This window comes from Bacteroides sp. K03, assembly GCF_019734355.1.
GTDB classification, from domain to species: domain Bacteria; phylum Bacteroidota; class Bacteroidia; order Bacteroidales; family Bacteroidaceae; genus Bacteroides; species Bacteroides nordii.
Map to the genome: position 1 here is coordinate 57,672 of NZ_JAASHC010000017.1, position 46,885 is coordinate 104,556.

At 40.6% G+C, this 46,885-nt stretch carries 31 protein-coding genes, 1 tRNA gene and 1 pseudogene (1 of these 33 running past the window's edge); 15 read left to right on the forward strand and 18 right to left on the reverse strand.

Annotated elements, in window-relative coordinates; all coding sequences use genetic code 11:
- The 6 genes from HCG69_RS13010 to alaS form a co-directional block, all read right to left on the reverse strand.
- Positions 1-2,271, reverse strand: partial view of a SusC/RagA family TonB-linked outer membrane protein gene (locus HCG69_RS13010; RefSeq protein ID WP_221650378.1) — the 5' portion only. Its footprint begins 1,104 nt before the window's first position; the window shows 2,271 of its 3,375 coding nt (coding positions 1-2,271); it begins with the start codon at positions 2,269-2,271; its stop codon lies beyond the left edge, outside the window.
- 462 nt (positions 2,272-2,733) lie between these two features.
- On the reverse strand, positions 2,734-5,010 hold the full coding sequence (locus HCG69_RS13015) for a GH92 family glycosyl hydrolase (protein WP_221650379.1): 2,277 nt from the start codon (positions 5,008-5,010) through the stop codon (positions 2,734-2,736).
- Between the two features lie 67 nt (positions 5,011-5,077).
- A complete protein-coding gene (locus HCG69_RS13020; RefSeq protein ID WP_221650380.1) occupies positions 5,078-6,076 on the reverse strand; it encodes a FecR family protein in 999 nt (332 codons plus the stop codon).
- Positions 6,077-6,127: 51 nt separating this feature from the next.
- The gene (locus HCG69_RS13025) at positions 6,128-6,682 is read right to left on the reverse strand and encodes an RNA polymerase sigma-70 factor (RefSeq protein ID WP_002559281.1); all 555 of its coding nucleotides are present in this window, start codon (positions 6,680-6,682) and stop codon (positions 6,128-6,130) included.
- A 16-nt stretch (positions 6,683-6,698) separates the two neighbouring features.
- Complete coding sequence (locus tag HCG69_RS13030; protein WP_221650381.1) at positions 6,699-8,915, reverse strand: GH92 family glycosyl hydrolase; 2,217 nt, start codon at positions 8,913-8,915, stop codon at positions 6,699-6,701.
- Positions 8,916-9,110: 195 nt separating this feature from the next.
- Positions 9,111-11,729, reverse strand: a complete 2,619-nt coding sequence (gene alaS, locus HCG69_RS13035) for an alanine--tRNA ligase (RefSeq protein WP_221650382.1) — start codon at positions 11,727-11,729, stop codon at positions 9,111-9,113.
- Between the two features lie 192 nt (positions 11,730-11,921).
- On the opposite strand from alaS, the gene HCG69_RS13040 reads away from it, so the two are divergent.
- On the forward strand, positions 11,922-12,890 hold the full coding sequence (locus HCG69_RS13040) for a M23 family metallopeptidase (RefSeq protein ID WP_221650383.1): 969 nt from the start codon (positions 11,922-11,924) through the stop codon (positions 12,888-12,890).
- 2 nt (positions 12,891-12,892) lie between these two features.
- Entirely contained in the window at positions 12,893-13,237 is a 345-nt protein-coding gene (locus HCG69_RS13045) for a MerR family transcriptional regulator (RefSeq protein WP_002559285.1), read from the forward strand.
- A 43-nt stretch (positions 13,238-13,280) separates the two neighbouring features.
- On the opposite strand, the gene HCG69_RS13050 is transcribed toward HCG69_RS13045, so the two are convergent.
- From HCG69_RS13050 to HCG69_RS13070, 5 genes are all read right to left on the reverse strand, one after another.
- Positions 13,281-15,530 (reverse strand): bifunctional (p)ppGpp synthetase/guanosine-3',5'-bis(diphosphate) 3'-pyrophosphohydrolase, encoded by a 2,250-nt coding sequence (locus tag HCG69_RS13050; protein WP_221650384.1) that lies wholly within the window; start codon positions 15,528-15,530, stop codon positions 13,281-13,283.
- 68 nt (positions 15,531-15,598) lie between these two features.
- Positions 15,599-16,894: a lytic transglycosylase domain-containing protein gene (locus HCG69_RS13055; protein WP_221650385.1), complete on the reverse strand. Its 1,296-nt coding sequence runs from the start codon at positions 16,892-16,894 to the stop codon at positions 15,599-15,601.
- A gap of 26 nt (positions 16,895-16,920) precedes the next feature.
- The gene (locus HCG69_RS13060; protein WP_221650386.1) at positions 16,921-17,796 is read right to left on the reverse strand and encodes a DUF5683 domain-containing protein; all 876 of its coding nucleotides are present in this window, start codon (positions 17,794-17,796) and stop codon (positions 16,921-16,923) included.
- Positions 17,797-18,687, reverse strand: a complete 891-nt coding sequence (locus HCG69_RS13065; RefSeq protein ID WP_002559289.1) for a ParB/RepB/Spo0J family partition protein — start codon at positions 18,685-18,687, stop codon at positions 17,797-17,799.
- A 9-nt stretch (positions 18,688-18,696) separates the two neighbouring features.
- Entirely contained in the window at positions 18,697-19,464 is a 768-nt protein-coding gene (locus tag HCG69_RS13070; RefSeq protein WP_002559290.1) for a ParA family protein, read from the reverse strand.
- Between the two features lie 387 nt (positions 19,465-19,851).
- Here HCG69_RS13070 and surE point away from each other — a divergent pair, with 387 nt between their 5' ends.
- The 3 genes from surE (at position 19,852) to HCG69_RS13085 (ending at position 22,590) form a co-directional block, all read left to right on the forward strand.
- Positions 19,852-20,619 (forward strand): 5'/3'-nucleotidase SurE, encoded by a 768-nt coding sequence (surE, locus tag HCG69_RS13075; protein ID WP_221650387.1) that lies wholly within the window; start codon positions 19,852-19,854, stop codon positions 20,617-20,619.
- On the forward strand, positions 20,619-21,755 hold the full coding sequence (lpxB, locus tag HCG69_RS13080) for a lipid-A-disaccharide synthase (RefSeq protein ID WP_221650388.1): 1,137 nt from the start codon (positions 20,619-20,621) through the stop codon (positions 21,753-21,755). The genes surE and lpxB overlap by 1 nt, the downstream gene beginning before the upstream one ends.
- 91 nt (positions 21,756-21,846) lie before the next feature.
- Positions 21,847-22,590: a NigD-like protein gene (locus tag HCG69_RS13085; RefSeq protein WP_221650389.1), complete on the forward strand. Its 744-nt coding sequence runs from the start codon at positions 21,847-21,849 to the stop codon at positions 22,588-22,590.
- Positions 22,591-22,666: 76 nt separating this feature from the next.
- Here the strand turns inward: HCG69_RS13085 and HCG69_RS13090 are convergent, their stop codons facing one another.
- From HCG69_RS13090 to rsfS, 3 genes are read right to left on the reverse strand one after another with little or no spacing between them, the layout of a single operon-like run.
- Positions 22,667-23,506, reverse strand: a complete 840-nt coding sequence (locus HCG69_RS13090) for a phosphatidate cytidylyltransferase (protein WP_221650390.1) — start codon at positions 23,504-23,506, stop codon at positions 22,667-22,669.
- 12 nt (positions 23,507-23,518) lie between these two features.
- A complete protein-coding gene (gene ftsH, locus HCG69_RS13095) occupies positions 23,519-25,549 on the reverse strand; it encodes an ATP-dependent zinc metalloprotease FtsH (protein WP_221650391.1) in 2,031 nt (676 codons plus the stop codon).
- A 9-nt stretch (positions 25,550-25,558) separates the two neighbouring features.
- On the reverse strand, positions 25,559-25,918 hold the full coding sequence (gene rsfS / locus HCG69_RS13100; RefSeq protein ID WP_221650392.1) for a ribosome silencing factor: 360 nt from the start codon (positions 25,916-25,918) through the stop codon (positions 25,559-25,561).
- 307 nt (positions 25,919-26,225) lie between these two features.
- Here rsfS and HCG69_RS13105 point away from each other — a divergent pair.
- A tRNA-Gln gene (locus tag HCG69_RS13105) sits at positions 26,226-26,296 on the forward strand.
- A 136-nt stretch (positions 26,297-26,432) separates the two neighbouring features.
- Here HCG69_RS13105 and HCG69_RS13110 read toward each other — a convergent pair.
- The 4 genes from HCG69_RS13110 to rsmA all read right to left on the reverse strand — a co-directional run bounded on the left by HCG69_RS13110 (position 26,433) and on the right by rsmA (position 32,258).
- Positions 26,433-28,286 carry a DUF349 domain-containing protein gene (locus HCG69_RS13110; RefSeq protein ID WP_221650393.1) on the reverse strand — a complete coding sequence of 618 codons (1,854 nt, stop codon included), beginning with the start codon at positions 28,284-28,286 and terminating at the stop codon, positions 26,433-26,435.
- 121 nt (positions 28,287-28,407) lie between these two features.
- Entirely contained in the window at positions 28,408-29,748 is a 1,341-nt protein-coding gene (gene mgtE / locus HCG69_RS13115; protein ID WP_221650394.1) for a magnesium transporter, read from the reverse strand.
- Between the two features lie 19 nt (positions 29,749-29,767).
- Complete coding sequence (locus tag HCG69_RS13120; protein WP_221650395.1) at positions 29,768-31,459, reverse strand: phosphoethanolamine transferase; 1,692 nt, start codon at positions 31,457-31,459, stop codon at positions 29,768-29,770.
- Positions 31,440-32,258 carry a 16S rRNA (adenine(1518)-N(6)/adenine(1519)-N(6))-dimethyltransferase RsmA gene (gene rsmA, locus HCG69_RS13125; protein ID WP_221650396.1) on the reverse strand — a complete coding sequence of 273 codons (819 nt, stop codon included), beginning with the start codon at positions 32,256-32,258 and terminating at the stop codon, positions 31,440-31,442. Before rsmA ends, HCG69_RS13120 begins: the two co-directional genes overlap by 20 nt.
- A gap of 70 nt (positions 32,259-32,328) precedes the next feature.
- On the opposite strand from rsmA, the gene HCG69_RS13130 reads away from it, so the two are divergent.
- The 9 genes and pseudogenes from HCG69_RS13130 to HCG69_RS13170 all read left to right on the forward strand — a co-directional run bounded on the left by HCG69_RS13130 (position 32,329) and on the right by HCG69_RS13170 (position 46,688).
- Positions 32,329-33,315, forward strand: coding sequence for a lysylphosphatidylglycerol synthase transmembrane domain-containing protein (locus tag HCG69_RS13130; RefSeq protein WP_221650397.1), 987 nt, complete (start codon positions 32,329-32,331; stop codon positions 33,313-33,315).
- A gap of 20 nt (positions 33,316-33,335) precedes the next feature.
- Entirely contained in the window at positions 33,336-34,793 is a 1,458-nt protein-coding gene (locus tag HCG69_RS13135) for an aminoacyl-histidine dipeptidase (protein ID WP_007484065.1), read from the forward strand.
- 866 nt (positions 34,794-35,659) lie between these two features.
- Entirely contained in the window at positions 35,660-36,544 is an 885-nt protein-coding gene (locus HCG69_RS13140; RefSeq protein WP_221650398.1) for a LytTR family transcriptional regulator DNA-binding domain-containing protein, read from the forward strand.
- Positions 36,545-36,646: 102 nt separating this feature from the next.
- Positions 36,647-38,588 (forward strand): annotated as a pseudogene (locus tag HCG69_RS13145) (TonB-dependent receptor plug domain-containing protein).
- A gap of 12 nt (positions 38,589-38,600) precedes the next feature.
- A complete protein-coding gene (locus HCG69_RS13150; protein WP_221650400.1) occupies positions 38,601-39,008 on the forward strand; it encodes a DUF2141 domain-containing protein in 408 nt (135 codons plus the stop codon).
- Between the two features lie 91 nt (positions 39,009-39,099).
- Complete coding sequence (locus tag HCG69_RS13155) at positions 39,100-40,113, forward strand: porin (RefSeq protein WP_221650401.1); 1,014 nt, start codon at positions 39,100-39,102, stop codon at positions 40,111-40,113.
- 100 nt (positions 40,114-40,213) lie between these two features.
- Complete coding sequence (locus HCG69_RS13160) at positions 40,214-40,507, forward strand: nucleotidyltransferase family protein (protein WP_221650407.1); 294 nt, start codon at positions 40,214-40,216, stop codon at positions 40,505-40,507.
- Entirely contained in the window at positions 40,491-40,865 is a 375-nt protein-coding gene (locus HCG69_RS13165) for a DUF86 domain-containing protein (protein ID WP_002559307.1), read from the forward strand. The genes HCG69_RS13160 and HCG69_RS13165 overlap by 17 nt, the downstream gene beginning before the upstream one ends.
- A 141-nt stretch (positions 40,866-41,006) precedes the next feature.
- Positions 41,007-46,688, forward strand: coding sequence for an alpha-2-macroglobulin family protein (locus HCG69_RS13170; RefSeq protein WP_221650402.1), 5,682 nt, complete (start codon positions 41,007-41,009; stop codon positions 46,686-46,688).
- Positions 46,689-46,885: the final 197 nt, after the last annotated feature.

A 46,885-nucleotide genomic window follows, 5' to 3' on the forward strand; every position in this document is an offset into this window, starting at 1 on the left:
GTCTTTACCTACCTTAGCTGCTGAAAGGCGTACTTTGGCGAAAGTTATCCATTCGGGCATTTTATTCCAATGTGTACGGACAAATTCGGATGCAACAAATCCCAGATTGAAGGAGGGATAGAAGTAAGAATTATTATCCTTTGGCAATGTTGATGACCAGTCATTACGGGCTGTAATATCCAGAGATACATACTCATTGTAAGCCATCTGTACAGAACCGAATACAGAATTGGTAGCTCTGCGCCAACCGTTTTCTGTTACGTTGTTGATATTATTGGCAAAGTTCCAGTACCATTGGTTCTTGTAGGTCATATTTTCTACATCACCACCGTATATATTCTGGTCACTGTACATAAAGTTGGCACCCGCCATGTAATTAAGCTGGAATTTTTCACCGAATTTATTGTTTCCAATCAGCAGAAATTCTGCATTCGATTCAAAGTGATTCTCTTCCTGGCGAGTCAGGCGGTCTTCTTCTATTTCCTGCATTGTATTATATTTCGTACCGTTGGAAAGATCCGATTCTACAATGCGGGTACGATAATAGTCAAATGCGTATTTTGCAGAGAGATACAACCAATCTGTAAAGTTCAGTTTCAGGTTGTAGAAACCGAATGCGCGCCAGCGTTCATCCTGATTCTGACGCTGTTTGTTCACGTAATATGGATTCAGGTACTCAGTGGTAGGAGGAGTCCAGTTCACATGAAACTTTTCGGGGGTTGAGTATTGTGACAAGTCAGAAAGGCGTATGTTATTGGGTACAAGGAGCAATTGCGAAACTTCTCCGTATGCACCATAAGTCGGACGGTTTTCTGCTTTCGTGTTTGACAGTGAAACTTTGGCATCCATTGACAGATATTTGTTCATTTTCATACCTGCATTCAGATCGATATTGATTTTGCGCAAAGATTCTCCGGTGAACATACCATCCGCATTTGAATATCCGAAGGAGGTACGGAAGTGTGCATCCTCTTTCATGTTTCCAATGGCTACGCTGTGGTTTTGTGAAAAACCGGTGTTGAAGTAGTCTTTCATTTTACTGCCATAGTTCAAATAGGGTATTTCTGCACCGTTCCATGCTGTCTTTAAACTTCCGTCCAATTCAGAACCGAAGCTATATATCGATTGAGGTGAATATTCACCATTATTTCCTTGTCCGTATTTCTTTTGGCGTTCCAACTCATCAGCAACCTGCGTCCATGTGAAAGTTCCGGAATAATTGACACCAAATCCGTCTTTCCTTGTTCCCTTTTTGGTTGTAACCAGGATCACACCATTACCGGCACGCGACCCATAGAGGGCTGCTGCATTTGGTCCTTTTAATACGGAAATGGATTCAATGTCTTCAGGGTTGATGTCGAATGAAGTGCTACCACGGTCTACTCCACCATACATTGAAGCACCCGAATAACTTTCTTCGGTGAAAGGTACACCATCTACAATCCAGAGAGGTTGGTTGTTGTCTGCTAAAGAAGAGTTACCACGGATGGTGATTTTGGCAGAGCCGCCAAGACCTGTTGTAGATGAGTTGATAGATAATCCGGCTACTTTCCCTTGCAGGGCATTGGCTACCTGAGCATCTCCGGTAGATGTCAGCGCATCCCCTTTTACGTCTTGAACGGCGTACCCAAGCATCTTTTTTTCACGTTTGATGCCCAAAGCGGTCACTACTACCTCATCAATAATCTGGGTGTCGCTTTGTAGAGTCAGGTTGATTATATTCTGTCCTTTGAACGGGATCTCCTGTGACTTATATCCAATATAAGAAAATGTGATAACGGGGTTTACTTCATTGGTTACTAATGCGTAATTTCCATCAAAATCTGTAATTACTCCGTTTGTGGTTCCTTTTACCAGTACATTCACCCCGATCAGTGGCTCACCGGATTCGTCAACGACCTGTCCGCTGATCTGTTTTTCTTTTCCGGTTTGTTGTTCTTTGTTGTTCTGATCCTTTTTCTCAGAAAGATAGATAATATTGTCTTCAATTTTGAAAGTAATATTTTTCCCTTTCAGTACCAGGTTCAAAACATCTTCTACAGCTGCGTTTTTTAATGACAACGGTTCTACTGAAATATCAGACAGTTTATCGTCATAAAAGAACTGAAACTTTGATTGTGCCTGGATCTGTTGAATAATGCTTTTTAAGGTAGTATGAGGTGTATTAAGGTTCAACTGAGCCATGCTCCATTGCACCGGAACTACCATGAGTAAAAGAATCAATAAAGCTCGGCATAATTTGGAGCTTCGAAAAGAATGATTGCTTTTCATACAAAAAATTTAATGGTTATACAATTGTTATATCTTAATCCTTAGAGGTATTATTATCCCCGTTTATATATGAAACAATAATGACGAAAATAACACTTACTGTAAATCTGTGTTTTTTTTAATAAACTTTGTTTTTGTCCGGATATGGGGTCTCCGGCTGTCAGAACTTATATAATATGGCTTTTCCTAACGGGAGATACGTTTGGTCTTGCATTGTTTCATTCTGTTTCATTAGTCTGAGAATTTTGTTTCAATAGGTTGAGAAACTTTTCTCAATAGGTTGAGAAAGTTGTTTCAATACGATGAAACAAAATTCTCAAAGCATTGAAACAACAATAAGGTATAATGCGAATCACTCCCTTTACCTGCAAGCGTCATAAAACGTTTGAGAGTAAAGGGAGTGAATAGAAACTATCGCTGTGATATTACACGTGGACCGATAGTTTTAGTTCGGATGAGTTATTAATTCTTTTTCTCTTTTGAGAAGGAGTAAGGGAAATCAGCAGGTTGCGTACCTCTTTGCAAATTGGGTTGACTGCCCATATTGCATTTTATGACTCCACCTTTGAGTATATCTCCATGTTTCAGGTAATTCTTTGTATAGTCAGTACCATCAAACAGGAGTGATTCTATATATATATTATCATTATTGTTGTCAGGGGCATCAATTACCAGATTGTTGCCATTCTTCAGATGGAGAGTTGCTTTCTTGAATAACGGTGCGCCAAGTACATATTCGTCTGTTCCGGGACATACAGGATAGAAGCCTAATGCAGAGAACACATACCATGCCGATGTCTGTCCGTTGTCTTCATCTCCGCAATAACCGTCAGGACCGGGAGTGTACATGCGATTCATAACCTGGCGCAACCAGTATTGGGCTTTCCAAGGTTGTCCGGCATAGTTATATAGATAGATCATATGCTGAATGGGTTGATTGCCGTGTGCATAGTTACCCATATTCATAACTGTCATTTCACGTATTTCGTGAATCACTTGTCCATAATAGCTTTCATCAAACAAGGGAGGAACGGCAAACACGGAATCCAGCATATTGACAAATGATGTTTCACCTCCCATAAGGTCTATTAATCCTTGCGGATCATGAAATACAGACCAGGAGTAGTGCCAGCTATTGCCTTCGGTGAATGCATCTCCCCATTTCAGTGGTGAGAAAGGAGATTGGAACTGACCGTCTTCATTGCGTCCGCGCATCAGATTGGATTCTTTGTCGAACACGTTACGGTAGTTCATGGCACGCTGTGCAAAAAGCTTTTGTTCCTTCTTAGGACGGTTTAGTGTTTTGGCAAGCTGGTAAATACACCAGTCATTGTATGCATATTCCAGCGTACGGGCCGTGTTCTCATTGATCTTTACATCGTAGGGCACATATCCCAGTTTGTTGTAATATTCGTGTCCCAGGCGGCCTGTGGATGATATTTGGGGATGAACATTTTCGGTACCGTGGATGAGTCCCTCGTACAACGTTTTTACATCATCTACCTTTACACCTTTCATATATGCATCTACAAGTACCGAAGCGGAATTGTTTCCAATCATGCAACCCCTGTGTCCCGGACTTGCCCATTCGGGGAAGAAACCGCTTTCTTTATATGTGTTGATGAGACCTTCCTGCATCTCTTTATTCATGGATGGATACATCAGATTAAGAAAAGGAAACAGGCAACGGAATGTATCCCAAAATCCAGTATCCGTATACATATAGCCCGGTAGTACTTCACCGTTGTATGGGCTGTAGTGAACAGGATTACCATTGGCATCCAACTCGTAGAATTTACGTGGGAAAAGAAGTGAACGATAGAGGCATGAATAGAATGTGCGGTACTGGTCGAGATCTCCACCTTCCACTTCTATTTTACCCAAAACTTCGTTCCAGGCATCTTTACCCTTTTGCACAAGCGCATTGAAGCTGTCGTTACCGAGCTCTTGCAGATTTAACATCGCTTGTTCCGGACTGATAAATGAAGAAGCTATACGGGCGTGCACAATTTCTCCTTTTTGGGTTTTGAAACCAATGACAGCTCCTGTGTGGTCTGCCGTTTGTTCAAGTACATTTTCGTTTAGAGATTGATTGGCAAAGGTAGCCTTGTATGTGAAAGGTTTATCGAATTCGATAACGAAATAATTTTTGAAATTCTGAGGAACACCGCCACTGTTACGGGTTGTATAACCAATAACTTTGTTTTGTTCAGGTAATACTTTTATGTATGAACCTTTGTCGAAAGCATCTACAACAATGTAGGAGTGTTCATTCTCCGGGAAGGTGAAGCGGAAAAGAACCGCACGCTCCGTTGGAGTCATCTCAGTAACAACGTCATGTTCGGCAAGGTATACTTTATAATAGTGCGGACGGGCTACTTCTCCCTTATGTGAAAACCAGCTGGCACGTTTTTCTTCATCAAACTCCGGCTTGCCAACAACGGGCATGATAGAAAACTGGCCATAGTCGTTAATCCATGGACTGGGTTGATGAGTTTGTTTGAAACCACGAATTTTATTGGCTGTATAAACGTACTGCCATCCGTTACCCATCTTACCGGTTTGAGGAGTCCAGAAGTTCATTCCCCAAGGCCGGGATATGGCAGGATAAGTATTCCCGGTTGACAGTTCATAGCTGGACTGAGTCCCCATCAGGGGATTGACATATTGTGTCCAGTCTTTTGCCTGAATAAAGAGTGTGCTACTTATAGCACAGATTAATAAAATAAGTCTCTTCATAATACTATGAATTTAGTGTTTTATGATGTGTATTAAAATTAGGGCAAAGATAATAATTGATTTTTTTCTATTTACTTTGAGCTGATATAAATATATTGTTCCCTACAATCTTATAGTCAATTGGAATTGAATTCTTTAATGAGTTTAAGACAGACTCTATGCTGTCTTTTCTTTTTAATACACCCGAGTATGTGTTGTCTATTTTTATATCGGGGGCCAGAATGATTTTTACGTCATAGAAACGTTCCAGCGTTTTTACAATGCCGTAAATATCTGCTTTCTCAAAAGGTATCAGATTGTCATGCCATACTGCATCCAGTTTGCTGTCTACCTGTTTTACAATTAACCGTTTTGTAGCTCTGTTTAGTTCGGCCTTCTGTCCCGGAGAAAGAATAACCATTCCTTCGTCATTGTTTCCTTTTACTTCAATTTCACCTTCAATCAATGTTGCTTCGGCTGATGTACATGCTTTGTTACATTTGAAATTGAAAGTGGTTCCCAATACTCTGACTCTCATGGCTTCACTTTGTACAATAAATGGTTTTGCCCGATTCTTGGTTACTTCAAAGTAAGCTTCACCTTCCAGGTAGACATTTCGTTCCTTTGCAGAGAATGTCCGGGGATATTTTAATGTGGCCGATTGATTCAGCCATACTTTTGTACCATCCGGTAGTTGTATTTCTTCTACATTTCCATCGGATGCTGCAACTATTACCAGATTGCTGTTCAGGTCACTGTTGTAAATCCAGTAGCCTGCTCCCGTACCAGTTAGTAGGATAAGGGTGATAATAGCTGCATATTTCATCCAGTGCTGAATTCGTAATACCTTGTTTTGTTTTCTCTCTTCCTCGGTCAGTCTCTTATATAATTTCTTTTCAGCCAGATCCATCTTCCTTTTGTCAGAAGCATGGTTTTCTCGGCCCAGATGGTATATTTCTTCCATCCGGAATAGCTTACGTGCATTCTCATCTGATTCTTTTATCCAGAGATTAACCTGAATAAGTTCCTCTTCGGTACATTTTCCCATTAGGAACTTAGCTATTACTTCTTCGCTGAGATTATTCATTTTTTCTTTCATTATATAAATAGGAACAACTCAATCAATAAAAACACTTACTTATCTTAGAAAAAATAAGATGAATAAGAATATTAGATGATCCAGGCGTCCGCGTAGATATTTTAGTGCTTTGTACATGTGTGCTTCTATTGTACGTAGCGAGACGCCCATTGCATCTGCTATTTCCCTGTTTTTCATATCGTGCAAATAGCTCAGCTTGAATACCTCTTTGCATTTGTCAGGGAGTTCATTAATTGCATCATAAATTTCTTTTCTTAATTCACGGTCTTCTATTCGCCGGATTACTTCGTTATTATCCGGTTGATAGAATTCAACACGTTTCTGGTTAATTTCTTCTACTATTGCAATATATCCGCTTTCAATGTTTCGATGCTTTAATACATTGAGCGAACGGGTATATACAGCCCGATAGAGGAATGCTTGTATTTGTTCCCCTATCTCCATGGAATCTCTGCGTTTCCAAAGTTCTACAAAGACATCTTGTACTACATCTTCTGCTTCCTCTTCACCTACCAGACGTGTAGCGTAGAAGAGCAGATTGGGATAGTACTTACGAAAAAGAGCTTTGTAAGTGATATCAAAATCGTCCTTCATTCATAGTATTTTTAGGTTACTTATACCATACCGGACCGGGGGTATTACCCATTTCAAATTCAAGAGTTGCACCTTCCATGATCTGTTCGTGGGTGATGTAACTTTTATTATGAGGTTTACCGTCAAGTTTGGCAGCTTGTATATAAATATTCTCTTTACTGACAGTGGGAGCGAGTACTGTAAATGTATTACCGTTTGACAGGTGCATCTGTATTTCCGGAAAAAGAGGAGTACCAATTTCGTATTTTCCGGAAACAGGATCTACCGGATAGAATCCCATTGCACTGAACACATACCAGGCGGACATTTGCCCACAGTCTTCGTTTCCACAAAGTCCGGCAGGAGAGTTCTGATAAAGCTCATGCATCACTTTGGCTGCGTATTGTTGAGTTTTCCAGGGCTGCTCTACAGCATTATACAGATAAATAACGTGATGGCTGGGCTCGTTGCCATGTGCATACTGACCGATCATACCGGTACTGAATATAGGCAGTTCATCATCTGCTGAAGGATGATAAGTGAACATGCTATCCAGCTTTTGAGCAAAACGCTCTTTACCACCGGTAAGGGTGATAAGTCCGTCGACATCCTGTTGTACAGACCAGAAGTATTGCCATCCGTTACTCTCGCAGATATGCGGGGTATATTCGTCTGGTGAGAAGTTTTTGATAAAGTTTCCTTTATCGTCTTTAGGTTGCATAAAAGAAGTTGCAGGGTTGTACAGGTTTTTATAGTTTAGAGAACGTTTGTAGAATTCGTCAGCGATCTCCTTTTTGCCCATCTTTTCTGCCATTTTGGCAATACAGTAGTCATCATATGCATATTCCAGTGTTTTAGATAAAGACCAGTTTTCTGCATTGTAGCTGTCTGCAATATTATAGGGGACATAACCTAATTTTTTATATACCCCGATACCCCGATAATTGTCAATGTTGGCAGTAGCTATACAGGCCTCCAACGCTTTTTCCGGGTCCACATCTGTTATTCCTTTCAAATAAGCATCAACGATAACGGGCACGGCATGATAACCAATCATCATGTCTGTTTCACTTCCATAGAAATTCCATACCGGTAAGCGTTTGTTTTGCTCGTAGAAAGCAATGAAAGATTTTACCATGTCGTTAGCACGTTCCGGTTCGGTATAGGTAAAAAGAGGATGTGCTGCGCGGAAAGTGTCCCATAGAGAAAAGGTACTGTAATTTACCCATCCGTCGGTCTTGTGAGTTTTTTTATCCGGGCCGTAATAAGTCCCGTCTACATCACTGTAAATAGTAGGAGCGATCATCGAATGATAAAGTGCTGTATAGAAGTTTACTTTATCATCGGTGCTATTACTTACTATCTCAATTTTAGAAAGTTGCCTGTTCCAGTTATCGTGGGTAAGATTGCGGTATTTGTCAAAGTTGTCATCGGGCACTTCTGATAATAAATTTTTAGCCGCTCCTTTCGCACTTACACCGGAAATCGCTGTACTGACGATGATTTGTTCACCTTTCTGTGTGTCAAAGTCAAAACGGGCTATAGTGGCTGTTCCAATATGATTTCCATCTTTTATAATAGCAGTAGTGTCTATTTGTACAGATGTGAAAGGCTTTGAAAAACGTGTACAGAAATAAATATGCTGATCACGTGCCCATCCGTCGGAAAAACGATAACCTTGTATGGTGACAGAGTCTACAATTTCAACTTGAGTGTCATTGGTAGAGTCCCAGTTCATAGCTTTTTTCAGATTGAGGAAGATAGCGGCTTTGGCTTCGGGAAAGGTATAACGCTGAATACCGCAACGTTCGGTAGCAGTAAGCTCTACATTGATGTTGTAGTCTTTTAATAATACCTGATAATAGCCGGCTGTTGCCGATTCATCGTTATGAGAGAATTTAGAGTGTATTCCTAATGGGGCTTCTGCCTCTTTATAAGGCAGGGTGACAGGCATAAAAGAAATATCATACAAATCACCGGCACCTGTGCCTGATAAGTGAGTGTGACTGAAACCGGCAATGGTACTATCCGGATAAAAGTACCCCGATATGCGGTCCCATCCGGGAAGTCCGTTATCCGGGCTGAGTTGAACCATGCCAAACGGAGCTTGTGCCCCGGGATATGTGTTGCCAGTGAAATCAGTACCAATGAAAGGATTGACATATTGGGTGTAGTCTGTAGATGCTTTTTCTTGAGAAGAAGTGCAAGCTGTGAGGATTAATACAAGGAGGAGAGGTGTATAGAGTGCTTTCATACAATGGGTGTTAGTGATTAACATCGTTTCAAAGCACAAATTTAAAAAATATAAGATGAATAAGTGACATAAAGTTAGAACTTTGTAGTTAATAAATAGAGGATTTTTCCTGTTTGGAGGATATAAAGAGAAAAAAAGAGGGGTGTACCATTCGATTTGTTGGTACACCCCTTACTTTTTATTTGATTTTTAGATTTAAATTCCAGCTAATTCCAGCACTTTTTCCACTGCCGCATTTAATCCGTCCGGATTCTTACCACCGGCAGTTGCAAAGTGAGGTTGTCCACCACCGCCACCTTGAATCAGTTTAGCTGCTTCTTTCACCAGATTTCCGGCTTTCAATCCGCTGGCTACAAGATTATCACTGATCATGACTGTTAGCATTGGTTTTTCATGATCAAGAGTACCAGCTACGAAGAATAGGTTTTCTGTAATCTCTCCACGGAGCTGGAAAGCAATGTTTTTCACTGTTTCAGCAGGTATGGGAGCACAGAATCTAATGACTTTGAAACCATTGATTTCTTGTACGTTCTTTAGTAGGCGTTCTTTTACCGAGGCCTCTTTTTCTTTCATAAAGTCTTCCAACTGCTTCTTTAATCCGGCATTTTCATCAATATACTTGCGGATTGCGATACCCAGATCGGGAGTATTATTGAAAAGAGCTCTAAGATCATTCAGTGTATCTTGTATGGTATCCAGCATTTCTTCCACTCTTGCACCTGTATAAGCTTCAATACGGCGTACTCCAGCAGCGACAGAACTTTCAGAAATGATCTTTATCATACCAATGCTTCCGGTAGCGGCAACATGTATACCACCACAAAATTCGATCGATGATCCGAATTGGATAACACGAACTCTGTCACCGTACTTCTCACCAAATAAAGCAATAGCACCCAGCTCTTTAGCTTCTTCAATAGGAATGTTGCGATATTCTTTGAGAGGAATATTGGCACGTATTTTGGCATTCACAAGGTGTTCTACCCGACGCATTTCTTCATCTGTTACTTTTTGGAAATGAGAGAAGTCGAAACGTAGAGATTCCGGTGTTACCAATGATCCTTTTTGTTCTACATGTTCACCTAAAACTTCGCGTAGTGCTTCGTCCAGCAAGTGGGTGGCAGAGTGATTGGCTGCACAGGCAGCACGTTTATCTGTATCTACGCACGCCATCATAGGAGCTTCCAGATGTTCCGGTAGTTTCTTGGTGAAATGGATAGGCAGGTTGTTTTCCTTTTTAGTATCAATAATCTCTATCGTTTCAAATTCACTTACCAATACGCCGGTGTCACCTACCTGACCGCCACTTTCGGCATAGAAAGGAGTACTGTCAAGTACGATCTGATAGAGGGTCTGATTTTTTTGTTTGATCTGGCGATAACGGAGGATTGATACTTCATATTCAGTATAATCATAACCAACGAACTCACTGGTTCCTTCTTTCAGGATAATCCAGTCACCTGTCTCTACTGCGGCAGCATTACGGGCACGTTGTTTTTGCTGTTGCATTTCGGCATCAAATTCTTCGATGTTCACAGTCATATTATTCTCACGGAGAATTAATTCTGTAAGGTCAAGAGGGAAACCGAATGTATCGTATAGAGTAAAAGCATCTTTTCCGCTGATTTCTGTCTTTCCGCTTGCTTTGGCATCGGCCATAGTCTTGTCAAGCAGACGGATACCTGTTTCCAAAGTACGCAGGAAGGCTTCTTCTTCTTCCTTGATAACTTTTTCAATTAATCCTTTTTGTGCAATCAATTCCGGATAAGCCTCACCCATATTTTCGATTAATACCGGAAGGAGTTTGTACATAAATGCCTGTTTTTGTCCGAGGAAAGTATATCCGTAACGAACAGCACGGCGTAGAATGCGGCGGATTACATAACCGGCTTTTGCATTTGACGGCAATTGGCCATCTGTAATAGAAAAGGCTATCGTACGAATGTGGTCGGCAATAACACGCATCGCCACATCTTGTTGTTTATCTTTTCCATATTCAACGCCAGCCATCTGTGCAATAGCTTTGATCATTGGCTGGAATACGTCCGTATCATAGTTGGATGTTTTACCTTGTAATGCCATGCAGAGACGTTCAAAGCCCATACCTGTATCAATAACTTTGGCAGGAAGTGCTTCGAGACTGCCATCGGCTTTACGATTATATTGCATAAACACAAGATTCCAGATCTCGATTACTTGAGGATGGTCATGATTAACAAGGTCACGACCGGAAATCTTAGCACGTTCTTCTGCCGGGCGAAGGTCTATGTGAATCTCTGAACAAGGACCGCAAGGACCGGTGTCACCCATTTCCCAGAAGTTATCATGTTTGTTGCCGTTGATGATGTGGTCTTTCGGAAGGAATTGTTCCCAGTAAGAAGCAGCTTCGTTGTCCCGTTCCAGTCCCTCTTCGGGGCTACCTTCAAATACTGTAGCATACAAATATTCCGGATTCAGTTTCAATACATCTACCAAATATTCCCATGCCCAACTGATGGCTTCTTTTTTGAAATAATCACCAAATGACCAGTTACCCAGCATCTCAAACATGGTGTGATGGTATGTATCATGTCCCACCTCTTCAAGATCATTGTGCTTTCCGCTTACGCGAAGACATTTCTGTGAGTCCGCAACTCTGTGGTATTTTGCCGGGTGGTTACCCAAAATAATATCTTTAAACTGATTCATCCCCGCATTGGTGAACATGAGGGTTGGATCATCTTTAATCACCATTGGAGCCGATGGAACAATCTGATGTCCTTTCGACTCAAAGAAATTCTTGAATGAATCTCTGGTCTCTTTTGCAGTCAACATATATCTTTTTAGCTTTGTTAGTTTTTCAGACTTCAAGTTTTTAAGTTTATACTGAATGTATGGAAAGAGTTCTTTGAAGATCTTAATAACTTAAAAAGTAAAGAACTCAAAAATATAAAAACTTAAAAAACAGTGCAAAGATAGCTTGTTTTTATTATTTTTGCCCCATTAACCATCGAAATATTTCCTAAGATGCGCAAAGTTTACTACATCTATAATCCGCGAACACAGACCTACGACCGAATTTATCCTACTGTCCGGCAACGGGCATTGAGTATTCTCCGTCGTCTTTTTATCGGTATGGGACTGGGAGCCGGTAGTTTTATTGTACTGTTGCTCATTTTCGGTTCTCCTTCCGAAAAAGAGTTGAGGATGGAAAACAGTCGTTTACAGGCACAATACAATGTGCTTTCTCGCCGGCTGGATGATGCGCTGGGAGTATTGCAGGATGTACAGCAGCGTGATGATAACTTATATCGTGTTATTTTACAAGCTGATCCGGTGTCTCCGGCTATTCGTAAAGCGGGATATGGCGGTACTAATCGTTATGAAGCGCTGATGGATATGGTAAATTCTAAATTGGTTGTGAATACTACACAAAAATTAGATTTACTTACTAAACAATTATATATCCAGTCTAAATCGTTTGATGATGTAGTGGCAATGTGCAAAAATCAGGATGAAATGCTTAGATGTATGCCGGCCATTCAGCCGATTTCGAATAAAGACTTAAAGAAGACGGCTTCCGGATACGGAACACGTATTGACCCTATTTATGGTACTGCTAAGTTCCATGCCGGTATGGATTTCTCTGCCAATCCCGGGACAGATGTGTATGCTACCGGAGACGGAGTGGTTGTTAAGATGGGGTGGGAGACTGGGTATGGTAATACGATTGAAATAGACCATGGCTTTGGATATCGCACACGGTATGCTCATCTCAGAGAATACAGAACGAAACTTGGAAAAAAGGTAGTACGTGGTGAAGTTATTGCCGGAGTAGGGAGTACAGGTAAAAGCACGGGACCTCATTTGCATTATGAAGTACACTTTAAAGGGCAGGTGATGAATCCGGTGAATTATTATTTTATGGATTTGAGTGCGGAAGATTATGATAAGATGATTCAATTGGCCGCTAACCACGGTAAAGTATTTGACTAAAGATGGGCATTAATACAGATAAGAATTTTAAGTTATATTATTCGATCGCTGAGGTTGCAGAGATGTTTGATGTAAATCAGTCTTTGCTTCGTTTTTGGGAGAAAGAATTTCCTCAGATTGCGCCTAAGACAAGTGGGCGGGGGGTACGTCAGTACCGTAAGGAAGATGTGGATACTATTGCGCTAATTTATCATTTGGTAAAGGAGAAAGGAATGACTCTGCCTGGTGCACGTCAGAAATTAAAAGATAATGGAGAGGCTACCATTCGTAACTTCGAAATAGTCAATCGCCTGAAAGATATCAGAGAAGAATTACTGTCTATAAAAAAAGAACTGGACGAACGATAAACGTTGTCCGGTTCTTTAACTTATCATTCGATTTTTAATATTTCTAGTTCTCTACACGTGTTACAGATTTAATATTCTGAATTTTTCGCAGGTTGTCACAGATCGCTTTTACATCATCTACATCGTGTACATAGAGTTGTACTTTCCCTTCAAAGATGCCGTCATTGGTTTCTATATCCAGCTTACGAATGTTTACGTTGAGTTGTCGTGAAATGACTTGAGTGATTTCGTTTAAAAGTCCCATACTATCTATACCTTTGATATAAATATACACAAGGAAAGAGAGTACTTTGTGTGTATCCCACGCAGTGGCAATAATACGGTTGCCGTAACTACTTTTCAGTTTGGCTGCCACCGGACATTGGCGCTTGTGGATGATGACGCGGTCATTTTCGTCTATATATCCCAGGACATCGTCTCCCGGAATAGGATGACAGCATTCTGCTATGATATATTGCTTCTGTAACGCTTCTTCGGTAAGCTTCAATATCTGTTTCGGATTGATAGCTTCTTTTTCCTGTACCTCTTTCTCTTCCGGTTGTTTTTCTTTATTACCTCCCCCAAAAGAGAAAGTCAGGTATTTTTTCCAGTTACTACTTTGCTTTTCTTTTAATTCATTCCTGTCAGCATCTCCCAGAATAATACTTTTGTTCCCTATGGCTACAAAGAGTTCTTCCTCATCCTTCATGTTATGCAATTTGGATAACTTTGCAATGATTACATTATCCGGGCGGATTTCCTCTTTTTTAAGAAATTCGTTAAGAAGCTCTTCTCCTTCTTTCTGGTTAATTTTCCGTTCCTTACGTAGAATAGCTGCTATTTTGGCACGAGCTCGCGCCGTGGTGGCAAATATCTCCCATTGGGGTTGTACACGTTGTGATTTGGACGTTAAAATCTCCACCTGGTCACCACTTTGTAGTTTGTGGCTCAAAGGGACCAGCTTGTGATTTACTTTTGCACCGATACAGTGACTGCCAATGTCTGTATGCAATGAGAAAGCAAAATCCAGTGCAGTAGAATTCTGAGGCATAGTTTTGAGTTCACCTTTTGGTGTGAATACAAATATTTCAGAAGCAAACAGGTTAAGTTTGATTGTATCCAGAAAGTCAATAGCGTCCGGTTGAGGATCATCCAGTATTTCCTTGATGGTTTTCAACCATTTCTCAAGTTCTCCCTCGTCTTCACTACCACCTCCGTCTTTGTATTTCCAATGAGCGGCAAATCCTTGTTCCGCAACGTCATTCATGCGCTCACTACGAATCTGGACTTCAATCCATTGTCCGTTGTTGCCCATCAGGGTAACATGCAGTGCCTGATATCCATTGGCTTTAGGGTGACTTACCCAGTCGCGCAGGCGGTCAGGATGAGGCTTGTATATTTTGGAGATAGATACGTATATATCAAAACAGTCATTTAGCTCTTCTTCCGGATTTCTGGGTTCAAAGATTATACGTACAGCGAGCAGGTCATATATTTCTTCAAAAGGTACATGCTTGGTTTGCATCTTATTCCATATAGAATAAATGGATTTGACGCGTGCCAGTATGCGATATTTTAATCCCATTTTATCCAGTTGCTCCCGGATAGGCGCGGTAAAGTCGTTGAATACCTTGTCTCGCTCGGCAGCAGTGGCATTTAACTTTTCTTCAATTTCCAGATATTCTTCAGGATGTTCATACTTGAAACTGAGGTTCTCCAGTTCTGTTTTTATTTTATACAATCCCAGGCGATTGGCTAAAGGGGCATAGATGTAAAGTGTTTCTCCTGCAATTTTATATTGCTTGTTGGGTAACATGGAGCCCAGTGTACGCATATTGTGCAGACGATCGGCAATCTTAATAAGGATTACACGAATATCGTCCGACATAGTGAGCAATAGCTTCTTAAAGTTTTCTGCCTGAGCCGATGCACGATCGCCAAAGATACCACCGGATATTTTGGTAAGTCCGTCTACAATTTGTGCAATCTTAGGGCCAAAGATGTTCTCAATGTCTTCTACTGTATAATCTGTATCCTCTACGACATCATGAAGTAAGGCTGCACAGATAGAAGTTGAACCTAAACCTATCTCGTTGCATACAATTTTGGCAACTGCTATCGGATGCATAATATAAGGCTCACCGGAACGGCGTTTAATACCTTTATGTGCCTGATTGGCAAAATTGAATGCTTTTGTTATAATCTCAACACGTTTGCGATGCTTGGTTGCCAGATAATCGTTCAGTAATTCCTGAAACGCCTGATCGATCATCTCTTCTTCTGCCAGTTCTTTTGGGGGTATATTAGTATCCATAAATGTCATCTTTTCATTGCTTTCTGCAAAAATAAGCAATTTTCAACTCGATGCAAGCAAAGATGTATTTATTTGTATATTTTCAGTTGTTTTCCTGCTGCAATCTTGGTATTTCGTAATCCGTTCCAGCTTTGAATGTCTTTTACGCGAACTCCATATTTAGCTGCAATGGTTCCCAGTGTTTCCCCACTTTTTATTTTGTGATAGGTGGGTGTTCCTTTTCCGGCAGAAGCTTTTGCCCTTGTATTACTCGGTGGAGTATTATCATTGATAGCAATCGTTTTTCGGTTTCTGAATAACTCATCAGCCCGGTGAGCATAAATAGTATCTTGCTGATCAATAAATATACTGATGTGGCTTTGTGGTAGGCGAAGCGTGTAGGATTTGCTATCTCCCGGAATTATGTTCTTTTTATATTGGGGATTAAGACTTTTGATCTGTTCGATACTAACTCCGCAGATGTCTGCGATCTGTTCAAAGTGCAAATTCTTATTTACTTGAATCGTATCTGTACTGGCAGGAATATTTGTTTCCATTGGGCAAATATTATGATCGCAGTAGTAGGTCATTACATAATTGGCTGCAATAAAAGCCGGTACATATCCGCGAGTCTCTTTGGGTAGGAGATTGTATATATCCCAATAATCTGTTTTTCCGTTTGCGCGGCGTATAGCCTTGTTAATAGTTCCCGGGCCGCAATTATAAGCGGCAATAACAAGGTTCCAGTCACCATATATGGCGTATAACTCTTTCAGATAACGTGCTGCCGCCCAGGTTGCCTTAATCGGGTCACGGCGTTCGTCCACAAGGCTATTTGACTCGAGGCCATACATCTTACCTGTAGCCAGCATAAATTGCCATAAGCCAGAAGCCCCCGCACGGGATACGGCAGAAGGATTTAAGGCTGATTCAATAATAGGCAGATATTTGAGTTCCAGTGGAAGGTTATAGGCATCAAGTGCTTCTTCAAAAATAGGCATGTAAAAGTTGCAGGCACTCAGCATAAAAGAAACTTGATTGCGTAGACGTCCTGCATACATATCAATAAATTTACGTACAATTTCATTATATGGCATTTCCATGATGGCAGGGATACGCGAAAGTCGGTCAATATATACGGAATCACTGAACAGTGGATTCACTTCAGAAGTACTGCAATCTTTACCTAAATCGATATAGTTTTTAGCTTTCCAGTCATTAAGCAGGCTGTCAAGCGGATAAGTCATACTTTTGGGAAGGTCAATACTTTCCTGGCGTTCGGTTCCGTTTTCTTTGATAATAACGTCTACACTTTGTGCTTTTACCTGTGTGCTTGCTAACAGGAAAAAGAGAATAAAGGGGTAATAGTTTTTTAGTTTTTTCATTCTTAGTTGTTGATCTTCAGTTGTTTTTAAAACCTAAAGCTACATTGTACACCTACCGATTTATTCATCGGGCGGAATTGGTCGTTAATAATTGTTGGTTCAACCCGCAGACTTAGATCCGGGGTAATATCAAAATTCGATAATTCTGCATCAACATAAGCGTCGATTACAGAGATCAGATATACGCCGATAAAAGCGAATATACTAAGATCGCGATAGCGACGGAACATATCTTTACGTTTTCGTAAAACTTCTTTGGCCTGACTGTCTGAATAACCTGTAGGAGGCAAAATGTCAAGATGACTGTTGGTTGTTGGGTCACTGTCCATGATATCCAGATAAGCTTGCGAGTAATCTTTGTACATCTTTCCATTCCAGCTTAGTGCATAAGCACATCCGGCAAATCCTCCATAAATAATGGGAAGTTTCCAGAATTTACGATTGTAAATTTGTCCTCCTCCGGGGAAAACGATTGCCAGCCAAGTGGCTTTTGTCGGATTAGGAGTCCATATCTTCTCCGGCAGGGTAGGAGGTACGGTATCTTTGGGTTGAGGTAGAACTACAGTTGTTTCTATCTCTTTGAGATTCTTTTTATTAACCTTATCCAGGCTATCAGCTACTATAGGAGCTACCGCCTGCATTGGGATACTATCTATTTTAAGTGCTGTGATACTATCTCTATTGAGTAGGGCTCTGTTTACGGTCAAAGAATCTTTCTCTGCCGGGCTATTGATTTCGCGGTGCCGGCGCGCACGTGCTTTAGGTGCTTCACGTACTGTTATGGAGTCGTGTGGTGTAACCTTAGCAGGTTCTTGTGCATACACATCAATCCCTGCTACCTGTAGAAAACAGAGGAGCAGGGTGATGATATATGGCTTGTATATCTTATATTTCCTTGTCATTTACTTCTTTAACGTGTCGAAGATTTCCATGATACGTTCCAGATCTTCTTCGTTGTTGAAAGGGATGCTGATTTTACCTTTTCCTTTCTCAGAACAGGTCAACTGTACCTTGGTGTTGAAGAATCCCGAAAGATGTTGCTTTAACATGTTGAATTCTTCGGGTAGTTTGGAACGCTTTGGTGTGATTTTGCGTGTTCCGCTTTTTACGGTTTCTCCTTCGCTCAGTGATTTTACAATCTCTTCTACTTTGCGTACGGAGTAATCGTGCTCCAATATTTCTTCGAATATTTTTACTTGCAGTTTAGGGTCTCCCAACGTAATTAATGCGCGGGCATGTCCCATGTCAATTTGTTTGTTTTGCAATGCCATCTGAATTGGTGCCGGTAATTTCAACAAGCGCAAATAGTTGGCAATAGTAGTACGTTTCTTACCCACTCGTTCGCTGAGACGTTCCTGAGTCAATTCATATTGTTCCAGCAAATGTTGATAGGCAAGGGCTATTTCTACTGCGTTAAGGTCTTCACGCTGAATATTTTCAATCAGCGCCATTTCCATTACGTTTTCATCATCGGCTGTGCGGATATAGGCTGGAATTGTTTTTAGCCCCGCTTTAAGTGAGGCTCTGTAACGGCGTTCTCCAGCAATAATCTGGTATTCATCTTCCGTAAGTTTACGCAATGTGATAGGTTGGATAATACCGATTTCAGAGATAGAATCTGCCAGTTCCTGTAACGCCGTTTCGTCAAACTCCCGACGTGGCTGATTAGGATTAACTGAGATTTGTGACAACTCTATCTCATTAATAGACGAAGAACCTTCGGTCTTTACTTCATCCATTGAAAGCAGAGCGTCTAGCCCGCGGCCTAATGCATTTCTTCTTTGTGTTGCCATATACCTCGTTTATTTACTATTTCTGTTGATAATTTCTTGTGCTAATGCCATATGGTTTTTGGCTCCGGTTGATTCTGCATCATATAAGATGGTTGGTATACCGTAACTAGGGGCTTCACTTAGTTTGACATTACGCTGTATTACGGTCTTGAATACCAATTCCTGGAAATGGCGCTTTACCTCATCGTAAATCTGATTGGCCTGACGCAGGCGTGAGTCATACATTGTCAGTAAGAATCCTTCTATTTCCAGTGCAGGATTTAGTTTGGATTTTATAATTTTGATAGTATTCAATAATTTACTAATCCCCTCGAGAGCAAAGTATTCGGCCTGTACAGGGATGATTACAGAATCGGCAGCAGTTAGTGCGTTAATAGTGATGAGTCCCAATGAAGGCGAACAGTCTATTAATATATAATCATATTCTTCTTTCAAAGGGGTTAATACTTCTTTCAATATCTTTTCGCGGTTCTTCAGGTTTAGCATTTCTATTTCTGCTCCTACCAGATTGATATGTGAAGAGATGACTTTCAGTGATTCAATTTCTGTGTCATGGATAGCATCCTGTACATCAGCTCTATCTATAATACATTCATAGATTGTACACTCTGATTGCTTAATATCAACTCCCAGACCGGATGAAGCATTTGCCTGTGGGTCTGCGTCAACCACCAGTACTTTCTTTTCGAGTGTAGCAAGTGAGGCTGCGAGATTAATCGTAGTCGTTGTTTTACCTACACCGCCTTTTTGATTGGCCAAAGCAATTATTTTTCCCATATTATCTAATTTTATCGGCTGCGAAATAAGTGATAATAACTCAGAGCACCTACGAAAAAAGAGAAACTTTACTGATTCTGTTGATAAGTCATCTGTTTTGTTAATAACTGAACAATGAAATCTTTATGTATTCCTTTTCCTGGCCTGCAAATATACATATTTATATTAAATAACGGGCCCCTTTTTTACTCACTTGCAGAAGATTAAGATTTGTAAACGCCTGCAAATGATTATACCGGAAAGTAAATAATAACTCCTGTACCTTCTCTGAATGCGTATAACTAAATATCTGCAAAGTCTGGATGAAGGTTTAAAAAAGGGGAGAGTTGGTGATAAACGTTCTTTTTGCTACTTTTGTACTGAATTATAAAGACTAAGGAGATTATTATGGAAAATAAGCGGCCTTTGATACTCATCTCTAATGATGATGGTGTCATGGCAAAAGGTATAAGTGAACTTATAAAGTTTCTTCGTCCGTTAGGCGAAATTGTAGTTATGGCGCCCGATACTGCCCGTTCGGGTAGTGGATGTGCAATTACTGTGACGCAACCTGTACATTATCAGTTAGTTCGTAAAGAGGTAGGATTGACCGTATACAAATGTTCGGGTACACCGGCTGATTGTATTAAACTGGCCTGGAATACAGTACTTGAACGGAAACCCGATTTGGTGGTAGGAGGTGTTAATCATGGTGATAATTCGGCCACGAATGTTCATTATTCCGGTACGATGGGAATTGTTATTGAGGGGTGTCTGAATGGAATTCCTTCTATTGGCTTTTCTCTTTGTAGTCATGATCCCGGAGCCGATTTTGACTCTGCAGGTCCGTATATTCGTCAAATAGCCTCTCAAGTATTAGACAAGGGATTACCTTTATTAACTTGCCTTAATGTGAATTTTCCTGATACAAAGGAAATTAAGGGAATTAAGGTTTGTGAACAGGCTAAGGGGCGATGGACTAATGAATGGGAAGCTTGTCCCCGAAAAGGAGATAGCAATTACTTCTGGCTGATAGGAGAGTTTACAGATGATGAACCGGAGAATGAGAAAAATGATCATTGGGCACTTGCTAATGGTTATGTTGCCATCACTCCGACCAAAGTGGATGTGACGGATTATGAGTTTATGAATGAACTGAATAAATGGTTTGAATAATGAAATATTACCTCATTGTTGGCGAAGCTTCCGGTGATCTGCATGCCTCTCATCTGATGGCTGCATTGAAAGAAGAGGATCCGCAGGCTGATTTTCGTTTCTTTGGCGGTGACTTGATGGCTGCTGTTGGAGGAACGATGGTGAAGCATTATAAAGAGCTGGCTTATATGGGATTTATTCCTGTGTTGTTGCATCTGCGCACTATCTTTGCCAATATGAGGCGTTGTAAAGAAGATATAGTATCCTGGAATCCGGATGTTGTTATTTTAGTGGATTATCCCGGTTTTAATCTGAATATTGCAAAGTTTATTCACTCTCATACTCAAATACCTGTTTATTATTATATTTCGCCAAAAATATGGGCTTGGAAGGAATATCGGATAAAGAACATTAAACGTGATGTTGACGAGCTTTTTTCCATCCTTCCCTTTGAAGTTGAGTTTTTTGAAAAGAAGCACAATTATCCGATACACTATGTTGGTAATCCTACGGTAGATGAGGTGACTGCTTTTTGTGATTCCCATTCGGAGAATTTTGGAGATTTTATTCGTGACAATAATCTGGAGGATAAACCGGTTATTGCTCTTCTTGCCGGAAGTCGGAAGCAAGAGATAAAAGACAATCTTCCCGGTATGTTAAAAGCGGCTTCTGCTTTTCCTGGTTATCAGTTGGTGCTGGCGGGAGCTCCTTCTATTGCTCCTGAATATTATCAGCAATATGTAGGTGATGCACAGGTGAAGATTATTTTTAATCAGACTTACCGGCTTTTGCAACATTCTGATGTTGCACTTGTCACCTCTGGTACAGCAACATTGGAAACAGCGCTTTTCCGGATTCCTCAAGTGGTATGTTATTATTTGGCATGCGGCAAGTTTGTGTCCTTTTTGCGTAAGCATATTCTGAAAGTAAAGTTTATCTCTCTTGTTAATTTGATAGCCGATCGTGAAGTGGTAAAGGAACTCGTTGCTGATACAATGACGGTTGAGAATATGAAAATAGAGTTGGAACGACTTTTGTTTGATAAGGAGTATCGCCAGAAGATGTTGGATGAATATGAATCTATGGCTCAACGTCTTGGGCCAGCCAGAGCTCCCCGGCATGCTGCTCGTGAAATGATGAAATTGCTTAAAAAATAAACTATCTTTTGATAATAAATCTAAAGCCGGTGCAGTAAATGCCCGGCTTTTTTATTTATCTGATAGAAACAAAAAAGAAAGGAATACATATATGAAAAAGTTGAATTGTTTTTTCTTGGTGTTGTTGTTGGTATTAATTCCTGCTTTGCAATCATGTGATGAGAGTGATGGATATTCTATCGGACAACGTGGAGGGAGCTGGGCTACGGTCCGTGTCGTGAGTGGTGATACGTATTATTTAGAATCCGATAATTATGGGAGTCTTTGGCCGGCTGCAACAAGTGTTTATGGATTTAAACCGGTAGACGGTAAACGTATGCTTGTTGTTTTCAATCCTTTGTATGATAATTATGGGGAGTATGACATGGCTGTTAAAGTAGAGAATCTATTTCCTGTTACAACGAAGCAGGTGGAAGATTTAACAGCAGAAAATGAAGAAGAGATAGGTAACGATCCGGTCTCTATTCTTAAAGGTGATATCTGGATTGCTAATGGATATCTGAATCTTGTATTCGAACAGAATAGGCCTGTCTATAGTCCGCACTTGGTTAGTCTGGTACGTAATACAATAGAGAAAGCAGAAGATGATGGATATATCCATTTAGAATATCGCTATAATACGCATAACGATCTATCTGGTTGGTTTGGTTATGAGCCCGTTTCATTTAATCTGAACTCTCTGGACTTTGAAGGAAAGAAGGGATTGAAGTTGAAGCTGAATTCATCCGTGAATGGTGAAGTTGAGTTGACGTTTAACGTGAAAGAAGCGATGTCTGTACCCAAAATAGCTCTGAACCTTGATTATAACACGCTGGAAGCAGGTAAGACAGAATAGTATTTACTTAGCTTTCAATTAAAACGGGCCTGTCTTTGCTGTTGGAGACAGGCCCGTTTCTATATATGAATCTTTTTTAAATCCATGTCAATGCATACAGATAAACTACTGCTGCAGGTATTGCCATCAAGGCACTATCAAACCGGTCTAACATTCCACCATGTCCCGGAAGAATAGAACCGGAGTCTTTGATGTGAAGCTGACGTTTTAGTAATGACTCCGTAAGGTCGCCCCAAGTACCAAAAATTACTACTACCAATGCGAGTCCCGCCCATTCTGCTACGCTCATAATAGGGAAGAAATGAGCAAATACAAAAGATGAAGCTACTGATACAATGCCTCCTCCAATAGAACCTTCCCACGATTTTTTTGGGGAGATACGTTCGAAAAGACGATGCTTTCCTATTAATGAGCCTACACAATAAGCTCCTGTATCACTCAGCCAGATGAAGACGAAAATAGATAACGGCAATATCGGATTGTAGCTTACAGAGGAATCTTCCGGATTATTATGAAAAGCCAATGCACTCAATAAAGCGAAGGGCAATGCAATGTATAGTTGGCTCAGCATGGAGAAAGCCCAATTGAGCACAGGATTTTCCTTTTTCAGATACAGTTCGCTAATCATCATGTAGAGAAGCAAAAGTAAATAAGGAAGGAATATTTTAGAGTCTGATGCATCAATACAGAATCCCATAATAGCCAAAAATAGATAAGCCCCGCCCAGCATAGTAATGTTCTTATTGACACTGACACCTTCTATATGATTGACCAGACTACCAAATTCCCGTATCGTCAGAGCACTGATTACTATAAAAAGTGCTCCGAAACTGAATGGGTGATAGAGAATACATCCTACCAATATGGCTACAAATAGCACTCCAGTGATCGCTCTTTGTATAAAATTGCTTTTCAACGTATTTAGATTTTAATTTTGTAATTCGGTAGCCGATGCTTCTGCAGAGGCTTCAGCTTCCTTTTTTGCTTCTTTCTCTTCGTTTATTTTCTTTTCAAGAGCTTTCTCTGCATCTGCAGCGTCTTTACTTTCTTTAGCTGCCATGATTTCTTCAGAACGTGATGCCCATGGACGTTTACCAAAGATACGTTCTACATCCTCCGCAAAGATAACTTCTTTGTCTATCAACAATTGAGCCAGTTGATTGTGTCCGTCTTTATGTTCGGATAGAATCTGTTTAGCCCGTTCGTATTGTTCATTGACCATCTTTTTCACTTCCTCATCAATCAGTTCAGCTGTCTTTTCACTATAAGGACGATTGAAAGAATATTCATCATTGTTATAGTAACACAGATTAGGCAGTCTGTCACTCATGCCAAGATAAGCAATCATACCGTATGATTGTTTGGTGACACGTTCCAGGTCGTTCATTGCTCCGGTTGAGATTCTTCCAAGGAATAAATCTTCTGCAGCACGTCCACCCAAAGTGGCACACATTTCATCAAGCATTTGCTCTTTGGTGGTGATTTGACGTTCTTCCGGCAAATACCAGGCAGCGCCTAATGCACGACCACGCGGCACAATAGTTACCTTAATCAACGGATTGGCATATTCAAGTAGCCAGGAAATGGCAGCATGACCTGCTTCATGTAATGCAATGGAACGGCGTTCGGCTTCGGTAGTTATTTTTGTTTTCTTTTCTAAACCACCAATGATACGGTCTACTGCGTCCAGAAAATCTTGTTTACCGACAAATTTCTTTCCGTGGCGGGCTGCAATCAGGGCAGCTTCATTACATACATTAGCAATATCTGCTCCTGAGAATCCTGGTGTCTGACGAGCCAGTAAATCTACATCTACACTATCATCTATTTTAATAGGACGAAGGTGTACGCCAAATACTTCTTTGCGTTCATTTAAATCGGGCAGGTCTACATGGATTTGACGGTCGAAACGTCCGGCACGTAAAAGAGCTTTATCCAATACGTCTACACGGTTGGTAGCGGCAAGGATAATAACACCACTGTTAGAACCAAAACCGTCCATTTCTGTCAAGAGCTGATTCAATGTATTTTCACGTTCATCGTTTCCTCCCATTGCCGGGTTTTTACCACGGGCACGCCCTACTGCGTCAATTTCATCAATAAAGATGATACAAGGAGCTTTCTCTTTTGCCTGACGAAAGAGGTCGCGAACACGGGAAGCACCTACACCAACGAACATTTCAACAAAGTCTGAACCTGCCAGAGAGAAGAATGGCACATTAGCTTCGCCGGCCACTGCTTTGGCAAGCAGGGTTTTTCCTGTTCCCGGAGGACCAACCAGTAATGCACCTTTAGGTATTTTACCACCAAGGTCAGTATATTTCTGTGGTTGTTTCAAGAATTCTACAATCTCTTCCACTTCTTGTTTGGCTTCGGCAAGTCCTGCCACATCCTTAAATGTGATTTTAATGGCACCACCTTTTTCAAAAAGTTGTGCTTTGGATTTTCCTACATTGAATACTCCGCCGCTACCTCCGCTCGCTCCACCACTCATTCGGCGCATAAAGAATATCCAGAGTCCGATGAGGAAGATGATAGGCAAAAAGTTTATCAGGATAGAACCAAAAATGTTGTTCTTTTTATCATAGCTTATGGAACCATCAAAATGGCCTTCTTGTTTTTGAGCATCAATGAAATTACCAAGACTCTCACGTGTGGGAGCTTCAGTGGTAATCATAGGATTTTTGCCAACGCGGGTTGAATCTTGTTTAAATACCTTGCCTACGAACTGTGGCTTGATAAACACTTCAACCGAGCTGTCGTCATATCCTACTACTTTACTGACATAACCTTCACGAACGTATTGTTGGAATTCGTCGTAAGGAATCTGTTTGCTTATAGTCCCCCCTTGATTACTCCACCAAAGGCCCAGGAGCATCAGGGCTATAATCATATACATCCAGTTCAGGTTGAACTTGGGCATATTTACTTTATTGGGTTTCTTGTTGTTATCTTCCATATTGAAAAATTAGTCAATGTCGGGGATCGTTGTTAACTTGGCATCCGCCCAAAGATTTTCCAGATTGTAGAAATTTCTGGTTTCAGGCAGGAATACATGTACCAGCACATCTGAATAATCCATAGCTACCCATTCGGCATTTCGCAGGCCATCTATTGCAAATGGCTTGATGTCTGTACCTTTTCGGGTGAAATCTTTGATTGAATCAACGATGGCTGTTATTTGGCTAGGTGAGTTACCTTGACAAATTACTAAATATTTACATATTGTATCGCCAATATTTGTCAGGTCGGCTATAACGATGTTTTTACCTTTTTTTTCTTGAATTCCTTCTGTTATCTTTTCAATTAATATTTTCGTCTCGTTCATTTATCGGTTGAAATTTAATAATCAATGTTTTTACTTCTCTATGTATAACAAGGAAGCTCTTATCTTTGTTTCTTGCTATATTAACATGATATAGGTTACAAATATACGCTGAATTCTTGTATCAAAGAAAGTTATGTCGTAAAACTCTTCTTTTTTTGTGTTTTTTAGGGATGTATCCTTTAAAATAGGGAGAGCATCATTGATTTTTTGCAAAAAAAATATGTGAATTGTTTGAAGTTTCCAAATTCTTTGTATCTTTGCACCCGCAAACGAGAAACAATTAGGTTGACCGTTGAAAAATAAGTATTGGGCTATGGTGTAATGGTAACACTACAGATTCTGGTCCTGTCATTTCTGGTTCGAGTCCAGATAGCCCAACAAGAAAACGTGAAGTATCTTTGAGATGTTTCACGTTTTTTTTATAAGCTAAAACCTATATAAAAATAAAGGGAATGCAATCATTCATGTTTTTTGATGCATTCCCTTTATTTTTTATATTTTTACTGCTTTTTGTTTACTCTTCTTCTTTAATTGATTCATCAATTACTTTAATTTTCTGCAAAACCAATTCCAGATCAGCTTTCAACTTGTCTACTTTTCGATTGAGTTCCGTTAACAGGCTATTTCCCTTTTTAGAAGCAGATGTCAGGAAACCAAGATTGTTTTCATAAGTTTGGAGTTCGCTTTTCATATTTTCATATGCGCGAACCAGTTTTTCGCGTTCTCTGTATAGAGTTTGTGATCCTCCTCCTTGAATACTACTGATGTTGGATTTGAAATTACTCAATTTCTTGTTTGAAGCGCTTATATTAAAACGCTCGAACAGTTGATCAATCAAAGTATGGTATTGTTTGTACAGCTTATCTTTTTCCTTGAATGGCACGTGTCCTATGGCGTTCCAGTCTTTCATCAGTTCGCGAACCTGTTTGCCTGCTTCTTCCGTATCCATGGATTCGTCAATAGCGGTTAGCTGGTTGATAATATCTTTCTTCTTCTCCATGTTCTCTATTTCGACAGAACGTTGTGAAGAAGTTGCTTTATTTTTCTGTTCAAAGAAATAGTCACAAGCAGAAATAAAACGTTTCCATACTACATCTGAGTATTTTTTTGAAACTGGTCCGATCGTTTTCCACTCTTTCTGCAATTTGGTCAATGCGTCGGCTGTTGCTTTCCAGTCGGTACTGTCTTTCAACGCTTCTGCTTTTTCACACAACGCTTTTTTCTTCTCCAGATTTTCGTTCATTCCTTCTTTCAATGCTTTGAAGAACTCTCCTTTTTTCTTGAAAAAGTCATCGCAGGCATGACGGAAGCGTTCGAATATTTTCACATTCATCTTTTGTGGTGCAAAACCGATTGTTTTCCATTTGTTTTGCAGAGCAATAACTTCCTGTGTTTTATTTTCCCAGGCTGAGAATGTTTTCAAATCGTCGTATGTGATAGCTTCTACGATTTCACAAATCACTGTTTTCTGATCCAGATTATGTTGTTCGGCTTCTTTTAAAGCTTCGAAGTGCTGTTGATGACGACGATTGACTACTGTAGATGCTGTTTTAAAGCGGTTCCATACCTCATCACGAAGTTCTTTTGCTACAGGACCTGTATCACGGAATTCCTGGTGTAACTTCTGTAATTGATGGAAAGCCGAAACAACATCTTCTTCATTTGCGAGTTTCTCAGCTGCTTCGATAAGACGATTCTTTATCTCAAGATTTTTCTTGAAATCATATTCGCGGAATTCATTGTTAAGCTTCAGTATGTCATAGAATTTTTCTACATATAGCTGATAGTTCTTCCAGAGTTCGTTTACTTTAGCCTGGGGAACCAATTTGGTTTCATTCCACTGCTGTTGTAGCTTTTTGAATTCTGTATATGATTTGTTAGCGTCATCAGGCGATTCTACCAATTCTTTGAGCTCTTCTATGATTGAAAGCTTGATTTGCAGATTTTCTTCTTTCTGCTTTTCCATCTCGGCAATCTGGGCGCCTCTTTTTTCTTTGATAACAGCCATCACATTTTTGAACTCTTCTTCTATCGCATCACTTTGTGGTACGTAGTCTTCTTCTGAACCGCCATTTTCAACAAATAGCTTCCTGGCCGCTTCCTGTTCGGCATTATGTATCTTATAAAAAGATTGCTTTAAACTGTCCAATTCTTGCTTGTTGGCATTTTCTGCATCTTGAGCAAGTTCTTTCATCCGTGCAAGTACTTCCTCTTTTGTTACTAGCCGAGGAGCTGTTTCGGGTTGTTTTTCAGCATTTGTTTCTTCGGCTGGAGTTTCTGTTATAGTTTCAGAAACCTCAACTGTTTTCTTTTCTTCTTCTAACTCCCCTGGATTCAAAGGTTGGTTAGTGTCATGAGAGTCCATCATTGTATATTCGTTTTAGGAAATGGGGATTTAACTCCTTCTTTATTACATTAGGTCACAAATTAATGAAATAAAACGATTACTTCATACTTTTTTGCCTGATTTTTTTTTATTTATCTTTCATTTAGGACAATAAAACAGTAATTCCCATATAAAGCATCATGCCGATAATGTCATTTGTGATGGCTATAAACGGTCCTGTAGCAATGGCAGGGTCTATTTTAAGCTTTTCAAGTGTCATCGGGACTAAAGTACCAAAAATAGAAGCAAACATTACTACTGCAAATAAACTGATAGATACAGAATAGGTAACGGTTGCCATGGCGCCAAAGCGAATGAAATTATATGTATATACTAATAAAGAAATAATTGTTGCATTGATTAATGCTACTATTGCCTCTTTAGTAACTTGCTTAAAAGTGTTTTTAGTATCGAGAGAACTGTTAGCCAATCCCTGCACGATGAGTGCTGAAGATTGTGTTCCGACATTTCCTCCCGTACCTCCGATTAGTGGGATATAGAGAGCCATTTCAGGGTGGGCGGCAAAGGTTGCATCGAAGTTTCCTAATATCATGGAATTACCGATACCGCCCAACATACCAATAAGTAGCCAGGGAAGACGTGCGGTGGTTTGACGAAGAACGTTATCGTCTGTTTCTACGTCTTGTGAAAGTCCGGAAGCTAACTGATAGTCACGTTCTGATTGTTCACGTACTTCATCCATTACGTCGTCAACGGTGATCTGTCCGACGAGTCGTCCGATGCTATCTAATACCGGAATGGCTACAAGGTCATACTTTTCAATGATTTGGGCAACTTCGTCAATGGGTGTGTCTACATGTACAGAGATCGGATCTTTCTGCATCACGTGTTTCACTTTTGATACGGAAGGTGAAGTGATCATCTTCTTTAAAGGGAAAATACCACGTAGCCGCTCGTCATCGTCTATTACATATACGTAGTAGATTTCATCTAGTTCTTCTGCTTGCTGACGCATCTCTTTCAGGCACTCCGGCATACTCCAGTTTTCGTTAACGAGCACCATTTCAGTTCCCATCAAACCACCGGCTGTATCTTCGTCATACTTCAAAAGGTCGACGATATCGCCTGCCTGTTCTATGTCTTCAATATGTGAAAGAACTTCTTCTTGCTTTTCTTCATCAAGTTCTCGCATCAGGTCTACGGCATCGTCCGTATCCATGTAATCAACAAAACGTTTGGCGATTGTTTCTGAAGGTAGAATTTCGAGGAATTCTTTACGAACGTCCTCGTCCATTTCCACTAATACGTCGGCAGCGGTCTCGTTGTCGAGCAACCGGTAGACAAAACGGGCCTCTTCCGGGTTGAGGTCATTACACAACTCGGCTATATCAGCCGGATGAAGGTTGATAAGAAATTCCTTAACCTTATTAGCATCTTTTTGCTCAATAAGTTGTTTGACGTTGTCTATGTATTCCTCGTTCATCTTAATTTATATCTGATATTTAATGAAGATATACTATTTTTCCATTGGGTGTTAATACTTCTCTGATACTGTCTCCCTGAAACTCTTCGGATGTAATGCTGAGATCGGGCTTTTCATCCGGATAGGTGATATTACTAATCTTCAGCATTGTGTGAAATAAGTTATTGGAGCTGATTGGACTGTCTTTGTGACTGTTCAATATATCATATATTTCCGGAAACTGTTTTCTATAGCAATCAGAAAGCCATATGATAAAGGGCACGTGTACTTCATTCCGACTCGGATTTGGGCTACTATGCATCAATTCTTCGGTACCGTCATCATATAGATTTTCTGCATGATCTGAAATGTAACTGACAGCAGCTATACATGATTGTTGCTGTACCCTTTTTATGATTTCGGATAATATAAAATCAGTATACAGAACCGAGTTGTCGTATGAGTTAGTGACAATTGTTTTTTTATCTTTATTAATCTCATTGTAACTAAAATCCTTAGGCATTGCCGGTTTGAACTTTGCAAAGTTTTCGGGATGTCGGTAGTTATATTTGAAATGATTGCCCAATGTATGAATTATAATAAATTGCTTTTGCTTATTACAAGCAAGTACTTTATCCAGTTGAGGCAATAATTTTTCATCATAATTGTTGTCGGCACCGTAGTCTACTAATTCAAAGTGATGGTAGTCTGAGTTATGAGCAATCCGAAGAACGTAGGGATCATTGAAAGATTGGTTGGCAATCCACGCTGTAGAAAAACCACACTCTTTAAACGCTTCCGGAAGTGTTTTTTCCTGATATGCTATCTCCGGTGATTCCGGAGTAGCACGGCTTAGCAATAATGGAAGTGCTCTGACCGTAATATTGGCTGTAGAAAGTACATCTCCAAAGCTAACCAGATTCTCTGTATGCTCAAGTAGTGGAGTTGTTTTTCTTTCATAGCCATTTATAGAGAAATGGTCTGCACGGGCAGATTCTCCGATAACCAGAACATATATTTCTTTTTCATTGGGTGGAGTCAGACTTTGTACGTCAAATTTAAACGACTTTAATCTTTCATTCATGGCCTTGACCTCCGAGTTGTCTTTCAGATGCTTGGTATAAGATAGGAACAAGTTCACGGGAAAGATTTTATAATACTGGTGCACAACCCGGTACGAACTGACTACCAAACGTCCCGAAAAAGTGCTGCCGGAAGGGGATGACAGGAATGTATTTGCAAACAGAGTAACATTCCAGATGATGAAAAGGGGAATTAAAGCTATGCGAAACCATTTAGTTCCTAAGTAGCGGTTTGGAATTTTATATACTTGTATAAAGTAAATCCCCCATACTAACAGCATTATGATAATTTCTAATTTGAAAGAAGACAGAACTTCCATGCTCTCTTTGAAGTCTGTTTGAAGCATGGAGGTTATGAATGGGGACGAAACCGGCATTCCTAACAGTTTCAGATGCATTATCTCAATTGGTGCAAATAATAGGAAAATACCTTCAAAAAGGAAATAGATTTTGCTCTTCAAAAAAGAAAGAGGAAGCAATAATACAAGTGTATATAGAAGTAGATAGCCAATCCTGTCACTGAATTCTTTTTGTATATCGACAGACATGAACAGGCTGGACAGACAAGGAAGGAATAGGATAAAAAATAAGATTCCTATTCTTCCTTTTTCCAGTGTATCTTTATTTATTTTATTCCATATTGTCAACATCGATCTTTACCTTGTGACTCTTTAGAGCTTCTTCTACACTGTTAGTCAAGTCAATGAACTGCTGTACCGATAGTTGTTCCGGCCGTTTATTGAATAAAACATCTTCTGTCAGCGGACATTCTTTGCCTAATATTGGTTTAATAGAATTACGTAATGTTTTTCTACGTTGATTAAAAGTGGTTTTTACTACTTGTTTGAATAGTTTTTCGTCACATCCCAGTTCAACTGTTTCATTACGTGTCATACGTATTACGGCGCTTTTTACTTTTGGGGGCGGATTGAAGACATGTTCGCTGACCGTAAAGAGATATTCCACCCGATACCATGCTTGTATCAATACGCTGAGAATACCATAAGTCTTGCTTCCCGGCCCTGCTGCAATACGTTCGGCAACTTCTTTCTGAATCATACCGGTACAACAAGGTATCAGATCTTTATTTTCGAGCATCTTGAAAAAAATCTGACTGGATATGTTATAAGGATAATTTCCGGTTAACACGAACTGGTTGCCATTAAAGACACGTTGCAGATTCATTTTGAGAAAGTCGTCCTCAATAATACAGTCTTCCAGTGACGGATAAGCTTCGCGCAGATAGGCTACCGATTCATAATCTACCTCTACTACTTTCACCGGGCGTTCCTTTTTCACAAGAAACTGTGTGAGCACACCCATTCCCGGCCCAACTTCCAGAATAGGAAGTGTAGGAAACGTATCAACAGTGTCGGCAATATCCTGTGCCACTTTAAGGTCTTTCAGGAAGTGCTGTCCGAGAAACTTTTTAGGCTTTACTAATTTCATTTATCAACTAAATAGTTACTTTTGCAGTCGACAAAGGTAATTCTTTTACTTGAAGAATAAAGAATTAAGAATGAAGAAACTAATAAAAAAGGCTCTGAAACTTATTTTACCACTGGTTTTGGGAGGCTTTATCTTGTACTGGGTCTATCGTGACTTCGATTTTGCAAAGGCAGGTGATGTGCTACGGCATGGCGTAAACTGGTGGTGGATGCTTTTTTCATTAGCATTTGGTGTATTCAGTCATGTCTTTCGTGGTTGGCGCTGGAAGCAAACGTTGGAACCTTTGGGAGCTTTTCCGAAAACGAGCGACTGTGTAAATGCTATTTTCATTTCCTATGCTACCAATCTTATATTACCTCGGGTAGGAGAAGTGTCCCGTTGTGGTGTCCTTGCCAAATATGATAATGTCTCGTTTGCAAAATCTTTGGGTACGGTAGTTACCGAACGGCTGATTGATACTATTTGCATCGTTTTTATTACTGGTATCACATTCTTATTACAGATGCCTGTTTTTCTCACTTTCTTTGAAGAAACCGGGACTAAGATTCCTTCCATTGTTCACTTGTTGACATCTGTATGGTTCTATATCGTTTTGTTTTGCATTATTGGAGTAATAGTACTTCTTTACTATTTGATGCGAGCGTTGTCTTTTTTTGAAAAAGTAAAAGGAGTTGTCCTTAACGTTTGGGAAGGAGTGATGTCTTTGAAGAATGTGAAAAATATTCCTCTTTTCATTTTGTATACAATCCTTATTTGGGTTTGTTATTTTTTTCACTTTTATCTCACATTCTATTGTTTTGGGTTTACCGCTCATCTGGGTATTCTTGCCGCACTTGTTATGTTTGTAGGCGGTACATTTGCTGTTATCGTTCCTACTCCCAACGGAGCCGGGCCCTGGCATTTTGCTGTTATCTCGATGATGATGCTTTACGGAGTAAATGCAACTGATGCAGGAATATTTGCCTTGATTGTACACGGAATTCAAACCTTTTTAGTAGTTTTGTTGGGAATATATGGTTTAGTGGCTTTACCACTAACTCATAGACAACGAAAATAAGAACCTAAAATTAATTCGTTATGAGTACAATCCTCTCTTTAGCTCCACAGAATGTGTGGAAGCATTTTTATTCATTAACTCAGATTCCGCGTCCGTCGGGACATATGGAAAGAATAACTGAGTTTCTTCTTAATTTCGGAAACAGCCTGGGACTGGAATCATTTGTAGACGAAGTTGGTAATGTTATTATCCGCAAACCTGCTACTCCGGGTATGGAAAACCGTAAAGGAGTAATTTTACAGGCTCATATGGACATGGTGCCTCAGAAGAATAATGATACAATACATGATTTTGAAAAAGATCCTATTGAAACTTATATAGACGGTGACTGGGTGAAAGCCAAAGGCACTACGCTGGGTGCCGATAATGGACTGGGGGTAGCTGCTATCATGGCTGTTCTGGAAGCCAAAGATTTGAAACACGGTCCATTGGAAGCTCTTATCACAAAGGATGAAGAGACAGGGATGTATGGTGCTTTCGGACTTAAGCCGGGAACGTTGAACGGAGAAATCCTGTTAAATCTGGATTCGGAAGATGAGGGCGAACTCTATATCGGCTGTGCAGGTGGTATGGATGTTACAGCTACGCTTGAATATAAAGAGGTGGAACCCGAAGAGGGTGATATTGCCATCAAGGTCACATTGAAGGGATTACGCGGTGGACACTCCGGACTGGAAATCAATCAGGGACGTGCGAATGCTAATAAGTTGCTTGTACGTTTTGTTCGCGAAGCAATTGCCACTTACGAAGCCCGCCTGTCTTGCTGGGAGGGTGGAAATATGCGTAATGCTATTCCGCGTGAGGCTTCTGCCATCGTTACTATTCCTGCCGAAAATGAAGAAGAGTTGTTAGGCCTGGTAAAATATTGTGAGGACCTTTTCAATGAAGAGTTTTCTGCTATCGAAACTCCTATCAGTTTCAAGGCCGAACGGGTAGATATGCCTGCGGGGCAGATTCCGGAAGAAATTCAGGATAATCTGGTAGATGCTATCTTTGCCTGCCAGAATGGGGTAACCCGTATGATTCCTACCGTTCCTGATACTGTAGAAACTTCTTCTAATCTGGCTATTATTAGTATTGGTGGTGGTAAAGCAGATATCAAGATTCTTGCTCGTAGCTCAAGTGACAGTATGAAAGAGTATTTGACTACAAGTCTTGAATGCTGTTTCTCTATGGCCGGAATGAAAGTAACAATGACAGGTGGATATTCCGGTTGGCAACCGAATGTAAATTCTCCGATTTTGCATGCAATGAAAGAATCTTATAAGAAACAGTTTGGCGTAGAACCTGCTGTGAAAGTAATTCATGCCGGATTGGAGTGTGGTATTATTGGTGCTATAATTCCGGGACTGGATATGATTTCCTTTGGTCCTACATTGCGTTCACCGCACTCTCCGGACGAACGTGCATTGATTCCTACTGTGCAAAAATTCTATGACTTCCTGGTGGCTACATTAGAACAGACTCCGGTGAAGTAAATATGTAAAAGAACTCATTCAAAGTATACAAGCCCTGCCCACTTAACTTGGTGGACAGGGCTTTTTGAGTAAATAAGAATCTGTTTAATAAATACAATCTTCTATTACTATGTGCGGTAAGAGAGGTATTGTGTTACTTTTTTTATTTTTCGTTACAATGTAGGATTGGCTGCTATTCCTCTTTTATATAAGAATGTCATATTTTATAAATCTTTATTAGGTTTCTCTACGATGATCTGGTCGAAACTCTACGAGAAATGGGTCGTTTCTCGTAGAGTTTTTACTCGTTTCTCGTAGAGTGAAAATGCTGAAATGTAACATCTTGATATATAGACTGTTGTAAATAGTGATGCGTGTTGAGTCTTTTTATCATTAAAGTGTTGTATTTTATTCTTTCTATTAATTATTGATATATTATAAATCTTTACAAACATTGTGCTTGGCTGAATGTAATTCCTATTATGGTGTGTCTATAGGTTAACATTGTTAATGCAAAATTTTAACGATATAACTTTCGTAGGCAAGAGTGTACAATTTTGCACTCTATAAATGTACATTTTTGCGTGACTATAGTGTACAACCTTGTACTTTAAAAGTGTACACTTTTGTATACCTTGTCTTTGTGATCCTATTCTTGTTGAAAATCAGTGGTTTAAGATTATTGTGACGATCTTATTCAGCTCTTTGATTCATTCTTTCGAATATTTATAATTCTTTTTTTGATAACTATAGTATCGGTAGGAGCTTGTTTATAGTATTCTATGACTCTTTGAGGAGTGATCAAAAACGCTCCGATTGTTTTTTGAGTGATTCTTTTCAGTTATGGTAACAAATGCTTTACTTTGTAGTAGATAAAAGATATTCGCATGAAAAAACTGCTTAATTACCTTAATAGTCCTTATCCTGTATTTTATCAGCGCTGGAAGATTGCAGTGATCTCATCTGTTATTGTGTTTTTAATATTAGCTTTGTTACAGCCGTTTGGTATAAGCAGTATCGGACATCATAAATTGGGTATCTTATTGGGATATATGGCAGTGACAGCAGTGTTTCTCTGTATTCCGGTTTATTTGTTCCCTGCGTTATTTCCGGCGTATTATGAGGATGATCGCTGGACGGTTGGGAAACATATTCTTAGTCAGGTATATATTTTCTTTTTTATAGCCATTGGAAACTGGCTTTATTCCGCCATTGTATTCAATTGGGGATTTCGCCTGGATATTTTTTACAGCTTCCTGCTTTGTACGGTGATCATAGGCTTTTTTCCCTCTGTACTTTTTATCTTGCTGAACCGAAACCGGCTATTGGCCTTCCATCTCAAAGAAGCTACAGAAATGAATTTGCATCTTCAGAGATCGGCTGCTACTGCAAATGTTGAAAGAGTGGAGCGGGAGGATACTGTGATTCTTTTTGCAGGTGGTGTCAAAGAAGTATTGGAAGTGAATACATCCGATTTGTTTTTCGTAGAGGCGGATGGTAATTATGTGAAGATAACTTATCGGAAGAGTCATGAACCGGTAAGAAAGCTGCTACGTATGACAATGAAGCAGGCTGAAGAGGCAACGGCTGTTTATCCTTTCATTATTAAGTGTCATCGTGCATTCCTGGTCAACTTACATGCAGTGTCCCGGGTGAGTGGAAACTCGCAGGGATATCGTCTTTCGCTCGATGGCTGTGAAGAGGAAATACCCGTTTCACGTGCTTATGGCAAAGAGATCAAAACACTGATAGAGAACATGAATGAGGCATAGCCGTTCGTCACAAAACAAAGCAATTCGTCACAACGAATAGGTCATTTATCACATATCCGGGCTGTCTGTCCCGGATATTTTTTTCCCTCTGTTCTTTCCTTTATGTTTGCCGGTGAAAACGTTAGCAAGCAAAAAAATGAAAGATCTGTTTTTTATCTCAATCGTAGCTTTGTTTCTCTTTTCTGTTCATGTGCAGTCGCAGGTAGCAGTAAAAGACGCAATATTTCTTACCTCTTTTTCAGATAGTGTTTCACTGGATGAAGTGGTAGTAAAAGGAAGCAAAACTCCCCAAATGAACAGTCGTTGGAGTAATATGCAACCTGTGGAACTGGTAACTGTGGGAGGAGCAAGCGGTAATCTGTATCAGGCATTGAAGACTCTTCCCGGTACACAAATACAGGGAGAAAGCGGACGTTTGCTGGTACGCGGTGGAAGCAGTGACGAAACGCAAACTTATATAGACGGTATGCATGTTCTCAATCCTTATACTACTACCGGTACAAATATCCCGGCACGCGGACGGTATTCCCCCTTTATGTTCAGTGGTATCAATCTCTCTACAGGCGGGCATTCACAAGAGTATGGTGAAGCCTTATCGGCTGTACTTCCTTTGGAAACGAAAGATGATAGCCCGATTAATAAAGTGGGGATGAGCCCTTCTACTGTTGGTATAGGTGGTGGCGGGAATCGCTCTTTTAGAAAAGGCTCTATTGCTTTGAATCTCGATTATCAGAATCTTGCTTTTTATAATAAAGTATATCCGGGAAGAGTAAACTTTGAGAAACCATATGAACTGTTTTCGGGAGCTACCCAGTTTCGTTATCTACCTGCTGAGAATGTAATTTTTAAGATATATGCCGGCTATGACCGGACAGATTTTTCTAACTATACCGGTGAAGACTGTCGTCTGTTCCGCCTGAAAGAAGACAATGTCTATTTGAATGCCACCATCCGTACGAAAACGTCTTCCGGTTGGAACTGGTTTGCCGGAGTAGCTTACTCTTTTTTTGATCGAAAAGTAGGGGGAGCTGCTGTAAGCGATGACAATTGGAACGAACGTCAGAGCGAACTACATCTGAAAGCAAAGCTGACTAAACGCTTGCGCCCTTTTTTGCAACTGGATATGGGAGTGGAATCTTTCCTTCGCCAATATAGAACTCGCTATTCTTTCGGGCTTCTTGCCGCTCAAAAGAATATTGCCCCAACGGTAGAAGCCGGATTTGTTACAGCTACTCTTTATCCGTTTGAGAATTTGAAAGCCGAACTCTCTTTCAGAACCGAGTATACATCTCTGAACCGGAAGATAAGTTATTCTCCCCGTCTGGCACTTCGTTATACCTGGAATGAGATTGTATTCTCAGCTACGTTGGGTCGTTATACCCAATCGGCAGATAATAAATATCTGGCACAACAGACTTCTTTGCGTTCCGAAGCTTGTGAACAGTATAATGTAGGAGTTTTGTACGAAGCAGCAGGGCGTTTCTATAAAGCAGAGGTATATTACAAAAGGTACAATCGTCTTACACTTTTTACTCCCGATGGTCTGACTTCGGGCGGATATGGGAACAGTAAAGGAATTGATCTTTATTTTGAAGATCGTTCTTTATTAAAAAACTTTGAGTATTATCTTTCTTATTCCTTCAATCTATCTAAACGCAAATGTTTGGAGTACAGTGAACTGACTACTCCGCAGTATGCCACCCGCCATAATGCTTCTTTGGTATTGAAATATACTATTCCCAGGCTGCGTACTATTATTGGCCTTACGGAAGGGATTGCGAGTGGGCGTCCATATCATAATCCCAATCGTCCCGGTCTGATGAATGATGAAGCAAAACCATATAACAGCCTTGATTTAGGCATTACTTTTCTGGCTACTAAGAAGATAATTATACATGCTTCGGCCACCAATATACTTTGCCGTAAGAATGAGTTCGGACGAATAGATGGTATCCCGTTACGAGCTTCCAGTGATCATTTCTTCTATCTCGGTGTCTTCATCACCTTAGGTAAGAAAGCTGCTTACGATGTTTCTAATTTTTAAATACATGTGATTATGAAAACAAATCTGATTTTCTTATTTTTAGTTTTTGCAAGTGTAATAGGTAGTGCTCAGACATTAACCTTGAAAGTAGAAGGTATAGAGAACGTGAAAGGGTATCTCTATGTTGGTATTTACAACTCTACGGAGTCATTCATGAAGAAACCTGTATTTGGATTCAGAGTGCCGGTGCAGGATTCGGTTATGGTCGTTCCCTGTCAGGGACTACCTGCCGGTACGTATGCCATTTCATTGTTTCAGGATGAGAATGAGAATGGAGTATTGGATACCGGCTCTTTCGGACGTCCGACGGAGAAGTTTGGCTTCAGTAATAATGCTGAAGGTGTAATGGGAGCACCAGCTTATAAGAAGTGCGTTTTTGAGTTCAGGCAGGATATGATGATGAAGATTCAGTTGAAATAGTTTATTATCAAAGCTTTCTTTCTGTTTTTTTTATATATTTGTGCCGACAACAAAAAGTAAAGCTATTTATGCCTTTATTAAGATAATTGCTATGCGAAATACACTTTTTATTTTATTTATGTTTCTATTTTCCTGCTCTCTGGTGGCACAAGAGACATTGGGTAAAGTGGTGAATACCCTGAAAGAACGTATTAACTTATCGGCATATGCCCAGTTGGGATATACCTATAACAGTGCAGCCGATCCGGATAATACATTTGATATCAAACGGGTTATTTTTATGGCAGACGGGAAGATTACAGAACGTTGGTCATGTTATTTTATGTATGACTTTGCAGTCAGTTCCTTGCAGGAATTATATACAAGTTATCAGTTCCTGCCGGGACTTTCTGTTCGCGTAGGGCAGTTTAAAACACCCTATACCATGGAAAATCAGTTATCACCTACAACGGTGGAGCTGATAAATTGCTATTCTTTACCGGCATGTTATCTGGTTGGTATCAATGGAAGTGATGTTCTTTGTTCTGCAAGCGGGGGGCGGGATATCGGTTTGATGATTTATGGCGATTTGTTTAAAAAACTGCTGACTTATAAAGTGGCGTTGATGAACGGGCAAGGTATAAACACAAAAGATAAGAATTCTCAAAAGGATGTAGTGGGTTATCTGTCGGTGAACCCTTTAGAGTGGCTTACTGTGGGTACTTCCTTTGTTATCGGTAAGGGGCATTCGGTTGCGGGAGCACCAATTCATGGAATAGAACCGGGTGAAAACTACCGGCGCAACCGCTGGAGTGTGGGAGCTTTCTTAACAGGAGAAAAGGCGAGCTTGCGTACGGAGTTTATGTTAGGCAAAGATGCTGATGTGAAAAGTAACGGGGGATATGCTACGGGATGTGTCCGGATTATTCGTAATGTGGAAGCCGTTGCTTCTTATGAATATTTAAACCGGGATGTCGTTGCAGAAGATAAGCAATCAAATTATATGGCTGGTTTACAATACTGGTTTTATCCGAAGTGTCGTCTTCAGGTTCAATATACTCGTTTGAGTCCGAAACATAACGATCCTTCGGATCTGGTACAGGCTCAGGTGCAGGTACGGTTTTGACTGAAGGAGGATAACTATTTGTTTTTTTTCAAAAGATTCTGTTATTTATTCAATAGTTTGTATCTTTACGCATCATGTTACTAATAGTTGAGAATGAATGATGAAAACTAAAAATGAATATATAGCTGATGTTAGGCAATTTAAAGAGAAGTTTGCCTCTAAATATGGTATTCGCTCAATCGGTATTTTTGGTTCTGTTGCCCGGGGGGAACATCGGTTGGATAGCGATTTAGATGTGTTCGTAGAGTTGGAAGAGGCAGATCCGTTCACGATGTTTGATATTCGGGAAGCACTTGAATCTCTGTGTGGCTGCAAAGTTGATTTGCTTCGTTTGCGAAAAGGGTTGCGTGATTTATTGCTTAAAAGAATAGAACAGGATGGAATCTACATTTAAAGAGGAAATTACGGATAAGTTAGCTCAAATATTAGAGTCTGTTGAAGTGATTGAGGAGCGGTGTAAGAGTTATCAGAATATTGATGATTTCTTGCAAACACCGTGGGGGATGACAATACTTGATGCTTGTATTTTGCGTTTGCAGGTTATTGGTGAGACAATAAAAGCCATTGACGATAAGACTAGACAGGCTTTGTTTATCCGGTATCCGCAGATTCCCTGGCGTAAAGTGATTGGTTTACGGAATATTATTTCGCATGAATATGCCAATATTGATTATGAAATTATCTGGACAGTGATACGTAAACACCTTCCTCCTTTGAAAGAGACAATATTGCTTATAAAGGAAGAACTATAATTCAATAATATACGATAGAGAATTATATAAAAATGTAGAGTCTAAAAAAGACCCTACATTTTTTTTAAGCTAAAAAGTGCCATTCTTTAAACTTTATTCTGTTTCTTTGTTCTAATATAAAGTGACTTAAACTTTGAACATATGAGAATAAAACAGATTTGCATGATGGTATTGCTTGCTTTAGGAGTAGCCCCCTGGGCAAATGCGCAGACGTTTGACAAATTATGGAAACAAGTGGATCAGGCTGAACAGAAAAGTCTGCCACAAACAGTTATTCAGTTGACAAACGAGATTTATAAGAAGGCGGAAACAGAGAAAAACTCTCCGCAAATGCTGAAAGCATACACGTGGCGGATGAAGTACCGCGAGATACTGACTCCCGATAGCTTTTATGTAAGCCTGAACGGGCTGGAGCAGTGGGCTAAGACTGCGGAAAAACCGATGGACCGTGCCGTACTGAATTCGTTGATAGCGGGTATCTACTCCGACTATGCCTCCCGTAACCGCTGGCAGATATTCCAACGGCCGAATATTGTGGATGAAACTCCTTCTGCTGATATACGTGAATGGAGCGGAAATATGTTTGTGCAACAGGTGATGCAGCATACTACAGAGGCTTTGAAAGACAAAGAGTTGTTATTGGCTACGTCCGCACGTATCTATATCCCGTTTGTAGAGTTAGGTGATGCCAGCGAATATTATCGCCACGATATGCTTCATCTGTTGGGTAGCCGTGGAGTAGATGCATTGAGAAATGTAAATGGGCTGGATAAAGACTCTGTTGTGAATGCCGGCATTGAGAATATCTATCAGGAGATGCTTGATACTTACAAAAGGGTTAATATGGATGATGGCTACGTGCTCACCATGCTCAATTATCTGGACTGGCGGCGTAACTCCGATAATACCTTTGTTCCCTACCGTGCGCCACAAAAGTTGATAGGGTTGACGCAAGACCCTTATCTGGCCGGACTTGACAAGTTACGGACTGAGTTTAAAGCTCATGATATTTGTGCCGAAGTTTATTTGGCTAAAGCAAGATATGCTATTGAGAAAGGACAACAGGCAATGGCTTTACAGATTTGTGATGAGGCTGTCAGGCTGTATCCGGGCTACAAACGTATCAATGCTTTAAAGAATCTGAAACTGGAGATTCTGAATCCCGCTTTGTATGTACGTGCTGATGAAGTCGCTTATCCCGGTGCCGACATGAAGTTGATGGTTAACCATAAGAATCTGGATGGTTTTACTGTACGTTTGTATCAAGAGAAGAAGTTAGTGGCAGAAGAACATTATTCTTTGCTTCGTCCCGAAAACTATCAGGAACAGGATACTGTTTTCACCTTCAAAGCTCCCGCAGAAGGTAACTATGTGATGCGTATTGTTCCCGATAGCAAAGCAAGAGAAAACAGTGAAAGCAAACTGAATGTGACACGCTTCAAGGTATTGACATTACGTTTGCCGGGTGATCAGTATGAAGTGATAGCCCTCGACTGTATGAGCGGGCAACCTATTGAAGGAGTTGTTATTACACTTTATACCAATGATGAAAAGAAACTGACGGAGTTCACTACCAATGCGGAAGGAAAAGCTAAGTTCCCTTATAAACGAGAATATCGTTACCTCACTGCTACCAAAGGACAGGATATGGCAATGCCTCTGCAAGGTATTTACGGAGGCAACTATACTTACTATACCGATAATAAACCTGCTGATTATGTGAAACTTCTGACAGATCGTTCGCTTTATCGTCCGGGACAAACGGTTTATGTGAAAGGGATTGCTTATGAGCAGCAACTGGATACGGCCAATGTGTTAGCTAACCGTACTTATACGTTGACCCTTACCGATGCTAACCGACAGGAAGTAGGCAGGAGAGAACTTCGGACCAATGAGTTTGGTTCTTTTGCAACAGAATTTACATTGCCTGCTGCCTGTATGAACGGTACATTTACACTATCTACAGAAAAAGGTACAACAACGATTCGTGTGGAAGAGTACAAACGTCCTACCTTTGATATTACTTTCGATAAGCTGACAGGCTCTTACAGCCTGGGTGATAAGGTAGAGGTAAAAGGCTCTGTTAAGACCTTTAGTGGTGTTTCGTTGCAGGATTTACCGGTAAATTACACCGTTACCCGTTTCTTACGTTTCGGTTGGAGAGGGGTACAGACGGGTGTAGAACCCATTGCTTCGGGGAGCGTGTTACTCAACGAAGACGGACAATTCACTGTTCCGGTGTTGCTGGAAGGTGATAAGAAGATGGATTTAGGGTATTATGTTTTCCGGATAGATGCAACGGTCACCAATGTGGCGGGAGAAACACAGACTTCTTCTTATAACGTGAGTGTAGGCAATCGCTCCATGACACTGGGAGCTAACATTCAGAATCCGCTATGCAAAGATGATTCCATCCGGCTTACTTTTATTGCTACCAATCTTGATGGGCAGCCCGTGAGCGTAGAAGGGACTTATAAACTGTATCCGGTTGCAGACGGTGCAAAATCCGAAGATGCGATAAAGGGGACTCCGGCCTTTACCGGAACTTTTGTATCCAATAAGGATACACTTCTTCCGGGATGGACCTCCGTGCCTTCGGGAGAATATCTGTTAGTGATGTCTGCAAAAGATGACCAGGGACGGGAAGTGACTAATAAAGAAGAAGTTATTCTCTTCTCAACTGCTGACAAACGTCCTCCGGTAAATATTCCGGTATGGTATTATGCCGGGAATACATCGTTTGATGCTGCGCATCCGGCTGTATTCTATTTGGGTACTTCAAAGAAAGATGCATACGTCATGATGAATCTATTTAGTGGCAATACAATGCTCGAAAGCAGGATATTGCGCCTGTCCGATTCTATAGAACGTTTTGAATTCCCCTATAAAGAGGCGTATGGCAATGGATTGTCTGCTACATTCTGTTTTGTAAAAGACGGTGGAGTCAATCAGCAAACGGTGAGAATGACAAAGCGTCTGCCGGACAAAACCTTGACGATGAAGTGGGACGTGTTCCGTGACAAACTGCGTCCCGGTCAGGAGGAAGAGTGGAAACTCACGATTAAAACTCCACAAGGAATGCCGGCCATGGCCGAGATGTTAGCTACCATGTACGATGCTTCGTTGGATAAAATATGGAAAGATACTCAGAGCTTGAAGTTGATTTATAACCTTTCACTGCCCATTGCTCGTTGGATGGATGGGTACTGGGGAATGAATTCCTACAATTACTGGTTTCCATATAAGAGTCTGAAGGTGCTTCCTATGACGTATGACCGGTTCATTATCCCGGGTGTTGTCGGGATGGTTCCCGAAACTGAGATATATACTTATGGCTCTACGGCTGCCAGAGGCGTAAGAATACGAGGCTTAGCGAAATCCGAAGCAAATGCTCCGATGATGTCTATGGTATCAAAAGAAGCTGCCAGTGATAAAGCTGATGTTGTTTTCACAGAAGAACTGGCAGAAGGAGCAGCGGGAGAAACTCTTCCCGAGGCTACGGAAGAACTGCGTACAAACTTTGCGGAAACTGCTTTCTTCTATCCGCAACTTCGGACCAATGAGCAGGGCGAAGTCTCTTTCTCATTTACTATGCCACAAAGCCTTACCCGCTGGAATTTCCGTGGATATGCCCATACCAAAGGCATGCTGACTGGAATGATCGACGGATCGGCAGTGACCAGCAAAGAGTTTATGCTGACACCGAATCTGCCCCGTTTTGTCCGTGTAGGTGATAATACCTCTGTTGCTGCCTCAGTAGCAAACCTTACCGGAAAGAACCTTGCCGGAACAGTCAGTTTTATTCTCTTTGATCCGATGACGGAGAAGATAATTAGTACACAGAAACAGAAGTTTGCTGTAGAAGCCGGACGCACTACCGGTGTTAATTTCCTGTTTACCGTTACTGATAAGTATGATGTATTGGGGTGCCGTATGATTGCTGACGGTGGTTCGTTCAGCGATGGTGAACAGCATCTGTTACCGGTACTCAGTAATAAAGCCAATCTGGTAGAGACTGTGCCGATGCCTGTTCGTGGAGAAGAGACACGGGTTTTCTCACTCGACAGTTTGTTCAACGACCACAGTAAGTCGGCAACCGACCGTCGCCTGACCATCGAGTTCACCGGTAATCCTGCCTGGTATGCAATACAGGCTTTACCTTCACTGAGCATGCCCGATAACAGTGATGCTATCTCCTGGGCTACTGCTTATTATGCAAATACATTAGCTTCGTACATTATGAACTCACAGCCGCGTATTAAAGCTGTGTTTGATAGCTGGAAACTGCAAGGTGGAACGAAAGAAACATTCCTTAGTAACCTGCAAAAGAATCAGGAAGTGAAGAATATTCTTTTGTCCGAGTCTCCCTGGGTAATGGAAGCGAAAACCGAAGAAGAGCAGAAAGAGCGTATTGCAACGTTATTCGACCTGAATAATATACGCAATAATAATATCACAGCCCTTACTCGTCTGAAGGAACTTCAGCAGCCCGACGGTTCCTGGGCATGGTATAAAGGAATGAATGGTAGCCGGTATATCACCAATTATATTGTAGAGTTGAATGCCCGTCTTGCCATGCTGACTGGTAAACCATTGGAGGGAGATGCTTTGGTTATGCAGCGTACTGCTCTCAGCTTCCTCAATAAAGAAGTGCTGGAAGAGTATAAAAATATCCGTAAGGCAGAGAAGAATGGCGATAAAGTGAAAGGGCTTTCTGCTTCAGCATTGAAATATCTCTACCTTATTGCTATTTCCGGTGAGCAGATCCCACTTGCAGAGAATCAGACTGCTTACAATTACTTCCTTTCAAAAGTAGCCGAAACGCTGACTACCCGTTCTATGACCGATAAGGCACTTGCTGCCATTGTTCTGGAGAAGGCCGGACATAAGAAAGAAGCGTTGGAATTCATAGCTTCTTTGAAGGAGTTTTTGACAAAGACGGATGAACAGGGTATGTTCTTTGCTTTCAATGAGAACCCGTATTCATGGGGCGGTTTGCAAATCCCGGCACATGTGATGGTGATGGAAGCCCTTGAACTTGTTTCCGGCGATTCGTCAACGGTAGAGGAAATGAAACTCTGGCTTTTGAAACAGAAGCAGACACAGGCATGGGATTCTCCGGTGACTACTGCAGATGCTGTTTATGCATTGTTGCAAGGTGGTACCAAGCTGCTCGAAAGTCAGGGAGATGTACGTATTATTATTGCCAATGAAGTGCTGGAAACACTTTCACCTGCCAAGACAACCGTTCCCGGATTAGGATATATCAAGAAGACATTTACTGATAAGAAAGTGGTAGACGCCCGTAAAGTAACTGTTGAGAAAAGAGATGCCGGAATAGCCTGGGGAGCTGTTTATGCACAATATCAGGAAGATATGAGCCAGGTGAAACAGCAAGGTGGTGAGTTGAATGTAGATAAGAAACTGTATGTAGAACGCTTGGTGAATAACGTTCGTCAGTTGCAGCCTGTTACAGCCGGTACGGAACTTGTTGTTGGCGACAAGGTTGTTTCACGTTTGACGATTCGCCTGGATCGTCCGATGGATTTCATCCAACTGAAAGATCAGCGTGCTGCTTGCTTTGAACCTATAGAAACACTTTCCGGTTATCGTTGGAACAATGGATTTGGATATTATGTCGATATAAAAGATGCATTTACCAATTTCTTCTTTGACGGATTGGGTAAGGGAGTCTTTGTATTGGAATACAGCTACCGTATCAGTCGTTCCGGAACGTATGAAACCGGATTGGCAACGCTCCAGAGTGCTTATGCTCCGGAGTATGTTTCCCACTCTGCTTCAATGAAAGTGACGGTGAAATAAGTGCTGATTCGAAGACGGTTGCACTTATTATAAAATACTGATTGTATTGGAACGCAGATTAACACAGATTTTCGCAAAGAATATGAAGAGAAAGAGTTGTAATCTCTTGTCTTTGCGTCAATCCTTTAGATTTGCATCATAATAAATAGAGGTTGAAATATTATCTTTGTAGTTAAAACAAGTTAACCAAGGAAAGC

Excerpts from the sequence above, each read along its gene's own strand:
- HCG69_RS13160 (WP_221650407.1), top strand. The coding sequence starts at position 40,214 with ATGAAAACTAAAAATGAATATATAGCTGATGTTAGGCAATTTAAAGAG.
- rsmA (WP_221650396.1), bottom strand. The coding sequence starts at position 32,258 with ATGAAATTAGTAAAGCCTAAAAAGTTTCTCGGACAGCACTTCCTGAAA.
- HCG69_RS13060 (WP_221650386.1), bottom strand. The coding sequence starts at position 17,796 with ATGACAAGGAAATATAAGATATACAAGCCATATATCATCACCCTGCTC.
- HCG69_RS13130 (WP_221650397.1), top strand. The coding sequence starts at position 32,329 with ATGAAGAAACTAATAAAAAAGGCTCTGAAACTTATTTTACCACTGGTT.
- mgtE (WP_221650394.1), bottom strand. The coding sequence starts at position 29,748 with ATGAACGAGGAATACATAGACAACGTCAAACAACTTATTGAGCAAAAA.
- lpxB (WP_221650388.1), top strand. The coding sequence starts at position 20,619 with ATGAAATATTACCTCATTGTTGGCGAAGCTTCCGGTGATCTGCATGCC.
- HCG69_RS13165 (WP_002559307.1), top strand. The coding sequence starts at position 40,491 with ATGGAATCTACATTTAAAGAGGAAATTACGGATAAGTTAGCTCAAATA.
- HCG69_RS13150 (WP_221650400.1), top strand. The coding sequence starts at position 38,601 with ATGAAAACAAATCTGATTTTCTTATTTTTAGTTTTTGCAAGTGTAATA.
- HCG69_RS13120 (WP_221650395.1), bottom strand. The coding sequence starts at position 31,459 with ATGTTGACAATATGGAATAAAATAAATAAAGATACACTGGAAAAAGGA.
- HCG69_RS13155 (WP_221650401.1), top strand. The coding sequence starts at position 39,100 with ATGCGAAATACACTTTTTATTTTATTTATGTTTCTATTTTCCTGCTCT.
- HCG69_RS13170 (WP_221650402.1), top strand. The coding sequence starts at position 41,007 with ATGAGAATAAAACAGATTTGCATGATGGTATTGCTTGCTTTAGGAGTA.
- HCG69_RS13015 (WP_221650379.1), bottom strand. The coding sequence starts at position 5,010 with ATGAAGAGACTTATTTTATTAATCTGTGCTATAAGTAGCACACTCTTT.
- HCG69_RS13110 (WP_221650393.1), bottom strand. The coding sequence starts at position 28,286 with ATGATGGACTCTCATGACACTAACCAACCTTTGAATCCAGGGGAGTTA.
- surE (WP_221650387.1), top strand. The coding sequence starts at position 19,852 with ATGGAAAATAAGCGGCCTTTGATACTCATCTCTAATGATGATGGTGTC.
- HCG69_RS13030 (WP_221650381.1), bottom strand. The coding sequence starts at position 8,915 with ATGAAAGCACTCTATACACCTCTCCTCCTTGTATTAATCCTCACAGCT.
- HCG69_RS13085 (WP_221650389.1), top strand. The coding sequence starts at position 21,847 with ATGAAAAAGTTGAATTGTTTTTTCTTGGTGTTGTTGTTGGTATTAATT.
- rsfS (WP_221650392.1), bottom strand. The coding sequence starts at position 25,918 with ATGAACGAGACGAAAATATTAATTGAAAAGATAACAGAAGGAATTCAA.
- HCG69_RS13020 (WP_221650380.1), bottom strand. The coding sequence starts at position 6,076 with ATGAATAATCTCAGCGAAGAAGTAATAGCTAAGTTCCTAATGGGAAAA.
- HCG69_RS13065 (WP_002559289.1), bottom strand. The coding sequence starts at position 18,687 with ATGGCAACACAAAGAAGAAATGCATTAGGCCGCGGGCTAGACGCTCTG.
- HCG69_RS13055 (WP_221650385.1), bottom strand. The coding sequence starts at position 16,894 with ATGAAAAAACTAAAAAACTATTACCCCTTTATTCTCTTTTTCCTGTTA.
- HCG69_RS13025 (WP_002559281.1), bottom strand. The coding sequence starts at position 6,682 with ATGAAGGACGATTTTGATATCACTTACAAAGCTCTTTTTCGTAAGTAC.
- ftsH (WP_221650391.1), bottom strand. The coding sequence starts at position 25,549 with ATGGAAGATAACAACAAGAAACCCAATAAAGTAAATATGCCCAAGTTC.
- HCG69_RS13140 (WP_221650398.1), top strand. The coding sequence starts at position 35,660 with ATGAAAAAACTGCTTAATTACCTTAATAGTCCTTATCCTGTATTTTAT.
- HCG69_RS13040 (WP_221650383.1), top strand. The coding sequence starts at position 11,922 with ATGCGCAAAGTTTACTACATCTATAATCCGCGAACACAGACCTACGAC.
- HCG69_RS13135 (WP_007484065.1), top strand. The coding sequence starts at position 33,336 with ATGAGTACAATCCTCTCTTTAGCTCCACAGAATGTGTGGAAGCATTTT.
- HCG69_RS13045 (WP_002559285.1), top strand. The coding sequence starts at position 12,893 with ATGGGCATTAATACAGATAAGAATTTTAAGTTATATTATTCGATCGCT.
- alaS (WP_221650382.1), bottom strand. The coding sequence starts at position 11,729 with ATGTTGACTGCAAAAGAGACCAGAGATTCATTCAAGAATTTCTTTGAG.
- HCG69_RS13050 (WP_221650384.1), bottom strand. The coding sequence starts at position 15,530 with ATGGATACTAATATACCCCCAAAAGAACTGGCAGAAGAAGAGATGATC.
- HCG69_RS13070 (WP_002559290.1), bottom strand. The coding sequence starts at position 19,464 with ATGGGAAAAATAATTGCTTTGGCCAATCAAAAAGGCGGTGTAGGTAAA.